General features: G+C 42.1%; 39 protein-coding genes, 1 other RNA gene and 1 pseudogene. 11 read left to right on the top strand and 30 right to left on the bottom strand.

Annotated features, from left to right (window positions below; genetic code table 11):
* The 4 genes from AC5JM2_RS28085 to AC5JM2_RS28100 form a co-directional block, all read right to left on the bottom strand.
* Window positions 1-443, bottom strand: a 443-nt coding sequence (locus AC5JM2_RS28085) for a leucine-rich repeat domain-containing protein (RefSeq protein WP_495838198.1), incomplete at its 3' end; no start/stop codon positions are given.
* 355 nt (window positions 444-798) lie between these two features.
* Window positions 799-1161 carry a hypothetical protein gene (locus AC5JM2_RS28090; RefSeq protein ID WP_495838200.1) on the bottom strand — a complete coding sequence of 121 codons (363 nt, stop codon included), beginning with the start codon at window positions 1159-1161 and terminating at the stop codon, window positions 799-801.
* A 342-nt stretch (window positions 1162-1503) separates the two neighbouring features.
* Window positions 1504-2190: a class I SAM-dependent methyltransferase gene (locus AC5JM2_RS28095; protein ID WP_495838202.1), complete on the bottom strand. Its 687-nt coding sequence runs from the start codon at window positions 2188-2190 to the stop codon at window positions 1504-1506.
* A 138-nt stretch (window positions 2191-2328) separates the two neighbouring features.
* Entirely contained in the window at window positions 2329-3123 is a 795-nt protein-coding gene (locus tag AC5JM2_RS28100) for a class I SAM-dependent methyltransferase (RefSeq protein ID WP_495838204.1), read from the bottom strand.
* A 301-nt stretch (window positions 3124-3424) separates the two neighbouring features.
* Here AC5JM2_RS28100 and AC5JM2_RS28105 point away from each other — a divergent pair, with 301 nt between their 5' ends.
* On the top strand, window positions 3425-3748 hold the full coding sequence (locus AC5JM2_RS28105; protein WP_495838206.1) for a hypothetical protein: 324 nt from the start codon (window positions 3425-3427) through the stop codon (window positions 3746-3748).
* A gap of 250 nt (window positions 3749-3998) precedes the next feature.
* Here the strand turns inward: AC5JM2_RS28105 and AC5JM2_RS28110 are convergent, their stop codons facing one another.
* From AC5JM2_RS28110 to AC5JM2_RS28175, 14 genes are all read right to left on the bottom strand, one after another.
* Window positions 3999-5210 (bottom strand): DUF4336 domain-containing protein, encoded by a 1212-nt coding sequence (locus tag AC5JM2_RS28110; RefSeq protein ID WP_495838418.1) that lies wholly within the window; start codon window positions 5208-5210, stop codon window positions 3999-4001.
* Between the two features lie 138 nt (window positions 5211-5348).
* Window positions 5349-6329 (bottom strand): aldo/keto reductase, encoded by a 981-nt coding sequence (locus AC5JM2_RS28115; protein WP_495838208.1) that lies wholly within the window; start codon window positions 6327-6329, stop codon window positions 5349-5351.
* A gap of 19 nt (window positions 6330-6348) precedes the next feature.
* Window positions 6349-7134 carry a class I SAM-dependent methyltransferase gene (locus AC5JM2_RS28120; RefSeq protein ID WP_495838209.1) on the bottom strand — a complete coding sequence of 262 codons (786 nt, stop codon included), beginning with the start codon at window positions 7132-7134 and terminating at the stop codon, window positions 6349-6351.
* 138 nt (window positions 7135-7272) lie between these two features.
* Window positions 7273-7557 (bottom strand): hypothetical protein, encoded by a 285-nt coding sequence (locus tag AC5JM2_RS28125; protein ID WP_495838210.1) that lies wholly within the window; start codon window positions 7555-7557, stop codon window positions 7273-7275.
* A gap of 35 nt (window positions 7558-7592) precedes the next feature.
* A complete protein-coding gene (locus AC5JM2_RS28130) occupies window positions 7593-8990 on the bottom strand; it encodes an oligosaccharide flippase family protein (RefSeq protein WP_495838212.1) in 1398 nt (465 codons plus the stop codon).
* Between the two features lie 169 nt (window positions 8991-9159).
* The gene (locus tag AC5JM2_RS28135) at window positions 9160-10119 is read right to left on the bottom strand and encodes a glycosyltransferase family 2 protein (protein WP_495838214.1); all 960 of its coding nucleotides are present in this window, start codon (window positions 10117-10119) and stop codon (window positions 9160-9162) included.
* Window positions 10120-10553: 434 nt separating this feature from the next.
* Complete coding sequence (locus tag AC5JM2_RS28140; protein ID WP_495838216.1) at window positions 10554-11537, bottom strand: glycosyltransferase family 2 protein; 984 nt, start codon at window positions 11535-11537, stop codon at window positions 10554-10556.
* A 15-nt stretch (window positions 11538-11552) separates the two neighbouring features.
* Window positions 11553-12743, bottom strand: a complete 1191-nt coding sequence (locus tag AC5JM2_RS28145) for a glycosyltransferase (protein WP_495838217.1) — start codon at window positions 12741-12743, stop codon at window positions 11553-11555.
* 373 nt (window positions 12744-13116) lie between these two features.
* Window positions 13117-14196 carry an acyltransferase family protein gene (locus AC5JM2_RS28150; protein WP_495838218.1) on the bottom strand — a complete coding sequence of 360 codons (1080 nt, stop codon included), beginning with the start codon at window positions 14194-14196 and terminating at the stop codon, window positions 13117-13119.
* 16 nt (window positions 14197-14212) lie between these two features.
* Window positions 14213-15679, bottom strand: a complete 1467-nt coding sequence (locus AC5JM2_RS28155; RefSeq protein ID WP_495838220.1) for an O-antigen ligase family protein — start codon at window positions 15677-15679, stop codon at window positions 14213-14215.
* A gap of 2 nt (window positions 15680-15681) precedes the next feature.
* Complete coding sequence (locus tag AC5JM2_RS28160; protein ID WP_495838420.1) at window positions 15682-17865, bottom strand: GumC family protein; 2184 nt, start codon at window positions 17863-17865, stop codon at window positions 15682-15684.
* 265 nt (window positions 17866-18130) lie between these two features.
* Window positions 18131-19321, bottom strand: coding sequence for a glycosyltransferase family 4 protein (locus AC5JM2_RS28165; RefSeq protein ID WP_495838221.1), 1191 nt, complete (start codon window positions 19319-19321; stop codon window positions 18131-18133).
* 224 nt (window positions 19322-19545) lie between these two features.
* Complete coding sequence (locus tag AC5JM2_RS28170; protein WP_495838222.1) at window positions 19546-20763, bottom strand: glycosyltransferase; 1218 nt, start codon at window positions 20761-20763, stop codon at window positions 19546-19548.
* A 673-nt stretch (window positions 20764-21436) separates the two neighbouring features.
* Complete coding sequence (locus tag AC5JM2_RS28175) at window positions 21437-24061, bottom strand: M1 family aminopeptidase (RefSeq protein WP_495838224.1); 2625 nt, start codon at window positions 24059-24061, stop codon at window positions 21437-21439.
* 443 nt (window positions 24062-24504) lie between these two features.
* Here AC5JM2_RS28175 and AC5JM2_RS28180 point away from each other — a divergent pair, with 443 nt between their 5' ends.
* The 3 genes from AC5JM2_RS28180 (at window position 24505) to AC5JM2_RS28190 (ending at window position 28397) form a co-directional block, all read left to right on the top strand.
* Window positions 24505-26175 (top strand): DUF3352 domain-containing protein, encoded by a 1671-nt coding sequence (locus AC5JM2_RS28180; protein ID WP_495838226.1) that lies wholly within the window; start codon window positions 24505-24507, stop codon window positions 26173-26175.
* Window positions 26176-26511: 336 nt separating this feature from the next.
* Window positions 26512-27426: a class I SAM-dependent methyltransferase gene (locus AC5JM2_RS28185; RefSeq protein WP_495838228.1), complete on the top strand. Its 915-nt coding sequence runs from the start codon at window positions 26512-26514 to the stop codon at window positions 27424-27426.
* Window positions 27427-27434: 8 nt separating this feature from the next.
* Window positions 27435-28397 carry a PrsW family intramembrane metalloprotease gene (locus tag AC5JM2_RS28190; RefSeq protein ID WP_495838229.1) on the top strand — a complete coding sequence of 321 codons (963 nt, stop codon included), beginning with the start codon at window positions 27435-27437 and terminating at the stop codon, window positions 28395-28397.
* Between the two features lie 106 nt (window positions 28398-28503).
* Here the strand turns inward: AC5JM2_RS28190 and AC5JM2_RS28195 are convergent, their stop codons facing one another.
* On the bottom strand, window positions 28504-29376 hold the full coding sequence (locus AC5JM2_RS28195) for a 6-carboxytetrahydropterin synthase (RefSeq protein ID WP_495838231.1): 873 nt from the start codon (window positions 29374-29376) through the stop codon (window positions 28504-28506).
* Between the two features lie 503 nt (window positions 29377-29879).
* Here AC5JM2_RS28195 and AC5JM2_RS28200 point away from each other — a divergent pair.
* A complete protein-coding gene (locus tag AC5JM2_RS28200; RefSeq protein WP_495838233.1) occupies window positions 29880-31154 on the top strand; it encodes a PrsW family glutamic-type intramembrane protease in 1275 nt (424 codons plus the stop codon).
* 151 nt (window positions 31155-31305) lie between these two features.
* On the opposite strand, the gene AC5JM2_RS28205 is transcribed toward AC5JM2_RS28200, so the two are convergent.
* The 3 genes and pseudogenes from AC5JM2_RS28205 to AC5JM2_RS28215 all read right to left on the bottom strand — a co-directional run bounded on the left by AC5JM2_RS28205 (window position 31306) and on the right by AC5JM2_RS28215 (window position 33525).
* Window positions 31306-32007 (bottom strand): J domain-containing protein, encoded by a 702-nt coding sequence (locus tag AC5JM2_RS28205; RefSeq protein WP_495838235.1) that lies wholly within the window; start codon window positions 32005-32007, stop codon window positions 31306-31308.
* A gap of 15 nt (window positions 32008-32022) precedes the next feature.
* Window positions 32023-33013, bottom strand: a pseudogene (gene cysK / locus AC5JM2_RS28210) (cysteine synthase A).
* Window positions 33014-33087: 74 nt separating this feature from the next.
* Complete coding sequence (locus AC5JM2_RS28215) at window positions 33088-33525, bottom strand: RrF2 family transcriptional regulator (RefSeq protein ID WP_495838236.1); 438 nt, start codon at window positions 33523-33525, stop codon at window positions 33088-33090.
* A 425-nt stretch (window positions 33526-33950) separates the two neighbouring features.
* Between AC5JM2_RS28215 and AC5JM2_RS28220 the strand changes: the two genes are divergently transcribed.
* From AC5JM2_RS28220 to AC5JM2_RS28245, 6 genes are all read left to right on the top strand, one after another.
* Complete coding sequence (locus AC5JM2_RS28220; protein ID WP_495838238.1) at window positions 33951-34217, top strand: YciI family protein; 267 nt, start codon at window positions 33951-33953, stop codon at window positions 34215-34217.
* 38 nt (window positions 34218-34255) lie between these two features.
* An RNA gene (gene ffs, locus AC5JM2_RS28225) (signal recognition particle sRNA small type) lies at window positions 34256-34352 on the top strand.
* A 25-nt stretch (window positions 34353-34377) separates the two neighbouring features.
* The gene (locus tag AC5JM2_RS28230; RefSeq protein WP_495838240.1) at window positions 34378-34767 is read left to right on the top strand and encodes a phasin family protein; all 390 of its coding nucleotides are present in this window, start codon (window positions 34378-34380) and stop codon (window positions 34765-34767) included.
* Window positions 34768-35030: 263 nt separating this feature from the next.
* Entirely contained in the window at window positions 35031-35435 is a 405-nt protein-coding gene (locus AC5JM2_RS28235; RefSeq protein ID WP_495838242.1) for a hypothetical protein, read from the top strand.
* A gap of 80 nt (window positions 35436-35515) precedes the next feature.
* The gene (queF, locus tag AC5JM2_RS28240) at window positions 35516-35890 is read left to right on the top strand and encodes a preQ(1) synthase (protein ID WP_495838244.1); all 375 of its coding nucleotides are present in this window, start codon (window positions 35516-35518) and stop codon (window positions 35888-35890) included.
* A 30-nt stretch (window positions 35891-35920) separates the two neighbouring features.
* Entirely contained in the window at window positions 35921-36271 is a 351-nt protein-coding gene (locus AC5JM2_RS28245; RefSeq protein WP_495838246.1) for a hypothetical protein, read from the top strand.
* 79 nt (window positions 36272-36350) lie between these two features.
* Here the strand turns inward: AC5JM2_RS28245 and AC5JM2_RS28250 are convergent, their stop codons facing one another.
* The 8 genes from AC5JM2_RS28250 to AC5JM2_RS28285 all read right to left on the bottom strand — a co-directional run.
* Window positions 36351-37064 carry an acyltransferase gene (locus AC5JM2_RS28250; RefSeq protein WP_495838248.1) on the bottom strand — a complete coding sequence of 238 codons (714 nt, stop codon included), beginning with the start codon at window positions 37062-37064 and terminating at the stop codon, window positions 36351-36353.
* A 633-nt stretch (window positions 37065-37697) separates the two neighbouring features.
* Window positions 37698-39083 (bottom strand): cytochrome c biogenesis protein, encoded by a 1386-nt coding sequence (locus tag AC5JM2_RS28255; RefSeq protein WP_495838249.1) that lies wholly within the window; start codon window positions 39081-39083, stop codon window positions 37698-37700.
* A 22-nt stretch (window positions 39084-39105) separates the two neighbouring features.
* Window positions 39106-39849 (bottom strand): cytochrome c biogenesis protein CcdA, encoded by a 744-nt coding sequence (locus tag AC5JM2_RS28260; protein ID WP_495838251.1) that lies wholly within the window; start codon window positions 39847-39849, stop codon window positions 39106-39108.
* A 45-nt stretch (window positions 39850-39894) separates the two neighbouring features.
* Window positions 39895-40359 carry a hypothetical protein gene (locus tag AC5JM2_RS28265; protein ID WP_495838252.1) on the bottom strand — a complete coding sequence of 155 codons (465 nt, stop codon included), beginning with the start codon at window positions 40357-40359 and terminating at the stop codon, window positions 39895-39897.
* A 97-nt stretch (window positions 40360-40456) separates the two neighbouring features.
* A complete protein-coding gene (locus tag AC5JM2_RS28270) occupies window positions 40457-41794 on the bottom strand; it encodes an aromatic ring-hydroxylating dioxygenase subunit alpha (RefSeq protein WP_495838253.1) in 1338 nt (445 codons plus the stop codon).
* A 199-nt stretch (window positions 41795-41993) separates the two neighbouring features.
* The gene (locus AC5JM2_RS28275) at window positions 41994-43058 is read right to left on the bottom strand and encodes a glycoside hydrolase family protein (RefSeq protein WP_495838254.1); all 1065 of its coding nucleotides are present in this window, start codon (window positions 43056-43058) and stop codon (window positions 41994-41996) included.
* Window positions 43059-43309: 251 nt separating this feature from the next.
* A complete protein-coding gene (locus AC5JM2_RS28280; RefSeq protein ID WP_495838256.1) occupies window positions 43310-44605 on the bottom strand; it encodes an FAD-dependent oxidoreductase in 1296 nt (431 codons plus the stop codon).
* A gap of 266 nt (window positions 44606-44871) precedes the next feature.
* The coding region (locus tag AC5JM2_RS28285) for an energy transducer TonB (protein WP_495838258.1) at window positions 44872-45744 on the bottom strand (873 nt) is incomplete at its 5' end.

The raw sequence follows: 45744 nt of genomic DNA on the forward strand, positions 1-45744 counted from the left end.
TGCAGGTTGGTGAGTTGTCCTATTTCCGCTGGCAGTGCGCTGAGTTGATTGTCCCTGAGGTTGAGCGATTGCAGGTTAGTGAGTTGTCCTATTTCCGCTGGCAGTGCGCTCAGTTGATTGCTGCGGAGGTCGAGCGATTGCAGGTTGGTGAGTTGTCCTATTTCCGCTGGCAAACTGCTTAAGCGATTATCAACAACCTGAAGTTCTTCAAGATGATCAAGCTGTCCAATTTCTGCAGGTAAAGCACTCAGGTTATTCCCGATAGTACCAATAATATTGCCGGTGTAATTATACTCATATTTGCCGAGAATCAGTTTTTTGAGTTGAGTCAACTTGCCAATCTCAGGCGGTAAAACTGTCAACTCATTGCCACAGAGGTCGAGTTCCATCGCTCCCTCACTCGCCGCCTCCTCAATTACCCGCAGCAATTCTTCCTGAGTCATCAGCAATCTACTGAGCTATTATTCAATATTTTAAAGGTAGCCCAAATTCTACTGATAGCAACTTGCGGCTCAATGACCAAGAAAGGGGTGTAAGGGGGTAAGGGTGTCTTTTAAGGGTAGGTTTTTCAGAATGTCGAAAATAGTTGACAACATTCTCAAGTGTTTAACGTAGGTTGGTCGTTTCAAGATTTTAGTATTTGCTGAAATCGTCAAAAAATGACCAAATACAAAATACCTACCTTTATAAGGGTAAGGGTGTAGGGGTGTAAGGGAAAGAACAAATTTTCTTTGTGGTGACGCATTGGGACAAAGAAATGGGCGAAATCCTAATAACAACACGATTAATCGTTAGGATTCATTGGTTTAACTGTTGTAGTAGAGACGCTGTTCGAGCTGTTGCTGCTTTGAGTTCAGCCTCGACGAGACTATCTAACTCAGCTTGCAGTTCTTTTGAAAGCGACTGTCCCTGATCGCGTGCTGTTCTCCACAAATCCATGAGATCGGACAAACGTTTTTGTTGCTCGGCACTGAAAAACTGATCAGGATGAAAACTTTGGAGCAACACTAAAGCACTAAATTCATCTTCACCTAATTGAGTGGTTAAAGCATCTAGAGCTTGTCCCGCAGTTTTACCAATAGACTGCTTATCACCTGCAACAGCACGATAAGATTTATCACCACTGGCATCATATATAGGTAAGATTGTTACTGTTGTCATGTTCCACTTTAAAGTTGCTTGCTTACCAAATTTATAGTAGCAGTGTCAAACATAGGAAGTACTTCCCGACTTAAATGCCTCCCAAATTTGATTGTAGCGATCGCTCTACCTTGATCGCTTGATCATTCGACATCATGACTCGAAACTTGTTTGTTGGAACACCAGTTGTCAGATAAGAAAGGCGATCGCTGATCGCTTGCTCGCTTGATCATTCGACATCATGACTCGAAAGTTGTCTATTGGAACACCAGTTGTGAGATAACAAAGGCGATCGCTTGAGCTTATTCGTTCCAGAATGCCTGAAATCAGGATTTTTGGTAAAAGTCTTACGCTGTAAGCGTCCTAGATTATTCTCTTCCGATAATATTCAATCCGCAGGTGTTTAACGTCAATCTGCTCGGACACTAAAAACAGAAGACGCTCTCGTTGGTGTAATCCCAAATTTTCAAACAGTGCCAGTTCGGAGTTTGACAATGCCCAAGGGGGACCAGAGGGTTCGGCTTCTGTCTCGCGAAAACGAGTAATCACTAACAGCGTTCCATCGGTTGCAACAACAGAGGCGATTGAGGAGATAACCTTTGAGCGCACACTCAAGGGCAAAGCTTGGATATTGCGACATTCAAAAACCAAGTCAAAGGCAAGATGCCATTGTGAGGGAATTGCCAACAAATCTGCAACTACATAATTCACAGTCGAATCGGGAAATCGCTGCTGACACCAGGCAATAGCTGTGGGGGAAATATCAAAGGCAGTTACCTCAAACCCTCGCTTTGCTAAAGCTTCTGCATCATCTCCCAAGCCACAGCCAATTACCAGCGCCCTTAGCCCTTGATCAGATGGTGCATGAGTAGTCAACCAGTCTTGCAGATAGGGGTGGGGGGCTAACTTTGCCCAAGGAATTTGCGCCGCATCACCTTTGGCTTCGACATATAAGACATCAAACCATGCGGATGGCTCTGATTTTTGTGAGGCTTGTGTGGCTAACTCTTTAATATGAAGTCGTACATGTTCTGGTTGTTGTTCAAACATAAAAATCAATCTTACTCCGCTACATAAAACCTACTCAAATCTATCTATTCGGTAGCAAACTTTCCAAGACGACTTCTTACCTTATGGTTTTGACTTGTTTTGCCCCTGTGTTTCGTAAGGAGTCTAGCTGTTATTGGCTTAATTAATTTTAATACCGCTCGTGACTTGATTGATCCAACCAACATATTCTGTTTGCACTGCTTCCAATCCAGCCGTCTTCATCCAATCGTCTACACTCTCTGCAGCATAAACTGTCGAATAAGGTTCTTTGAAGATTTTTATCAACCATTTCGCATGACGCAGCCTTTTTTGATTCCCATCCAAAATAATCAATTGTCCTCCTGGTTTCAGGAGGCGGAAACATTCTCGCAAAATAAACTGAGAAATTTTGGGTGGTGTTTCGTGTAATAAAAAGGAAGCTGTCACCAAATCAAAAGAAGCTTCTTCAAAACCTGTGGCTTCCGCTAGTCCATGCAGCCATTCTATATTTAACCCCGCTTGCTGCGCTTTGTAGTCCGCCACGACTAGCATATAAGGAGACAAATCCAATCCAATAACGTTTGCTTGCCCAAAAGCTTGCTTTAACATCAATGTAGCCGAACCTGTGCCGCAACCAAGATCAAGAATTTTCCTTGGCTGATTCTTAATAACACCAATTAACTGCTGACGAATCCATGCTTCATTTGGTGGCGAAGCAAATGCAGTGACTGGATCATATGTTATCGCTGCTACAGAATTAAGGTACCCGCCTTCTATACCGTGAAAATTCTGACTGCTGTAATAATGTGGATAAATTAAGTTTGGTTGTCGGAAGCGATCGCTCTGGTGTTGCCAATCTATTGTTTCATAAAACTGCAGTTTGTTCTCTCCAATCAGGAGGCGAAGCATCGATTTTAACAAAAGCTGCCCTATTGGGTTCTGACTTGTTGACACAGTTACCTCTTCTCATCACTTAACTAAGATCTTGCACCAGCTTTTCCGTCCGCCAATAAATAATTTTTTTGGCTCAAAGCTCAAGTAAGCTAAAGCTTACTCAATATACATTCCAGTCCGTTTTAACGGACTTTGATTATGAGCCTTGAACTTCAGTTCAAGGCGTACTTAGGGGAAGGTGCAAGATCTGAGTTACAGTTTTTTTCAGTTAATTGAACCACATGTTAGATAATAAACATTAACCCGCTCATAACTTCAGCGAGTCTTAAGAGTAATTGACACCAAAATCCTACTACATACCATGAAATTAAACTATCAAAACAACAATATTTTTACCTTTGTAAAAGTTCTATCTACAGTTCTCATAACAAGTGCAATTGGATTGGAATTATGGAATATTTATGCAGTCCTAACTAACACGAAAGTACCAAGCAGCCTGAATCCAGTTTTTTGGATTGAACGTTTTGCAGTCACAATCCATTTCCTTGAAGCAGTTGTCGCAGCTTTTTTTGCACCTTCAAGAAAAAAGACGCCACTACAATATGGCATTTATACTTTTTTTGTAGGCACAATTGGTTTGTTTGAATTATTTCAAAAAGAAGATGACCGAATCAGTGAACAGTGAACAGTAAACAGTAAACAGTAAGCAGTGAACAGTGAAAACTGGTACTGCGGGTACTTGGTAACTGAAAACTGGTACTGCGGATACTTGATAACTGGTAACTGGTAACTGTTAATAATAGTTAATTTGAAAAAAAATGCTTACATATACCAATCCGATTTTATTTGTCAAAGTCGCGCATACTCAGATTCCCGACTTCTTTTATAAGTCGGGAATCTTGTTGTTCACAAATGATTTAGGACTGCTATAGGGCTTATTTCAACTCCTTGGCTGGCGGTAAAATACCAAACTTATTTAAACCTTTATCAAGTTGCCTGAGTAATTTAAAGTCCTCCTCTGGTAAAGAATCACTGCTACTGCTGAACCCTTTACCAGAAGACTCTTCCAAAAAGGAGAATGCTTGTCGAAACTGATGCGGCTGTGCTTGAATTGGTGAGTCAAAATGACAAGGAATAATCGACCCAAAGTCCCAACTTGCTACTTTATCAACCCAGTTGATAGTTTCTCTTGGTGCGCGGTTGAGAATGAGAGTTCGTAAAATTGGTGCGACAAATAAACGACCATTCCCTCGCAGTGCATCAAATGAGGACTTCCAATCTGAGTTCCATTGGAAGGGAAACAACCCGAAATAAGCTTTATTGGAACGTTCCGGTGCTTGAAAGGCGTTACGAAATACCTCGCCCCATTTCATAATCTCTACCATACTTGGTCGAAAGTACAAAGCAAACAACGAAATACGTTGCCATCCCTTACGGCGATTTGCCGGATGATCTTCAACTATGTCAGACGCTTTGTCTTTGGCGTGAAAGAGTAAGGGGTATGGATCTAATTGGACGATCGCCGGAGGTTCTTCTGGTACACAAACCACTGAATCTGTAACGAGTAAGGTGTGCGATCGCCTATGAAAAAACGCAACTTCCGCAAATCGACCAGGACCAAGCTCAATAGGACTTAGCATTGCATAGTCAAACTCGTCAGCAAAGGGAGTTTGGCTGCTGTCTTCTGGGAGAACCTGAGTGCGTTTGGAGGGTAAGCCTAACCAACTAAGTGGAAGATTCAGCGGAAAACTCCACTGCTTAGGAGTAACAAAAACCTGTGCATTTGGGAAGCATCTCGCAAAGGGACCAACAAAGACTTTGTGTTCTAAACCAGAGACAGTTGGCAGAATGATATACTTGACGTCGCCGTGTTCTGCCACCAACTCATTGACAAGGCGAATACACTCGGTCGTCGGTGCAACAGGTGCATAGACAAGCAGACCCCCTTCATTTAACTTAACAATGGTCATGCGAATCGGCACGACAACATAGAAAATGCCCTGAAGCTGGTCAAAAGTCCAAATTGTATCCTTGAGAACTTCTTCGCGAATTGTCCGCCGTTTGCCAAAGGGGTAGAGTGGCAAAGCAAACCAAAAAGACCATGAAAAGTCCGTTGGATAAGTCTGTTGTTCCTGCGTTACCTGCACATTCTTCTTAGTTTGAGCCACTTCATGCCCTCGAACCACGTCTATTATGCTCAAACTGTTTTTATCTAACTTCCCAGAATTTGGAATTTAGTCAATTGTTGAGCATATAAACTATCTTGCGAGATTTCTGGCAATATTTTATCGAGTTTGAAAAATATTTTGCACCATTTTTTTGTCTGCACTCGCAGCCGCTTGATCCAACTCTGCTATTTCACCAGAATTTAGTTCCCAACCCAAAGCACCAATATTCTCTTTTGCCTGTTCCATACTCTTCGCGCCAGGAATAGGAATAGCCCCTTTACAAATACACCAATTTATGGCTACCTGTGACATAGTTTTGTTTCTAGATTGAGCCACCTCTCGTAAGCTTGCCAAAAGTGGACGGATTCCTGGTAACATTTGCCTAAATAGCAAACCTCGAATGCCTTTTGGAAAAGGACCTTTCTGGGAGTATTTTCCTGTCAACAGCCCCAATGCAAGAGGACTGTAGGCAATCAGTTTGATTCCAAGCTGATCACAAACATCTTTAACCCCCAATTCGGTAACGGGATACGTGGACAGCAGCGAGTATTGAACTTGCAAAGTCGCGATTGGTACTCCTCGTTCTGCAAATCTTTGATGTACGCGTTTGAGCCGTTTTGGTCCATAGTTGGATAAGCCCACACCCTTGACGAGTCCTTGCTCATAAAGGTCAGCAAGACCATCCAAAAGTCCTCCTTCCTGCCAGGGAGCATAATTCGCCGTAGACCAGTGCATTTGTACCAAATCGACATTTTTTCCCAGCCGCTTGGCAGATGACTTGCAAGCCGACACCATTGATTGGCGTGTCCATCTCCAAGGATAAGCAGCAAGCTTGGTTGCAATGCAAATATTTTCTTTGCCTGAACCGAGATATTCCTTAGAAAATCGTCCTAGGAGTGACTCGCTTCGCCCATTCAATCTCCCAGTTCCGTAAGAATCACCCGTATCAAATAAAGTCACACCGTTGCTCACACAAAGGTTAAAGACGGCTTGCAACTGGTCATCCATGCTTTCGTCATATCCCCAAAGCAGTCGGTTACCCCATGCCCAAGTTCCGCAGCCCATACTTGGGAGGGAGAGTTTTTGACAAATTTGCATTTTTACTATCCTTGCTGAGCTAATTTGCTAGATTCGCCTTTGGTTTAGCAAGAAACAGACTAGTACTGTAAAGTAAACTAACCATACCATGCTCATCACAAAACTGTGCGTGCAGTTGTTGCAAGTCAGAGATAAGTTGTTGGAGTACAACTCCCGTAGCCGGTATGATCGAATGACTCTGTGTTAAACCAACAAGTCCTGTTAAATCGACATCTTGTGTGTACGTAAACACACACTGTTTGATATCAATCAGGTGATAACTAGCTAAGGATTCCATTGCGGTACGATGCTTGTCATCTTGAGGGTAATTTGATGCTGTTTGTATCAACTGAATGTAATGTCCTGTAAATTCGTCATTCTTATCCCAGGTATTCCAAACAGCAGCTAGCCTTCCCGACGGTTTCAAAATGCGGTGAAATTCCAAAAGAGTTGGTTGTGGATTGAACCAGTGGAAAGATTGAAAGCACGTCACTAGATCCACTGAAGCATCACTCAAACCTGTGGCTTCGGCTGTTCCTTCCCGAAACTCGACTAGAGGATGGAATGCAGCTGCTTGTCTCATATCAGCGTTGGGTTCAATTGCTAAGACACGCACTCCTCGTTCTGCAAGAAGCCGCGAGGAAATCCCTGTTCCAGCGCCCACGTCTGCTGCTACTATTGGGGACTGCGTTTCCATTCCCTCTAGGATGACATCAATTGCTGCTGCTGGATAATTTGGTCGATACTTTGCATAATTTGGCGCGCGATCGCAAAATCTTGCGAGTGGATTCCAAGTGTATGGCGGCGTTTGTTCTAAATCAGACATACATACAGCAGAATTCAGAAGTCAGAAGTCAGAAGTCAGAAGTAAAAATGGCTTTCTGCCTTGCTTTGAGACAAGAGCATTGTACCTCGATTACTTGCAATGCGCTGTAATTTTCAAAATGTGGCGAACAATGAACCACTAAGATATGATTTCATATGATTTAGGTTGACGCCACAAGGTCATCTTGAATTCCTCGCAATAGCATCTCCAGCCACGAGTTTCCAGATCATGATTGCATATCCAATCAAAAATTCGTCGTGCTTTGGCGATCGCAACATTTGTTGAAGGATAAATACGGGGGCTAGGACAAAAAACTTCTCCATTAATATGGATTGCAGCAATATGCCAATAATCGCTGCCCTCACCTTCTGGGATAATTTCTAAAAACCCGTCTTTGAAAGGTTCAATAATTCCCATATTCATTCAACATTAACATCAATTCACTTTACAAACAGCCTCTAAGATCTCAGTATTTGAAAATAGCCAATCAAGCTGTTTCTCTCTTTACTTGATAGCAGCGGAAGCAGCAGCAACACAGAAGATAAATAACGGACTGTTTCATTCACTGTACTCAAAATCAGAACAGCAACCGATATAGTTACCCACCCAAGAGCTACTGTGTAATTTGGACTACCTATTTCTTTTGCTATAAATATATGAATGACTATATAACTGCCTAATGCAACTATTTCTGCCCAGCCATAACCAACCATTCCTAAGTATGGTACAAGTAAAAAGGCACTTCCGGCAAAAAGTACTATGTGTGCTGTATGAAACCAAGTGACCGAAAGATTTTTACCCAACAGATAAAGGACTGACGAATGTAAGTTGAAGATAGAATTAGAAATATAGCCAATTGCAATCAACGGAAAAACTTGCAGCAGTGGAGTCCAAACTTTCCCAAAAACGACTGGTAATATAACAGGCGCTACTATTGCAAACGCCGCCATTGGCAAACCAACAGCTAGTGCTTGTAGACGCATTCCCTCTTCAATACTCTTGCGTAGGCGAAATGGATCATTCTCCAATTTCGCAAGCGCCGCCATAGCCAAACGCCAGGTGACAGACTTGGCAAAGGCAAGCATTTCTGCTAAGCGAATCGCTAAAGCGATAAAACCAACAGCTTCAAGCCCAGCAAAACGTCCTACAATAACTGGATTGACGAGCGATCGCAATTGCCAAATCCACGTTGAACTTGAGTAACTCAAACCATATACCAACATCTCCCGTATTAAACTGGGTTTCCAGCATAAGCGTGGGCGTAGATCGGTACTAATGATAGTTAGTGAAACCATAGTGATTTGCTGCAGCCACAAACCACCAGCAGGTGCCCAAGCACCAAGCCCTTTAGGTGCTAGGTAATGTGCCAGGGGTAAAGCTGCTACATAATAGCTAACTTGGCTGATTAACTCGATATAGGCAACACGCTGGAAATTTAAGTCTCGATCCAGTTTGATTGTCAAAGGCAGATTTAACAGCGAAATAGGTAACGTTAAACCCAAAGTTGCTAACAGTGGTGCGGATTCTGGAACGTTCAGCATCTGGGCGATAATGTGTTGCCCTAATACAAGAGTGAGTGTAAAGACACTGCTAATACACAGCAACAGAGTAAAAACTTGGTTATAATCCTGTTGGTCTGGGTTAGATGTTTTACGTAGTAAATAAACATCCAAGCCCCATATACCCAAACCACCGAGAAAACTTACAATTCCATAACTCACTCCATAAAGTCCATATTGAGCCGGCCCAATAACTTTAGTGATGAATAATACGCCAATTAAACTGAGTAAGATACCCAAAGCTTGACGTATGACCATCAAGGCTCCACCCTTAATGACTTTACTACGAAGTCCCACGACAACTCCAATAATAAATAAGTTTTACTTTTGCAAAGAATTCAAAATTTAGGTTATCCCGAAAAGATGAATTCAAGGGTTGTTTTGTTAACTCGAAAAATAATCGGACAATTTTGTTCATAATTGCGTTAGCGCAGCGGGACGCAGTCCTTTCTGAATTCTTTCTGATTCATGTTGCACGAGTTAACAAACCTCTGCGTAAGCTGCGATTAAAAGACCGCACTTTCTCATATCCATCAGGTCCAAGAAATCTCATGACTGCGATCGCAATATTTAAGCGAGTAAACCACGGTTTCAAAATCAGTTGAGGATACATTGCAAATGCTTGCTGAGTATAATGAAAAGCCTGTTCATAATTTTTTGTGTCAATAGCTCTCCATGCTAAAAAAACATACAATCGACCATAACTCCTCGGTCTGAGGTATAAAATATCTGTGGGCAAAGAGCTATAGGTTTTCTCAATTAACTGGCGAAAACCTCTTAACATTGATTCGCAATCTTTTGATTTGTTGTTTGGGTGCTGGCGATACCTCACTAAAGGTTCTTTGACTACTCCATAGTGATAGCGAGTGGCGATACGTATCCACATATCTACATCTTCAATGTAACTCTCCCGGTCAAACAAGCCCAAGATGTCGAAACAAGAACGACGTACCATTGGTGAACTTCCACAGCAAACAGGACTGTCACATGATTCTACAACTTTCTTGTAGACATCACCCTCTGTATCGTTCCTCATGACTAAACCCGTGGGCTTGCTATTCTCATCTATAAAAGCTGTCCAACAGTCTACCAAACCTACCAAAGGATTATTATCTAAGCATTGGGCTTGTTTTTCTAATTTAGTTGGTTCCCAAATATCATCAGCATCCAAAAAGGCAATATATTCGCCTTTCGACTCAACAATTCCCTTATTTCTTGCCGCAGCTGTGCCTTGATTTTCTTGGGAAATCAGTCTGATTCGCGAGTCTGTGATTTGAGACGCCCATTCAACAATTTCATCGGAACTGCCATCATTAATGATTAATACTTCAAAATCTGTGAGTGTCTGATTCCAAATACTCTCCACTGTTTGTGGGAGATATTTCATGGCATTATATGCCGGAATAATAACAGTAACTTTTGGCATAGTTTTGAACTTTCTCATGGGAGAGATTAACTTTGTTTCAACTCATCTGATGAAATCTCACTTCGAGATTTTTCTGACGTCTCTGTGAGTTACTATAGCAATTCTAAATGATTCGTGAAATATTCCGTTACTTCGGCTGTCATTTGTCATTCTTCATTGGTCTTTTGTATAAAAAAATGAAAAATGACTGATGACCAAGAAAGGGGTGTAAGGGTGTAAGGGTGTAAGGGGAAGAGAAAATTTTCTAGCCCCTAAGAGGGGCGCACTCTCGGATGTGGAAAGCTGTTGGAAATTATAACTAACTAAGTAAGTCGGTGCAAAAAAATCAAACTGTGTAAAGAAAAGTAAATAAAGCTCAAACTCTTTCTCTCCCTACTCCCTGCTCCCTGCTCCCTGCTTTATTCCAACAAGAATTATTTACGCCGACCTACTTACTAATTATTTCCTATTCTCCATTGTCCATTATCCGTTGATGTGTGTCGCCGCAATGTTCGTATAAGTGTTTTCATTTTTTCATAGGTTTGATGCCCAAATGTTTTCAAGAGTGTCAAAGCTATGATTTGACGGATGAAGTCCCAAGAAAAAATAAGTTGTGGATGATGAGCGATCGCCTGACGATTAAACTGCCAAGCTTGTTCATAATCTTTATTATTGATCGCTCTCCAAGCTAAGTAGAGAGAAATCCGACCATATCCCTTTTCTCTTAAAGGTAATAAATCTGCATGAACTGACTCAAAAGCTTTCTCAACAATTGTACGAAAAGCTTCCAAAGTTCCTTGACAATTTGTAGACTTACTACCTGGATATTGGCGATAGCGAACTAAGACTTCTTTTATAACTGCAAAACGATATCGCGAAGCAAGGCGAATCCACATATCTAAATCTTCAAGAAATGGTAATTCTCGGTTAAATAACCCTACCGTTTCAAAACAACTGCGACGAATCAAAGGTGTACTATCACAAGCGCATACTGTTTTAAACTGAACAAGCTGCTTCCATACGTCGTCTCCCTCTGCGTGAGAAACAACAACTCTTCCTGTAGACTTGCCTTGTTGGTCAATTAAAACTGTCCATGTATCTACCAAACCAACTAATGAGTTTTCTTCTAGATATCGCACTTGCTTTTCCAGTTTGGTTGGCTCCCAAATATCATCAGCATCCAAAAGCGCGATATACTCTCCAAGCGCAGCAGAAATTCCTGTGTTGCGTGCTCCAGATGAACCTTGATTCTGCTGCGAAATCAGTTGAACTCGTGGATCTTTTATTTGAGAAACCCACTCCACAGTTCTATCAGAACTTCCGTCATCAACAATTAAGACTTCAAAATCTGTGAACGTCTGCTTGAGCACACTCTCCACAGTTTCTTTTAGGTAAGCCATAGCATTGTAAGCTGGAATAATCACAGAAACTTTCGGCATATGACCCTCTTGTATTTAATGAGTTGGTAACGACACTTTTTTCTTGGACTGCAAAATCATTTCTAAAATCAGATCGCGATAACGCAATGCGATCGCATCCCAACTAAAGCGAGCAGCATTCTGTCTAGCACGTTGACTCCAGTCACCACTCAGCGCGTCTTTGATAGCAGTTGTGTAAATATCCATATTGGTAACATCACATAGAATACCACTATCACCAACAAGATATCGCCGCATTTCATCGTCAGTAGCGACAACGGGTAACCCGCTAGCCATAGCTTCTAAGTAAACAAGCCCGAATGGCTCGTTAATGGAAGGGAGTGTAAAGACATCCGCACTGCGGTAAACTTCAGGCATCTGATCATGGGGGAAAGTCCGAATCGCAAACCGATGCGATCCCAGCAACTGATCTCCCAGCGCTTGAAAGTATGCGCTATCAGGTCCATCTCCACATATACAAAGACTAACGTGAGGTAAACGGGCGACTGCTTGAATGGCTAGTTCAACTCGCTTATGATTCTTCCGGCTTAAACTAGCCACACACAGCGCGATTGGTTTTGGTAAATCAAGATTAATCGCTGTTCCTTTTGGTGTAAATCGCTCAAGATTCACACCATTGGGAATTACACTCACAGGTTGCGTCGGTTTCAAATTATGGGCGAATGCTGCTGTCGCTTCATCCAACACGACGAGATGATCTGGACGAAAACGAAGATTGCGCTGCAAACATTTTCCTTCTGCATTTGAGCTATTGTGTTCAGTAAAAAGTATCGGCGTCCCCGTCAGCGCTCTGACACAAGCAGCCATTGCCAATCCACCATAATCATTGTGAGGAAAAATCAGGTCAGCAGGATGTCTAAGCAAATGGAATAAGCAAGGAAAAAAACTCGTTAGATGTTCCACCACAATCTCAGGAGTTGAGAATTTACCCATCAGTGGAGCAACCAGAGGGTGACGCACAGCATGATAAGCATGAGAACGGGGAATGCATGGAATGGGGTGGCTAAAAGATCCACAATCAGCACCACTAAGCAGTTCGACTTCAAAGTAGGAACTCAGACGACGAGTCAGTTCAATCGCCACAATTTCTGAACCACCACTCCAGTTAACTCCGGTGCTGGGATGGACTAAGACAACTCGGTAGGGTCGTTCACCTCTTTTACTTAATTGAGTGTTATTGATGGGACTAATAGTTTTTGTGGTCATTCTTAAACGATTTTATAGACAATATAGAAATCCGGTTTTGTTTATGAATTTACTAGTTAAGGGGAACGCTTAACAGGGAACGCTTAACAGGGAACAGAGAACGCTTAACTTTTAACTGTACCTATAGCAGTCCTAAATCATTCGTAATATTTTATCTTCTCTTTCTTGGCGTCCTTGGCGACTGGCGTCGCCAACGGAGGGAGACCCTCTCCGAAGTTGCCACAACGCGGGGAACCCGCGCAAGGCACAACTCTTGGCAGCGCTGGCTCGTCTTGTTGCTAATCGATAATTCTCACAACTCATATAGGATTGCTATAGTTCAGTAGAAATAAAATAATAATCCTAGAAAAGAAATTCTAGAAACTGCTTTCGGCTAGGTTGTCACTGCTTTTGGCTTGAAAAATGTGAGTAATGGTTTTTCGATATATAAATATATCAAACATCCACAAATGATAGCTATAATTGCAAAAATCAATCCTAAAATATCTGAAAATACCAGGGTTTGAAAAATATTCAATGATAAATTTTTCAAAACTTTCGTTATCTGGTTGATGAAAAAACCATGTGCTAGATAGATAGAGTATGATGCATTGCCTAAAAATAAAAGAATATTAGGGACGTTAATAGTTTTTTTCAGTTCCAAAGAAGCACCACCGACAACAAGAAGTGTACAAGCAATGCCGAATGTCATAACAGATGATACTCCGAAAAATTTGTAGAAATAATCGATAGCTGATAACGTATAGAGAAAAATCCCTACATATAGAAATGGTATTCCATTACTGATTTTTTTGCTTAACAAAGCATAGGCAGCTAAGCAACCTAAAACAAATTCCAGATTGTACTCAGAAAATACAAAATGAAGTAATATATTATCTTGAGGGAATTGAAGAATACCAATAAAATGAAAAAATACGCCTGATAACCAAGCGATAATTATCGGAAAAGAAAACTGAGGTTTCAACGCAATCAAGAGTGCAAACATAAGGTAAAAGAAAATCTCAAAGCTGAGTGTCCAACTCACTCCAAGAAAGGTTGATGAAAGAATGTGTCTGTCTTGAGGAAAAAGCAGAAAAGCTTTGAGAAATTCTCCAATACCAATATCCTTGATATTAGATTTTTCAAACAATATGAAAGATACAAATATTTTACTTATTAAGACAACCCAGTAAAGCGGGTAGATGCGTGTAAAGCGTTTAAACAAAAATGTTCCTAATTGGTTTTGATGACCTATATCCTTCTGATGAATATAAAACATAATAAAACCGCTTAAGACAAAGAAAAAGTCCACTCCTGACCCTCCAAAAGTGGTTATTTTAAAGAAAAAATTTTGATTCAAATTCTGGTTATATATGAGATCTGTATGGGCAAGTACTACTAGTACTGCTGCCAACCCTCGATAAACCTGAATAAGATTTAGTCTTTTCGCTGACATAAATTCTAAAGTTTCCAAGCCATAATTTTTATCATCAGTAAAAACGCTTTGGAGAACGGATCAACGTAGTACTGCTCTCTACAGGGTGTTCATTCCAGTTCCACCCTGCGACTGCCATTAAAGTAAACCAATAAAAAAACAGAGTTGTATGACTCCAGATATTTTCTGTAATCATTCCTACAGGGATCGCTAGAGAAATAGCGAACAGAACTGAACATAACTCACGTTGAGCGCTGCCAGGTGGTGCTGATCGCATAAGCTGGATAAGACGCACACCTTGAGCCACAATAAACACTAAAAAAGTTACAAAACCAAGTATCCCACCTTCTACTAAAGCTCGGACATAATCATTGTGAGGAAGTAACCCATTAGTAGATACATTGATACTCAATCCCAAACCGTAACCTAAAAAGGGATGCAGACGCCAAGCATTTAGCAATGTATACCATTGGGAAATTCGCCAGTTAAAACTGTTGTTATCGCTTTGTGAAAGTAGAATAGCTCGCGATACATCGATATTTGGATTGAGTAGGGGTGTATTGGCGAGTGAACTTAGGCGTTCTCGTCCAAACTCGGTGCTGGCAAATAGTCCCAACACAAGCGCTACAAATAAAACTCCACCTATGAGGTTTACTGGGCTTAATTTGGGAGCAACCAAAACCACAACAAAGGTAGCAATCATCATCAAGCCAAATAATGCCTTAGTACTCACATAAAAAAATGCTAGTAAACCTAGCAACAATAACCACACAAAGCTTTGTCTTGATTGCTTGAGTTTCCACCAGGTTAAACCAATAAATAGTAACAGCAAAGTGACAAACCCATTAGGGTGACCAATCGTCCCTTTGATGCGAAAACCTTCAGATGATATTGAACCAGCATCATAATTCTGCGCTGAGAGAAAAGCGGGTAAGACAGAAGGTATGAACATCTGCATCAACCCTACAACGAGTGGTGCTACCAAAGCTAAGAACAGCACAGAGATCATTTTCTCAGGAGGAATTCGGTCTTTGAGCTGCATCACCAACAGATAAACCATCAACCACGAAAAAAGACGAATCCATTCACGGATGCTGTCTGACAAATACCCAGCAGCTAATCCCAACCCTCCCAAACACAGAAGTACTACCCATAAGCCTTGTAGGATCACCCAGCCAGCAAAGAACCACCAAAAGCGATCCGTGCGTACGACTTGCCCTCTCAATAACATAACTGTAACGTAAAGCAAAGTCAGAACATCTAGCCCAAGAGCAAACATCGCTGGTAGTTGTTGCCCAGAGAAAGGATCTAGAGAGGTACGTAAAACTAAAAGTCCGAGAACGACTTGTTCAAAGCTAGTAAAAAAGTAAAAAAGAAATGGTATCGCACCCAAAGCTAAGCCCAAGTAGAGAGGTTTGGTACTTCCGATCAGGAATCCTGTTACCAAACCAACTACCACACCTGCTAACCCAATCAAGAGTCCCAGACGAGAAGAAGGATCCAAACGTTGTTTGGTCAACATTACTACCTCTGCCTCATACCGTTCGCAGAATTTCTTGTACCATCTGCCGCACCAATCAATTGCTTCTGAGATTTGGGTAATCGAGGTCGGTAACGATAAGTAGGATAGCGGTAATTTTGTGTCAAATGTGTCATTCCATTCACCACGACTCCCAGGATAGATATCCGATTTTGTGTTAAATCAGATACACACTTGGAGAGAACTTCTTTATCCGTGAAGCCTGGACGTGCAACCAGCATAAGTCCATTACCTTCTTGAGCTAATGTTAATGCATCCGCACAAGCAGTTAATGGTGGTGTATCTATTATAACTAAATCATAATTTTCAGATGCTTCTGCCATCAAGGATTTCATATCAATTGACTCTAGCAATTGTGAGGGACGTGCGTGTTGATTGCCACAAGTCAATACATCTAGGTTCTCAATATCTGTTGGCTGCACAGCATCCAGCAAGGATACATTTCCTTCTAACACATCGGTAATCCCTGGACCAGGGGCTAGGTTGAACAGTGTGTGCTGGGAAGGTCTTCGCAAATCTGCATCAATAATCAATGTTCGCCAAGATAGCATACCTACAACGGCTGCAAGGTGTGATGCAACTATAGATTTACCTTCTCCAGATATAGTACTACTGACAACAATTATCCGCAATTGTTCCGATTTGCGAAACTCCAAAGTTTTGAAGAGTGTGCGGTAAGGTTCAATCAACTCCATATTATCTAAGAATTGACTGGCTGGATCAAGAACAAGCGTCTTAGCAGGTAAACGTGGTAAAATTCCTAGCAATGTTAGCTGTAGTAGTTCTTCAGCTTCGGCAGGATCGCGTAGTGTATTATCCATCACCTCTAGAAGTAACACAACGCCAACACCTAGCATTATTCCAAACACAGAAGCAAGTGCTAATACCACTTTCTGCTTGGGTTCAGATGGTGATGATGGTGCTACGGCATTCTCGATCGCACGAATGTTGCTCACTTTTTGTGCTTCTGTCAGCCGTGCTTCTTCCAGTTTGCCTTGTAGGAACTTCAAAGATACTGCGGCTTCTTCCCGTTTGCGGGTTAGTACAGTGAGTTGTTGCTGTTTCATGGGTAGTTGACCCAGACGATTCTGGAGATCAACTTGCTTTTGCTGGAGAAGTTTGAGCCTATCATTAACTGCAGACTCTTCGATTCTATTGAGGATAAATTTAGAGTTTAAATCTTGAGAGAGTTGATCACCAGCGAAATTATTTGTGGAGTCGCTTTGATTTTTTGAGGACACGCGACCCAGTTGTTGTGATAATACTGCACGCAAGGCATCCCGTTCTCCAACTAAGTTCGCCACAGCTGGATGATCATCTGTAAAGCGTAAACGAGCTTCGATGATTTTATTTTCCAGTTCTGATAACTTAGCTCGCAGTTTCTTAATTTCTTCGTCTTGTCCGCTGCGAACGGATGAATAGGCGTTGTTCAGGTTTGTACTTTTGGTAACTTGCTGCAAGGATGCATCTCGCGCTTTTATCTCTTGAAGTTGAGCTGAGAGAGTACGCTCTTGGTCTTCTAGAGTTGCTATACTCTCCACCAAGCTTTTTGTTTGTTCTTCAACGGAGACAATACCGCTCAATTTTCTGTATTTGTTTTCTTGCGCTTCAGCTTGTAGCAGCTTATTTTCCGCCTCGGGTACTTGTTTGCGTTCTAAAAATTGCTTAACCTTTGTAGCCTGAAGACCAATGCTTTTTATGTTGTCCTCAACTATCGCTTGAGAAATGGCGTTGAGTAGCTTAGCTGCAAGCTGAGGATCGCGAGATTGATAACTTAGTTCCAAAATATTGGTTGCTGGAACAATTTTAACTTTTAAATTACGAGTGAGTTCTGTAGTTGATACAGGACTTTGAGATAAATTACCGTTTATCTGAGGAAAGGCAATCGCGATCGCTCGTTCAAGAACACGTTGCGACTTGATCAGTTCTGCTTGATCAGCCAAGGGACTAATTCCTGGTGCGTTTGCAGACACTTGGGTGAGATCACGACCTAATTCTGAGACACTCACCCTTTTGTCGTCCAGCATCAGTCGCGCATAAGCTTCATATTTACTTGGTGTCACCGCAAGATATGCGATCGCCCCACCAATCACAGCAACAAATGCAGCGACTGCGGGAATACTTCGTCGCCTCAGCACTGCTAGTACACTTGATATTCCTTTTTCCATTAGATCTTTCTCCCTTATTTCATGAGTCATGAGTCATAACTCATGACTCATGAAAATTTGAATAAATAACTTGGTTGAGTTCACCTATACTTACGACACGGGTGTGCCGTAAGTTCTACAGTATACGCTGCGCTCGCCGAATGGCGCGCCAGTCACCTAAAAGGTCACAACAGCCTCCTTTTGGACAAATCTGACCAGTTGCTGTCCAATTGGAAACTTACTTGGTGCAGCGGCGTCACAAATGACAAACGACTACCTAACTTACCTATTTTTTCCCAATAACCTCCGCAAGTCCAGTTTGCCTTTGTTGGTAAATATTTACTGGTTCGGGGGAGGAAATAAGTGTTGTATAGAGTTTGAGGGTTTCGTTCGTGATGTGATCCCAGCTATAGTTCAGTTGTACATGTCTTTTTGCATGCACAGCCATAGCTCTTAGTTCTTGTGGGTGATGTATTGCCCAGTCTAAGGTGTCAATAAAAGAGCTGAGGTTTCCAGCTTCAAACAACTTTCCGCGACCTCCACTAATTAATTGCTTGTGAGGTGGGATGTCACTTGCTACGACTGGTATCTCTTCCTGCATTGCCTCTAACATTGCTAGAGGTAGTCCTTCTAGATTAGAGGGAAGGACAAATAACCCTGCTCCCCGGACAATTTCCCAAAGACGTTGTCCTCGAAGTTCGCCTGCAAAGACAATATTTGGATTATTTGCAACCTTTTGTAATAGTTGTGATGTGAATGATTTCGTATCGCTCACACCACCCGCTAGAACGAGTTTCCATCCAGGAGGATTCAAAGCAGTAAAGGCATCAACTAGCAAGTCAGGACACTTTTCTGGTACCAATCTACCCAAAAAGACAATATAGCGCTTTTGCTCAAGACCTAATTGAGTACCGTAACCAAAATTGGGATCTGACTCACCATACCTGGCTGGGGCGTTGGGGATGTAGACTGTCTCTCTACCATAAGTTTGCAAAAAGTAGGTTTGGAGCACATTGGATACGACTATCAGTCCGTCAGCGAAACGAACAGCAGCCTTTTCTCCCATTTGAATAACGCGAGTTGAAAAGCTCCCCCATTTAGCACGTTGCCAATCTAAACCTTGACAGGTTACGACAATCTTTGCACTATTGATAAGTTTTGGTAAACAAGTGAATAGAGATGGACCAAGAGCGTGAAAATGAATGATATCGTATTTTGTGTTAGAGGCTGCTAGTGCTCCTAGTGCTGACGTCACTAAAGCATCCACTCCTCTTAAACCGAAACCAGGTAAAGAGATAACTTGGACGCCCTGATAGTCGTAACGGTCTTGCCAGGAACTGTCCGTATAAGAGGAGCGGGCAAATAAATCAACAGAGTGTCCTTGTTTTACCATACGAGGATACACTTCTGCACAGTAATGCTCAATGCCGCCCTGTTTGGGAGGTAGACCTTTTGCACCAATGACAGCAATTTTCATACTAGTTAAGTCGTGCTAGTTTTGTGATGTAAAAGCATGTACAAATCGAAATCAATTTACATTTTGTAACAGAGATGAAAACAACAACACAAGACGTGGGAACACAAGAAAGTTCTGTTTCTCTGTTTCAATTTCTGAACTCTAAAAAAGCATTGTCTCTCCCTGATAACTATAATTTTTCGTCTTTTATATTTCCTTGTTTTTGTTTTGAGAGCGCATTCTGTTCAGACCTGAATCGCAATGCTATTGCGCTGTTCCCAGCGATTTAGCATTTCGCTGTAAACCTGTTGAACAACCGTACTCGCTGCATAAGGCTTCGCAGTCTGCACGCAAGATTCTGTCGGATAATCTCCTGGATGCAGGAGTACTTTCCGTAAAGCATCTGCTATGCACCTAGGCGTTCGTTCAGAACAAACAACCCCACTCTCAGCAGTTAGTAATTTTGGGGTTTCACCACATTGAGTCGTGACGACTGGAGTCCCACTCCCAAGCGCTTCTAAAACCACCAAAGGTAGACCTTCGTATGCACTGCTGAGGACAAAAACATTGCAGACACGATGAAGCTGTGCGAGTTGACTTTGAGTCATTGCTCCCAGCATCGTAACCTTATCTACAAGTCCTAATCTTGCAATTTCCGCACGCATTTCTACTCCTAACTCGCCATTCCCCGCTACAAGTAGGTGAGTATGAGGCTCGTTTAAAGTAGCAAACGCACGTACTAGCAAAATCGGGTCTTTTTGAGGATGAAGCCTCCCAGCAAATAAAATAAAACGAGTCTGTTCATCCACACCTAGCCGAGACGCCAGTTCTCGCCTTTTGATTTCTCGTTCATCTTCTTTTAACGGGTAAAAAATTCCATTGTCAAAAGAATTTTTGATGTACGCAATTCGGTCTTGCAAGCTAGGATAACGCTGCTTATATAGTTGCGCTGCATCAGTATTACACGAGAGAATTTGGCCAAACTGACGAACTAACAAACCTTCTAATGCAAAATATGCAGCAGGAAATCTTCGCCAAAGAATAGCTTTTTTATCACCAGCTGCTTGCATTTGCGTCTGTATATCATTGTGGATAAACAGAGTTTTCTCCCCCTGCCAATTAAGAGCTGCTATTGTTGGCTCTATCCTGTGAAAATGCATAAAGTCGGAAGCAAAACGACGCCCTAAAAGGGCTGCGGTATATTTTAGCGTTGTTGGAATTAAGCTTCGGACGTTATCATCTTCCAGTGTAAATAAGGGCAAAAAAGCAATTTCTCTACCTGCAAATTCTGCTTGTTGCCATTTACCAACAGGGTTTTTTGGATCAATATTTGTTCCTACAAGTTTTACCTCAAACTCGCTGGGGGCGTATTTGATAAATGTATTTATGAGTGTTTGTATACCTCCGATTGTGGCGTTCCAAGGATTGAACTGGTAAAAAATCGTGAGAACAGGTTTACGCATGGGGACTACCCTGCACAACTTTTGTACAACAAATCAAATGTTTTTCAATTGTCAAAAAGCACTCAAAAACTTTAAATATATCCTCCTACACACTAAAGAAATTTGAGCGTTTTTGTATTCCTCCGATAGTCATAATCAACTGGGTTAAATATCAGTATCATCTTGGCATATTGTAAGATTTATAACCACTGGCGTACAAACACAGAAAGAGTTTTCTACCTTCAGAAAAGGCACATAATTTCTATGTGATTTTTACACTTAGGTCTAATTACATTTATCAAATAGTAATATTTCTGAAGCCAATTTTTACTTCATAAATCTGATCTTTACAAAATCTTTATAATGATTGTATAAATTTTACACCACTAGTATCAACATTATGGTATGCTGTTTTCTTTATACACTTATGAAAAAACAGATAAAATTTACAGCAATTTAATAAACCTAATTGTAAAAAAAAAGGAGGTTTTGAACTCTGTCTACGTCCAAATGTGGAAAGATGCTTGAAGAAAGCAGAACTATTCAAAGCAGCTATGGTGAAGGTCAGAGCATGAGTGGAGAATTCAAACCCCCACTCAAAGTCTTGACCACCAAATCTGCGATTTAGTGGTCAAGAGCAAGCAATATTGGCTACCCCATAGAATCAGTAAACACCGAAGCGCTGTTATATCTGTTACGACTTAGATTTTGCTTCTAAGTTTTCTAAGCGGCTTCTGAGTTCTTGGTTTTGTTGTTTAAGTTGGTCAAGTTCAGAACGTAACTGACGAAGCGCATTTTCGGAACCAATGTTGGTTTGCACCTTGGAAATCTCTTCCTCAGCGTAGCGACGTACGCGCCCATCTGGTGTTTGGTCAGCCAAAGCTTGCAAAATTCCAATTGCTTTGGCGATTTCCATTTGTCCAAGGGCTGCGACTACTGCTATTTGAGTTAAAAAGAATGTTTCGTTGGAAATTTCTGTCAATCGCTCTAAAACACGTTCCACATTCGCACTACTTTGACCAACAGAAATCTTTCCAAGAGCGCGAATTGCGGCTAAACGCAAGGGTTGTGGTACACCAAGGTGGGTGTATTCCATGAGAAGATTTAAAGCGGCTTCTGAGGTTTTGAGTTCGGCGAGACCTGCGATCGCACCACTGCGTACGACTTCATTCCAACCCGCCTTTTCTTCCAAAACGGATTTTAGCAGCTTGATCACCTTTGCTTCCTTTGGTTTATCTTCTGTTGTCCCAGCCCCTATGACTCCTACAGTACGAGTTGCTGTGGCTTCTACATAGTAGCTAGGATCGCCTACCTCCAACAGTTCTTTCAACACCTTATAGCTTTCATGAGTTTTGACCTTTCCAAGTGCTTCCACCACAGCACGGCGCACGTATGAACTCTCATCCTTTAAACCAACAACCAACTCATCAAAGACTTGATCAAGCTTGATTTCTGCAAGTTGTTTAGCCACCTCGACGCGTACACCCCAGAAGGGGTCATTTTTGAGTGCAGCAGACAGCGCTTTTAGGGCTTTATTACCGCCTTTTTTCGCCAAAGCTTCTGCTGCTAAAATGCGGGAGATAGGGTTGGGATCAAATTCCAACTGCGCTTTCAATTCTGGTAGTGGGTATTCCAAAGACACCGTTTTCAGGTAGTGATTCCCCACATCAAAGCTGATAAATTGAGGTTTTTGCTCAAGAGGGAAATAGAAGCTTTGTTCTAGTTCATTCACTCGTACTGTAAAGGTTTTAAGGTCACAAGATCTAGTATGTGAAGCAGTCAAAGAGGAAGTCTCAAAGTCTGGTTCTTGGACGTACCCAAAACCGATAGGGATTTTTAAGTCAAATAAATCGCTACTATTTCCGACACTTGCTTGAGTTTGAGTCACGCTTATCTTAGCCAGCTTGCTATCAGAATCCCAGGAGTAAGTGACTTTAAAATCAGGATGACCACCTCGATAGACATACTGGTCAAAAAGAAACAACAGATTGCGTCCAGTTGCTTTTTCAATCGCCCGTAATAAATCAACTGTTTCCACAGTTTTGTGGGCATTATCCCGTACAAATGTCTGAATTGCTTTCCAAAACAATTCTTCTCCCAATTGGATCCGAATCATGTGATAAACACATGAGCCTTTTTCGTAGATGTGACGGTCATAAAGTTCAATAGCTTCCCGGTAAACATGGGTGACCATTGGACGGCGATAGCGAGCACTATCTTCAGCCAGATAACTGCGAGCTTCCTGTAAACGATAGTATATGGCTTCTTGAGCACCGTACTCATGCTCTGTCCACATAACTTCGGAGTAAGAAGCCATCCCCTCCTTGATCCAAGCATGAGACCAATGCTTAATCACTACCAAATCACCAAACCATTGGTGCGCCAGTTCGTGGACAACCAAGCTTTCTGTGTTGCGGTTATCTAATGCTGCTTTCTCATCCAACAAACATCTATCAGTTAACAGTGTAGCAGATGTATTTTCCATTCCCCCAAAGATGAAGTCGTCAACACAGACTTGAGCGTATTTGGGGTAAGGGTATCGATAGCCATATTTTTCGCTCAAAAACTCTATCATTTGGGGAGTTTTGCCCATACTACGTTTGGCGTCTTCTTCACGACCTTTTTCAACGTAGTACGTGACGGGTATTGTGTTCCACTCATCACGAATTTCGGCAAAGTCACCGACTGCTAAAGTCATTAAGTAGGTCGGATGAACTTGCTGCTGTGACCAGTGGTAGATTTTGTCGTCACCAAGTTCATCTGTAGCAATAAGTTCCCCGTTGGAAATTGCTATCAAGGGTTTGGGGACGCGGATGCGAATTTCAGAAGTAGAAAGTTGTCCGGGGTAGTCAAAGCAAGGGAACCAGAAGCGGGAGTCTTCGTCTTCTCCTTGAGTCCAAACTTGGGAAGGTTTATGAGGATAGTGTTTGTCGCTTTGGATAAAATACAAACCGCGTTGTGGTTTGTCTGCTGAGTAATCGATCGCAATGACAATGGACTTGTCAACTTGTGTAGGTGGTTCGAGTTGGATAGATAACTGTTGTCCATCGTAGTCAAAGTTTTGCGCTTTTCCATCCACTTGTACTGATTCGATACCTAAGTTGACAGCATCTAAATTTAAACGGTCAATACCGTAGCGGATTGGTTTAAGTGTTATGCTACAACGACCTTGGTATTTTTTGTTAACGATATCCAGACTGAGATCTAAAAAAATATGCTCTACTTGTCCAGGATGATCTGGATTGTAATGCGGTTTTGCCCCAGGTAACTCAAAAGTTTTATACTGTGTTTTTTCTGTATCAAAAAAATGTTGTGACATTGATGTTTACTGAATCTTGGTAACCCTGAAAATTCCTTATGAATGTTGTAAGGAAAAACAGCTTGATCGCGTGTTATCCCTATGTCAACTTAGGATACACCCTGAACATTTTGTACACTGTTGTCATTGAACATACAGTGTTTGGCTCCTAAGCAATTAAAATTCTGTAATAATATCCTGATGGTTTTATATAGCTTAGAATAGCTTGTTACCACCAAAAGGAATATATTTTTCAGATAAAGAACAATATCATTTGTAGATTTGTTCTTAACGCTTTTGAAGTACTACTTAGAGCGCTATTATACCCATATTTTCTCAGATTGACAATCTGATCACTAAATCCCCATAAACCAGTGCAGCCAAGTTTAGTGAATCCGCAAAATCCACAATGACATTCTGACTAAGATCTAGGATAATTCGTTGAGCAAAAGGGAACATTTACAATGCCCGAAAGTCGGTCAAAATTTATAATTCCTGCTGTTAGTACTGCCATAGTTGTGGCAGGAGGAATAGCAGCATATGTGTATTTGAAAGGTGGTCCCTCTGGAGATATTTCTGATGTTTTGGGCGCTGCTAAAGTTGTGCCAGATGAAGCAATTTTGGCAACTTACATTTCTACTGAGCCAAAAGTTTGGGCAAAGTTGGAGCAATTTGGCACTCCCGAAGCACAACAGATAGTCGCACAAAATTTGGAAAACTTAAATAAAAAACTGTCAAATGATGGCAACATTTCTTATGAAAAAGATTTAAAACCTTGGGTTGGTGGTGTTATGGTTGCCATGCTACCCTCAAGTCCAGCAAAACCCGCTGCACAGAATGCTCCGCAAGCGACACAAGATTCTAAAATTTTGATTGTGGTGGGAATCAAAGATAAATTGGGTGCCTTGAATTTTGCTAATAAATTGAAGGCACAAAAAGAAGTCAAGGTAGAGGAAACTGACTACAAAGGCGAAAAAATTATAGAAACGACTGGTAAGAATGAGCACAATTATACAGCGGTTTTAAATACGACTTATGTTGTCATTGCTCCGGAAAAGCAATCTGTAGAGCACGCAATTGACACTTATAAAGGTGAACCTTCTTTTGCAAGTAAAGAAGGTGCAAACAATATGTTAACAAACGGTGTCAATGTAGACAACACCTTAGCGCAAATTTATGTACCTGATTATCGCAGCATGGTACAGCAATTAATAACCGCAAATCCGAACGCCACGCCGATTTCTCCAGAAAGCATGAAGCAATTAAAGCAGATGAAATCTATGGTGGCGAATGTAGGAATTGATAATGCGGGTGTGCGGCTCAAAGCCATTGCCAAGTTAGACCCAGAATTGGTCAAATATCAGTATGAAAACAGTTCTGCTGATGTGGTATCTCAATTTCCTGCTGATACAATCGCCATGTTGAGCGGAAAAGGAATCAGCAACTGGTGGTCAGCGCTTGTGGAACAATCAAAAGATACTCCTGAGTTGAAGCTTACGCTTGAACAAGCTCGATCGCAACTGAAATTAGTCAATATTGACCTGGATAAAGAAATTTTCGGGTGGATGGATGGAGAATTTGGTTTTGCTGCTATTCCGTCAAATCAAGGTGTGTTGGCGCAGCTTGGTTTTGGGGGAGCGTTAGTTTTCCACACAAGCGATCGCAAAATGGCCCAAAGCACCCTCAACAAACTGGATGACTTTGTGAAAGCACAATCAGTCAATGTTGCAAAAAGAAATATCGGCGGTAAAGAAGTTACAGAATGGCTGATTCCTCAACAAGGAGCTTTATTAGCACACGGGTGGCTAGATAATGACTCCGTATTTGTCACTATTGGTGGTCCGGTAGCCGAAACCCTTTGTGATCGTAAAGGTGAGTCTTTAGATGATAGCAACAATTTCAAAGCTGTTACTAGCACTCTCCAAAAGCCTAACGGTGGATATTTTTACTTAGATATGGACAAAACCGTACCTCTGTTAAATCGTCTTGCCACTGCACAACAGCAGCCTATGACTCCTCAAACAAGTGCTATTATAAGTTCCATTCGCGGTTTGGGTTTGACTGCTACTAGCCCCGACAAAACAACTACCGAAGTTGATATGTTGCTTGCACTGAAGCCGAAAACAGGGAATTAGCTCCGACTGCGAAAAGTCAATTTTTAGGAAAATAAAACCACAGATGCACACAGATTAATTATCTGTGTACATCTGTGGTTTTTATACGGCGATGCTGTGTTTGTGCCGCTAAATGCCAACAGTCTAGCTCAAGCGATCGCCTGGAACAATGGCTATACCAAATCTCACCAACTGAACCATATTGTGCTATATAAGGTTTTCAAAGATTTTTGGTAAATTAATCTTTTGAGTAATCGATGACGCGAACGATGGGATATATACTTCTGCAATATGATTCAAATAGACAGGCTTTCTCCTGATTCCAAAGGTAGACAATTCATTTGACCAACTTTACTGATGAACACAGCTGTAAAAAACACTCCCGGATTAGCTTCGCGTTTTGTAAATGGCGTTCTGGCAATCAAGCCTTTAGCCAGTTTAGCCAAGCATCAAGCTAGGCAAATGATGATTAAACGCGCTAAGAAAATAGGAGTAAATTGGCTCGAAGAAGCACAAACGCTACAAGCGCGTAATTGGCAAGCTGACTTCGCGAAAGTACAAAATCCCAAGCTTTCTTACCCAGAATACTACCTGCGGTCATTCCACGCTTACGAAACAGGAAATCTCAGTTGGGAAGCGGCTTCGGAAGTAGAGTCGGCGGCTTATGCTGTCCATGCCAGAATTTGGCAGGATGCTGGGGCAAAGGGCGATCGCATGCTGCGCCAAAGTTACCATGACATCATCAAACAGCAAATTCCCCAAGAACCACAAGACATCCTAGATTTGGGGTGCAGTGTGGGTTTGAGTACTTTTGCCTTACAAAAAGTTTATCCCGATGCCAAAATTACGGGTTTAGATTTATCTGCCTACTTCTTAGCCGTTGCTCACTACCGTAGCGAGCAGCACCATGTTAATGTTAACTGGATTCATGCAGCTGCTGAATCTACTGGGCTACCAGATGGCTCATTTGATTTAATTTCCATTTTTCTGATGTGCCACGAACTGCCTCAAGCAGCAACTAAACAGATTTTTGCTGAAGCCAGACGTCTACTGCGTCCCGATGGACATCTGGCAATTATGGATATGAATCCCAAATCTGAAATCTACAAAAAAATGCCGCCTTACATTTTGACGCTCCTCAAAAGTACTGAACCGTATCTTGATGAATATTTTACGTTGGATTTTGAGCAAGTGATTGTAGAGGCGGGGTTTAAAACTCCCACTATCACTCCTAACAGTCCCCGTCACCGCACTATTATTGCTCAAGCGTAAAGACGTAGATGCTACGTTCCTACATGGAATTGTTGTGTGCAGCCATACCACCCCTACTGCTTCTGCTCTACTACTATTACCGCATTCCTTCTGCCCCTTCTTTGATGCGGCTGCTGTTTTTCTTTGTGTTAGGAGCAATATCTGGTGTTCTTGCTTTTCAGCTAGAAGGGGTTTTTGAAACAGTCGCCAATAATTTTGTTGACTGGGAAAGAATGCAGCGTGTTTTCGCAGGTGTTGTTCTGCGACAACTTATAGAAGTCGGTCCTGTTGAAGAAACCTGTAAGCTGGTAGCGGTGATTGTCCCAACTTACCTTTTCCAACCTCGATACCGATTTCGCCCCACTTCTGTTTTTCTATTTACCATAGCGGTTGCCCTTGGATTCACTGCCCAAGAGAATTGGATTTACCTTTCTCATGACACGGCACCAATTTTTGAGCGAATTATCAGCACACCAATTCATGCCATGTTTTCTGCCCCTTGGGGGTATGTCCTGGCAATATGTATTAGCGAAAACATTTCTTTGTATGGATATCGGCAGTTTTTGCCTGCGGCTTGGCTCAATGCTGTGATTTGTCATGGTTTAGTGAATGTTCTATCTATGAGCGATCGCTATCCAATACCACTAAATTTGCTCAATTATGGCTTGTTCCCGTTTCTGTTGTGGATGTTTTGGCGACTACAGCAGTTACAGGTAAGGGTGCAAGGCGAACTTCCAATAATTCTGATTTCTGGATACACACCTAAACAGCGCTTCCAACAACGTACCTTGGTGCTGTTAGCTTTGTTGCTGGCTGGAAATGCTCTTTTTGGGCTATTTCTTTTAGTCAAAAGTCTGAGCTTTTTGAATCTATCTCAGCTTTTTGACCGTGATGTTGTGTCATTTATACTTAGCCGCTTATTGCTAAATGCAGGTTTTGGACTTGTAGCATGGGTGATTTATACCTCTTTGCGACGTTCAGCACGTCGTTGAGATTTTTAATTTGTAAACAATTTAGGCTTATACCAACCAGCTACGGCGGCAGATTCGCTGCCGACAGTAGTAGTAGTAGTCGCTCACTGTTTACAATTCGAGGCAGCTACAAGCGTACTAACACAGGTTGATTTTGTGCAGCATTAACTGAGTTGGAATCTGACTCAGTGCAATAAATTTCGCAGGAGTTATTCGGAGTTTCCATTAATTTTACTTTGTATAGTGTCGCTCCTAATTCCTGGATAGGCGATCGCAGCAGGTGACTGATACAAAGTGCAATATTCTCAGCAGTGGGAACAACTTCAGCAAAGTATGGAACGTCTTTGTTTAAGAAGCTGTGGTCAAATAGCTCAATAACGTACTCTTTTATAGCTTGATTCAAAGCGCCCAAATCAATAATCATCCCAGTGCGTGGATCGATCTCACCTTTGACAGTCACTTCTAAATGATAGTTGTGCCCATGACCGTTGGGATTAGCGCACTTACCGTAAATCTTGAAGTTTTCTTCGCTGCTAAGACGAGGATGAGCTAGCTGATGGGCGGCGCTAAAATAAGTGCTGACTGTGAGGTATGCTTCCATGCCGTTTCCTAAATAATCAGCCCAAAGTTCGGGATGTTCAAAAAGCTGTATACGCACTAAAGGTAAATCGGGTGCAAGCCGTTGCCAAATTACCCTTGCAATGTTTTCTGGGGTGGGTAGAGTTTGTTGAAACTCTGACCATACATCGTTGAGATAGGAAAAGTCCAGTTGACTGGTCACTTTTCGGTTAATAACGTGTTTGACGTTGGACAAGTTGAGAATCATGCCATATTCATCTAATTCTCCAATGAGGGAGACAAATAAGACATAATTGTGTCCATATCCGGGAAATTTTGAACAAGCACCAAATTTATGAATATTTTCTGCTTCACTCAGTTCTGGCAACCAATAGCGATGACTTGCTGAAAATTGAGCCCGACGACTTATAATACATTGCATAAGCAAGCTGGGAGTAAAATTTAAAATTTCTTAAATCTTACTGCTTCCAGTATAAACAAATTCTGGTGTAAGTTGTTAATTGTTGGTTGTTCGTCAATATTCCTGGTTTCACTTGGGACTTACACACTGTACAAATGCACCCACTTATGCATTCAGACAAGTTACCTTTGTCGGTAAGTTTGGCACAACCTAGACGACATTCACTGCTCATGCAACACGCCCAGCTTGCATTGCACCGGTTTGGGCGCTTTGCAGTTTGTCTATCTACCGACTTCTAGTTTGTGAGGCTAACGTTCTTCTGCATAAAATGATTTTGCTTACACCTATTAAGAATACAGAAGAAAAGCTTCTTCATGCTTAACTTCTGTGAAAATCAAACTTTTGTTAATGCCTAAGTTCTCAAAGTATATAGTGGTTGCAAACTTTGCTGAGGCTCTCAAACAAATAAACAACGTTCCCGTCGTATTTTTATTGATAAAAAACACAACTTCAGGAGTAATTTGATGGCAGGACTTCACCGTTACAAAAGCTTCTTAATACAAATTAACCCTAGTACAGGAAGTGACTCACAACAAACTGAGAACATAGTTTTATCTGATAAACCAATAATAATTGGACGAGATGCTAGTTGCTGTGACATTGTTTTAGATTCCACGAAATACCACGAAGTATCCCGTCAGCATTTAAAAATTTCTCCCCTCTCGTCTGAGTCTCCCAGTGATCTGCCTCAATGGGAAATATCCGATTTGGAAAGCCGTAATGGTATTTATATTAATGGTCAGCGCTTACAAGGTTCTCAAATTTTGCAAGTACATGACCAGATCAAACTTGGTCGCAAGGGTCCAGAATTCGTTTTTGAGTATGAACAGATTAGCTTTGTTGGTATCAGCGATATATTCCCTGTCGTCTCAGGAAGGGTAGATTTACATCAGAAAGGTTTCCTTGTTCCGGGCATTGTCACAGTGATATTCGTAGTAGCAATGTTGGCTACTAAAAATAGCAATAACTTCCTCTACATCTTGGCAGCTTACCTAGCTCTTGCAAGCCACTATGTTATTCACAAACTCTGCCATAAACATAAGCCCTGGTGGTTGCTAGTGAGCTTAGGTTTGGCTACTGGTTTACCGCTTTTAACTGCCCATCATGAATTGGCAACTATTTTTTCTGACATCTTACCAGGAGATGCCTCGGAACACAAGGAGAGCATTCTTGCTATCATTCTCAAAGAATTTTTCAAGGCAGGTTTGTTAGAAGAATTGTTTAAAGTGCTGCCAGTGATATTAGTTTACTTTATAGGCAGACTACTCCAATCACCCAAGCGCGAACTCATTGGGGTATGGGAACCTATGGACGGAATCCTTTTAGCGACGGCATCTGCCACTGGATTTGCATTAGTAGAGAGTTTGATGACAGTGCATCAAGAAACTCAAAGCAAAGGTAGTTTTGCCGGATTAACACTTTTAATTCCCCTGATCTTAGGAGATATTTGTGGACAGGTGGCATATAGCGGCTACTTTGGTTACTTCATTGGATTGGGTGCAATGAAACCTAGAAAGCTTTGGCGGTTTATAGGAATCGGCTACCTGACTTCAGCAGCTCTACATACCATTGGAGCGATTATCTCTGAGTTGCAAAAGGAGGGTATACTAGGTAATCCTATCATCGGTAACGTACTCTTAGCTTTGATCGGCTCTCTGGCTTACATATTTTTGATGGCAGCAATCCTCAAAGCCAATCAACTTTCGCCAAGTCACTCACACAAATCTGCCAATGGGTAGAAGACAAGTTAGCTGCAGGCGCGTAATATTGTCGTACCTGCATAGTGTTGTCTCTAATTTGTGTTAATAATAAAGAGCTGTAAGTGGGTGCATTTGTACAGTGGGTAGATTCAGATAACTAAATTATTATGATCACTAACTATAATAACCGCTACACATAGGCACCCAGAGATTCTTGTGCCTCACGGTACATATTAGTGGCAGTGCGGAACATTTCTTGACCAGCGTGCAAGTAACTCTCGTCATAGTTAAGAGGGAAATATGCTAATTGATCTAGCCCATCGCCTATTTGATTAAGACAATAGTAGAGATGGGCTGCTGCTCTTGCTAAACTTGGTGGATTTGGTAAAGAACGAAAAATCAGGTGCGCCTGCTTGAAGTCAGCTTGACAGGCGTGTAAGTAATCCTGAAATTCTTCCAAGAGAATATCATCAAAGGGGTCAGCAGCAAGCTTCTCAATTTGCTCTCGTAAAGAAGCCAAAATGGAAAACAGCAGGCGATTCACTGGCTGATAAACTCGGTGCAGCCATTCCTCTATTTGCTCATCGGCATCTTTTCCAGTTTTTCTTGTCGCCTGGTATTGCTGTTGAGCTGCTGCTGTACGCTGTTGCCTATTGGTAGTGGTTTGTTGAGAACGTTGACGCAGTTTTTGGTCGTAATTTCGGCGATTTTGAATGTCGCCTAAAACCTCATATGCTGCATTGATACGGATAATTTGCTCAGGATCACCTGTACCCTGATTGCTATCAGGATGAAACATCTTAACCAAGCGACGATAAGCTTGCTTAATCTCGGCTTGGCTTGCGTTTGGACTAACTTTGAGTGTTTGGTAGTGGTTTGTCTGATCTGCCATTTATTCAATGTACCGTTAGCTGATGCTAACTGCTAGCTTTGGCTCCAAGTCTTGGAACAACGGTGTACTCAAATACCTTTCTCCAAAACTAGGCGGAATCATCACGGATTTTGCGTTCCTCATTCTCTTTGCGTTGAGCAACACGAATAGCAGCACACAAAGCGGCACCGCTAGAAATACCAGACAGTAGTCCAACTTCATTTGCCAGACGCCTCCCGTAAGCGATCGCCTCTTCATCAGTCACCGAAATGACTTCATCTATAATGTTGACATTCAGCACCTGGGGGAATGAACCCAGCACCAATTCCTTGAATTTTGTGAGATCCTGGTTTTTTGCCAGATAAAACTGGGCTATTTGCGGGTTCAACTGCGATACGCGGAGCGTCAAGCCTCCGGCTTATCGCTTGAAAACTTGGTTTGCGTGCTTTGATAACCTCAGCGACACCTGTAATTGTACCACCTGTTCCCACTCCAGCAACTACTATATCGATCTGTCCGTCAGTATCTTCCCAGATTTCCTCTGCTGTCGTCTCCCGGTGTATTTTGGCTTAGCTGGGTTACGGAGCTGCTGTAACATATAAGCATTAAGAGTAGTATCAACGATTTCCTGCGCCCGTCGAATTGCCCCACTCATGCCTTCAATTCCTGTGGTGAGTTCTAATTGCGCTCCATATGCCCGCAACATTGCCCTTCGTTCAGCGCTCATTGTTTCAGGCATTGTCAAAATTAATCGATAGCCCTTTGCCGCTGCAACCATTGCTAGGGCGATTCCCGTATTTCCAGAGGTAGGTTCCACTAGCAGCGTTTTCCCAGGAGTGATCAACCCTTCTGCCTCTGCCGAGTTAATCATACTTATACCAATTCGGTCTTTTACAGATGCTGCTGGGTTCATACTTTCCAGTTTTACGACAATTTGCGCCACACAGCCTTCAGCTTGAGGAATACGATTGAGTTGCACCAGAGGAGTACGACCGATAAGTTCTGTAATATCACGAGCTATTCGCATACTCAAGTCCTTAATCCTTAGTCATTAGTCAACACTCAATTGTGAACTACCCAACACCCATCTGATTCCAGATACTAAATGTAGTACATTATGTCCAACTGTCGTCTAGAATCGCGTTTTTCACAAAGTTCTGCAAGCGTGTACTTTTGCAAAACTGCGTTTGCCGCCACCCTTGCTTCTTGCCAGATATCTTCGACAACACCACTGTCTAGAGTTTTCGGGTTGATGTCTTCCTCACCTATCCCCACATCTAACCCTTCTAAACAATTCAAAATCTCGAAAAGAGTTATTTTCCAAGGTTCTCGCGCCAATAGATAACCACCCTTTGAGCCGCGCTGGCTTTTAAGTATACCTCCACGCCTCAAAGTTGCTAGCAGTTGTTCTAGATAGCGATCTGGTATATTTTGTTGTGTCGCTATCTGTCGAATTTGCAGCGGTTCCCCGCTTTGGTAATGAGTTGCTAGCTCTATTAGAGCCAAAATTGCGTATTCTGATTTACAAGATAGTTCCACGGGCTGCTTTTGAAAAAGATGATGGGTTTAGAACAAACAAAGTTAAAAGTTAAAAGTTAAAAGATTTTTTGCTTTTTTCTTTCTGACTTTTCTTGTCCTCTTTTCCTAGTATACTCCGGCTATCCGCTAGGGTTTGTTATTTTCAAATATTGCCCTAAATAGTCCGAAGCTTTTATCCCAAATTTATTGACCCCTGTCGCTCAGCAGCTTGTATCCTGAAAAAAAAGGAGGAACCCTTTTCATGAGCTACTCGTTTTAATAGGGCTTGCTCATTCTCTACGTGTAAGACCCCGTAGGATGTACGAAAAATACGATTTTTCTTTCCCCCTACACCCCTACACCCCTTTTCTTCGTCCCCCTACACCCCTAAACCCCTACACCCCTTTTCTTCATCCCCCCTACACCTCTAGTTTTGGTAAAAAACAATGCCCTGGTTTGTGAAGATAGAAGAAGGCAAAGTTGAGAAGTCCACGTTTGATCAATACGTAAGCGCTCATCATGCTTACGTACAGGAATTGATTGCCAAAGGACACAAAGCAAAAACTGGCTACTGGGCGCAAAAAGGTGGCGGTATGATGCTGTTTGAGGCAGCCTCAATGGAGGAAGCACAAACTATTGTGGATCTTGATCCATTGGTACAAAACGATTGTGTTAATTATCAGCTTTACGAGTGGAAAATTGTAGTGGGATGACACACACAAAGCGAAAAATTAATGCTATGCTTTTTAAAGACTCGGATCTACGCGGCTGTAACGCCCAAATCTTGTCAGGACCGGAAGGTAGCAGCAATACGGGATGCTTATAGCAGGCGTAGTCTCCGGGTCGCCCTATTTTAGGAGCGCAAAAGCAGCAATGCCCGGTTTTGGAGATGTTGTAAAAAAAGCTTTTTACCTTGGTGTTGGGTTGGCTTCTTACGCCGGAGAGAAAGCAGGGGGGACAATAACCGAACTGCGATCGCAAGTCCAAAAGCTAGCAGATGAAATGGTTGCGCGGGGTGAAATGACGACAGACGAAGCCCGCCGGTTTGTAGAAGATATGATGAAGCAAGCCCAAAGCGTACCCGCATCTGATACAACAGCTTCTAAAACCTCTCCCTCAGAACCACGTCGGATTGAGATTCTAGAGGAAGACGAGGAGTCAACCACTGTAAAAGTCACTCAACCTACTGAGAATGTTGATAAACTACGCGATCAAGTCAAACAAATGCAGGAAGAACTACGTAGGTTACAACGCGATAAGTAGTTACTCCCTTCCCGGTATAAGATTATCGATGTAATTTCTTCTCCCCTGCACTCAAGCGCTCCCCTGCACCTAAGCGCTGCCTAAACGGTAATCTTCGGGCATCGAAAGGAGTAGAAGGCTGGCAGAAGTGGTTCAGCATGAAGCTGAAAAATTTCTTAATAATGTAAAATTTTTATTAAAAAATAGTCCTTTGGATGTACAAAAGTGCTCCCAGCCATGTAGCATTAAGCGTCCAGTAACTAACTTGTAAGGACGTCGGGTTTATGGAAAAGTGGCAAGAAGAGTTTTGGGACATGATAGAAATAGTGGCTGATGAAGTAGAACGCTTCTTCGTGGGCATGACGGAGATGGTAGATACCTTTTTTGAGTTCACAGAAGAGATTACCGACCAAGTACAAAATACTATAGCCACCGAGTTAGATCAGTATTTACAAGAACTGGCTGATCCGATTTTGGAAATTTACAGCGAACTGGAAGACATTGTTACAGATGATATTGATCTGGGTTTTCCTTATCCTGTTGAAGCCTGTCAAGAAAAAAATCCCGCTTGCATTGGTTGTCGTCATTACCACGGTCAAGTGTATGGTGGAAATTTGTTAGTTTGCGGTATGCATCCTCACGGTTGGGAAGATGAGAATTGTCCAGACTGGGAACAGGAAGAGTTATGATGAGTTAGTCAATAGTCCAAAGTCCAAAAGAAAAAATTTTTGACTGTTGACTGTTGAGTGTTGATTTTTGACTGTTGACTATGGAAATCAAATATGGAGAACGCAACATTGCGGAAGGGCAACTGATCACATTTCCCAATCCGCGTGTTGGCAGGCGATACAATATTGACATTACTCTGCCAGAATTTACGTGTAAATGCCCGTTTTCTGGCTATCCTGACTTTGCGACAATTCACATTAGCTACATCCCTAATGAACGAGTCGTGGAATTGAAGGCGCTCAAACTTTATATTAATAGCTATCGCGATCGCTATATTTCCCACGAAGAATCTGCCAATCAAATCCTAGACGATTTTGTTGCTGCTTGTGATCCAATGGATGTTACTGTTAAGGCAGATTTCACACCTCGCGGTAATGTGCATACGGTGATTGAAGTGCGACATCAAAAATCATAACTCTAGAAAGGTCTATTAATAACAACGGTTATGATCTCAAAAAGGCTGCTTGCTATGACAGTCGGAGGTTTGCTGTTTGCAGCCACCGCTTCAGTTGCTTCTTCTCCAGATGCTTGGGCACAACATCAACAAGAGGTTATTTCAAGTTGTCTTAAGGTGAGTGGCTTACGTAATGCTCAAGCTGTTGGAAATATTGTCGGTTTTGGAGATGATGTTGGGTACGATGCGCTGCTTGTACGAGGAAACTACCCACAACCGCACATGAACAATCGTGCTGGAGAATTTCTTTGTCTGTTCAATCGGAAAACTCGCAAGGCTTATACTAATGAGGCAAACCAACTGAGGCAGCCATCTGTACAGTCAAGTCAACGTCAGCGTTAAGGCAGATTTCACACCTCGCGGTAATGTACATACCGTGATTGAGGTGCGTCATCATAAGTAAGAAATTAAATCGTAGTAGTCAGATGTGTATTTGAGATGCGATCGATTTGACAGTTCTCTTGTCATCACGCTTTTTGATAACTTGTGCAGGCACGCCGACTGCAACTGACAAAGGTGGAATATCTTTAGTCACAACCGATCCTGCACCAATAATACTACCCCGCCTAATTGTAACCCCATCTAGTACTCTCACCCCACTTCCCAGCCAGCAATCATCCTCAATCACAATTCCTTTGACACTTAATCCCTGTTCTCTGAACCTCCGGTTAGGATCTGCAAAAATGTGATTATTGGCGTAGAGTGATGAGTGCGATGCAATCATACAATCTTTACCAATCTTGATGAAACCTGGGCCAGCCATACAAACGTAGGGACCGATGTAAGTGTGTTCACCAATATGAATATGACCATCTTGGTGACCACCGTAAGCTCTAATATCGACACCACGATCAATTGACACGTTTGACTCAAAGCAAATCTTATTACCTTTATTGCTCAGATAAGTGCCACTATATATACGGACATTATCTCCAATCTCAATAGTGCGCGTCCCGATAAACCGGACATTAGGTTGGATATAAACTGATTTTCCGACTCGACCGAAAATAGTGCGATAGACTATGTTTCGTAGCACTTTACCGATGGGGGTAGGAATTCCTCCCAGGAGTCCTGTTAAGATGTATTCCTTCCCGTAAAGTTGCAATAATTGAAAAGTTGAATTTTCCGCACTCATGCTTTTTAGCTCCCCTGTTGAATATAAACTGAAGCTTAGATTCCAGAAAAAATAATGTGTTCTGATGAGAAAACATCAGATGCGTAACATCAGGTTTGTCAAATGCTTACCCAACCTGAGGACTTATTAAAATCAAGAGTCCTCAAGTTAATATTAAGTATTCATCGCAACGCAAACAAGGAGTGAAAAAGTTTCACTTGCATGCAAATGTCATTGTTGATTTTAGGAGTGAAATTTCCCACCAAATATCAGTACATCAAGTCAGGGTGGAGTGTCTCCAACTTCGGCCATCACATTAAAATTGATCATCGGAGCGAACAAATAAATACTTCCCCGACAACTATAACGGCTCTCTTGCAGCCTGTTTTTGGATTCCGCTGCTCTAATCATGAGGTGCAAAGAGAATTGACATTTTAACTACAGCGCCTCTATTGTGACGCAGATAATCATTATATTACATCTTAAAATTTGATTTAAAAATTTTTTTTCAATTACCTATAATATTTTCATCAAAATCAAAAAATTCAAAAGATTATACATGTCGTCATCCTAAATGAGCCGTGAAGGATTTCACCAGAGTAAGTTTTCTGATAACTCAAATAGGATTGCGATTGTACAGAGACATTAAGGCGTTTAAACTTCGATAGGTGAAGATCCCTCCTGTTTTGGCTCTAAACTCAACTTATCCAAAATCTCCAGCATTTCCCGCTCAAAAGTAACTTGGGCACGATTCGTTTTTCCACCCACATATAAGCGACCATCTTTCTGCAACACCCAAATTTGGGAGTGAGAAAAGTAACTCATCACTACACCTAGCATCAGCAAGGCAAATCCTGTATAAACAATTGGTATTCCTGGATCTGCTTTAATTTGCAAGCCAGTACTACCAAGGACATCCAGAATTTTAAGGGTAACACCATTGACAGATGTGGACATTCCAGTGCGAACAGTGTCAACCAACTTGCCAGTTGCATCATAAATCAACACCGTTCCCTGCAAGTCTTTTGTGAGTAGAGAGACACCCTCACTCAAATCTGGTTTAGTCGGAATCCAAGTTCCCCAGATGCGTCCCTGACCGTTGGTGTTTAGTTGCGCCATCGGTATTTGAAAAATGGGGCTTTTGTTCACACGGACTCGAACAGCAGAAATTCCCCAATCAGTTTGGTAGAAAGTCACGCCGCGATAACGCAGAGGACTGTTAACGAAAATCGTCTTGCGGTCAACTTCCTGTTCTTGATTGTTCAAAACAGACATGTCTGAGTAAAACTGGTCAATTCCACCAGAAGCGGTGTAGTCAATCCAAAAGCGATTGACTCGCACAGACCAATCTTTGGGTACTGCTGTTGCCCAAGGCCCGGCATCTATGATATTTTTCACTTGAAACGTATTACCACTGCTCACCATTTCCTGAGCAACAAAACCAGTCATTGCTCCCCAAATAGATCCCAGAAGAATTGTCACAATACCTACGTGAACCACAATCGGTCCGATTCGTCCGATTAGACCTTTGCGGGCGTAGAGAGTATCATCTTTTTCTTGAAAAACTTTGTAGCGGCGATTTTGCAAAAGTTGAGTCAGGGGATTGACAGAACCATTGTCTAGTTCCGCACTCAAAGCTAACTTTTGAAATTGACGAGGTTCATCGTAAAATTTCCACCGACGGGCAGCTTTTAAAGCTGGTAGCTGACGAGTAAAGGTACAAGCAGTTAAACTTGTTCCAAAAAAGATGAGTAATGCTAAAAACCACCAAGTTCGATAAACATGGTCTAAGCCCAGTGTTAAAAGAACTTTCCAGGTCAGAAAACCAAATAAAGCTGGGTGTTCTGGGTAGTTAGCTTGGTAGAATGCGATCGATTGACCTTGCTCTATAACTGTACCAGTGACGCTGAAGATTGCAATGGCTAACAGCATCACAATTGCTAAGCGTAAATCTGTCAGCACGGGCAATAACTCTTGTCGCAATAACTGCCCAAATGCTGACCATATAGATTTTTTGTCAACTGAATCTTCTATAGTCATTTCTCTAATATTTACCTGAAATTTACCTGAAAACTTCCACTGGAATCCGAGAAACTAAAGAAAGCACACCAAATCCTACCAACAAAGCACCGCTGATTGGGTTAATCCAACCTGACCAACGCCGCAATTCTAGCAATTTCTTAATCGAAGCAGTAAACGTACCGGCTAAGATTAACGGTGCGACATAACCTGCTGTGTAGGAAATCAGCAAAACAGCACCTAGAATTAAGTCTTGCGTGTTGGCAACCCAACCAAGTAAGCTTGCTAAAACAGGAGTACTGCAAGGAGAGGCAACTAAACCGAAACTCAGACCAATCAAATAAGCTCGCACTCCTTGGGGTAATTCTTTAGAAATCCACTCTGTTCCACCAAAAGAGGGCAATTGCAATGGTAAGGCATCTAATAAATTCAGCCCCATGAGAATGGCTATGATACTGACAATAATTGGTAACCCAATTCCTACCTGACCATAGACTTTTCCCACAAAAGCTGCTATGATACCTAGTGCTGCTAGTGTAGTAGCCAATCCCAAAGCAAACCACGTTGATTGGGCAACGGCTTGCAGACGGCTTTTCGCTTCATAACCACCGATATAACCAATCGTAATCGGTAGCATGGAAAGCATACAGGGTGTCAGGCTAGTGAGCAACCCAGCGATAAAAATGACGCCAACACTCAGCAAACTTAAGTGCGTGAGTTGGTTGGCGACAAGGGTGTTAGCGAATTGTTCTAGTTCGTAAAGTCGGGTTTGCAGGGTTTCAAGCATGGGAGATCCAAAAGCAGGAAATGCTTAGTATGCTTGAATTTTAGCTTAATTTTGCATTGAGGCTCCACGGGTCACCACACCTCTTGGTAATCCAAGCTGTTCTGGAGTGACAGGTTTACCCTCCTGCACGAAATCAAAACTCTTTTTCACCATTGGCCCGTGGATGAATATTGTCCACGCTTGTTGATGATCTTTGATCCAGATGCTGTGGTGTTTGTATGCAGACCGGAAAATAATTGAACCTGGTCCATACCACTTTACCCCATCCTCAGTTTTCTCCCAATAGCCACCCTTCAAAATCAGACTGACGTTAGGCCAAGGATGATTGTGAAGTACTCCTTTATACCACTCTGGTCGGTCTAAAATATGGTTAAGTGTGATATTAAACCACTTATTTGCTGAGAACAAGATAAAGTGGGTATGCTGTCGAGCTTGTGTCTTTGCTAGATTGTTGTAGGCAGTTAGGACAGGTCGAGACTCTAGATACTTTTTGAACCATTTTTGAAACATATCTATCAAGCAATAAAGATGCCATTACATTGATAGTATATCCGAAAAATTATGTAAGAAAAAATACCAGAATTAACAGGCTCGTAAATTTGAGGTTTTATCTTTGGGCATGGACATAGTCCACAAAGTAAAATTTAGGACTAAGCCAGAATTTGAGCCAAGTATAAACTGATAGACTTAATAGTGCGGTAATAACTAGGGGTAAACCAACCTTAACTCGGAGTGTATCAGGAAGGATAGCAACTCCGGAAACAGTAATGGCAAAATATGCTAGGAGCACCACCTGCAAACGCTGTATTGTCCTCAGGACACCTCGGCAGCTACTGCAATGCTGAGTGTGCTGTTTGTAGCGATCTAGCATTACAGAACGGTTATCATTAATTTCCAAGTTTTCGGGAACACTTGTTCCGGTTTCGTTCCACGGTAGCTGTCCGTGGCAATACTTGTCAAACCAATTCCTAAACTCAATCACTAAACGATCTGCGCTTGTAGGTAGCTTGTAAGCAGTTTTCCAGGTTTCAAAAGATTTTTTCTTCTGCTGAAAAAAGTGCTCTTGCTGATGTAGAAGTATCATATCTCCATCAAGCACCTGATTACGAGCTGTGATGTGTTCCCACCAACGAGGTTTTAGACGATGGAGTGTTTTAGCAAAGTTACGGGGAAATTGAGCGACAATCCTTGACTTACCTGGAGACACTGGAATGCAATAAGTAACAAGTCCTATCTGCTTTCCGGAGTCACCGAAATTAATTGCATACTCCAAGCGACAAGGTGGCTCAAAAGTGATTGTTGATTTTGTGAAACTTGTTTTATAAGTTGCTTCAATCACATTTGGTGTTGATTGCTCAATTTTCATGGGGATGGGTACTGCTTTTGAGCGATCGCCCTGCACCCCATGATGAGCAAAAGGAACATGACTCGGATCAGTCACATTCTCAATCAGGGTTTGCCAGTCATATTCCAAATCGCGCACATAAGAAGACCAAACAAACCCTTTACTAGCATCTACTTGAGGTGACAGAGGTAACGGCGTGGTAACAGCTTGTGCTGCTGACTTCACATCAGGCCAAACCCAAAGTAAACCATTTTCCTGGCGAACTGGGAATGTGACTGCACAGAATTTTTCTTGGTTCTTAGTAAGAATCTCTGGATTTTCTGCTTGGGGAATGTGTGTGCAGATTCCTTGAGAATCAAACTGCCAGCCGTGATAACTACACATTAAATCACCAGTCTGCTCATCAATAAGCCCTTCACTTAAGGGGGCAAGGCGATGAGGACATTGATCTAAAAACACCTGGTAAGTTCCAGATGACTTAGGCTTCCAGATAACTAGGCGGAGTCCCAAAAGAGTGACTGCATTTGGGCGCTTTGGATCAAGATCTTCAACGGGTAACAGAGGATACCAGTGGTGAAAAAAGTTGAATTCAGATTGCATGTTACTTCTAAGGATTTAATAAATTAACAACTCAGTTGTCAAAATTCAGAAGCCAAAATTCTGGGGTGCATCCCAATCCATGAAAAAAGACGATTAGTGAAATTTTAACCAAAGCAAGCTAGAAGCCCACACTACGAGAAACCACAAATTTAAACATTTGGGATGCTCCCAAATTATGGATTACCCTTGAAACTATTCCTCAGTGCGACTCTCCCCAGCGATACCACTTGCGAAAATTAGAGCCGTCACTCACTGCTAACCCAATCTGGTGCTGTGATGACAGTTCATCGTAGCCGCCTTCGTTAGCACCAATATAGTACATGCGGAAACTTCCATCATCCATCGGCACGACACAAGGGGTACCAATTGCCCTTGCATCCCAATATCCAGAACCCTTTTGGGCATGGCAAAAGACGGAACCACCGGATTGCTCACCCTGATCTTTTTTCCAATCAATGCCGTCATCAGATATAGCAATACCAATGGAGTGGTATCCACTACTGTTGACACCTTCGTAAAACATCACGTACTGACGATTGATTTTCAGCACCTGACGAGTACCAATGCCTCGCTCGTCAAAGCTACCCGGCTCACCTGGTGCCAATATCTGACCAACTTTTTCCCAACGCAAACCATCAGTGGATACTGCTAATCCCACGAGAAATTCTCGCTGGCGGTTGAGGGTGTGGTAGTACATTTTCCAACTACCATCATCATCGCGCAGTACCTGTGGCCACGAACAAAACAGTTCATCAAACTCCCCCGCCTTGCCGACATCCAGGAATGCTCCTTGGTAAGGACCTTCAAGACGCACCCAATGAATACCATCCCGAGAAAGCGCACAACCGGGACGCATTTGGATGCCTTTAGGTTTGGATTTTCCTAAGTCTAGAACTTTGTGGTCACCACCGAAATACCACATCCAATAGAGATTATCGAAGTATGTCACATTACTGACCCCAACATGGGCTGAGTCAAATCGACTTGGATCTGGACTTGGCTCAAACACAGCACCCATAGTTAGAGGACCTTTTAGCCTTTGCCAGTCAACACCGTTAGCGGAAATGGCCAAACCACAGCGACCAGTAGGCAAATTAATTTCTCGGTCAAAGCTGGCATCTCGACCGTAGTACCACATTTTCCAACTTCCATCAAGACAACGCATGACATGGGGTGAGGAAACACGTTCGGAATCCCACCATCCCTCTGGGCCTGGTGTCAATATTAAACCAGGTTGATTAACTGTTGTTATTTGATTGCTCATAAAATTTTCCTAAATAGCCGAGACAGCAAAAGTTGATGTTTTAAATCAGCTAGTCAACTTGAGTGCAGTCAGGAATATCCTGTCAGTGAGAGGAAACTTGTTAGCATAGCGCTACTTGATGCACTTTTGTAAGCATATTTGTAAGTATAGCAGTCCTAAATCCTGAGCCACTGCGGGCACGCTTTGCGCTTACGTGAAAAACAAGATCCCCGACAACTGTTACGAAATCAGGGATCTGTGTCTTTTAATTTTCACCAAATCAAAGATTCGTTTGATTTTTTAACTTTGGATATCCAGCCTTTGTATGAATTCAAAATTTCTGAGTAGGGAATTGTGGTTTCAAAAATGAGATCAATAAGTGAAGGTGCGAAGTTCTTGGGAGATACTTTGTGTAAAATTTTAGCAATACTTTCCCTGAGTATAAATTCAATAAATAATCCAGTAGACGAGGGAAAAGCATAGTCGCCAAGCTCCACTAGAGCAAGACCATCGGGCTTGCGGCGTATAGTAAACTGTTTGAGAACATCGGCTAAATTGTCAGAATACTCGTTCAAAAGATTGTCAAATACGACCACATCTTCAAGTGCTGCATTGCAACCTTGACCAATAGAGGAAGACACTGCATGAGCGGCGTCTCCAATTAATAGCACACTGTCACCTTGATGGTAACGGTTACAGCGAACTGTTAAAATTCTCGATATCGGTTTATTGAGGAAAGCTTCAGCTTCCTCCTGGGTCATTAATCGACCAATTTCTGGAAAATTACTTTGAAAGAATTTGAGAACCTCTTGGGTTGTGGAAAGATTAGCCACCTGATTTTTTTCAGGCGGAAAATTGATAGCACCACTCATTGTTCCATCTACTTGATGTAGCGCCACCATGAGTGTTCCATCATCTAGTCTCCAGGTATGGATATTATCTGCTTTCAGGTGTGTTCCTAACTTTTCGCTACTGTCTAGGTAAATCGATTTGTAGTCATTGGGGTAGTACTTCTGTTCACATTCAAAATCTTCTGTAGTCACAAAAGACTCTCTCACCACAGAACGTCCCCCATCTGCACCAACTAATAGATCATAGTCAATGGTGAAATCCTCTTCTGTTTCCAGGTTTTGCAACTTTACCTTTTTGGGTGCAAAATCGACGGAAGTGCATTGACAGTTGAAGTGAATGTTGAGCCGGTTGTTATCGTATTTTTGGGTTAAATTTTCCAATAGGGCGATCGCCAAGTTTGTACGATCAAGTGTGACGAGAGGTTTCTTTCTTGGCGTCAACCGCGTCTTGCCATTTTTTTGGTGAAACATCGTTCCCGTCATCTCTACACTAATCGCTTTAACTGCTTCTTCCAAACCCTCAATTTTTCTCAAAGCGCTCATTCCCCTTTCATTTAGGGAGATGGGGTAGGTTCTAGAATTTGAGAATGAGACAGTTCTAGGATCATTGCGCCGCTCATAAATGTCAACTTGGTATTTGTCGCCACGATGCAACAGGTAGTGAGCAAGTAGGAGTCCGCTAGGTCCTGCACCGATAATTGCGATTTTCTTGACCATGATTTTTACCAATTGAGACTGATACTTTATAGCTCTTTTGGAACATGGATTGCTTTAATTCTGTTTTACTGCAAGTTTCCATATTTTCATCTTCCTTGGGACAGAACTAACAAATTTCTTCCCAAGTAAAGGAGAATGACTAGCAGAGATTTCTACGTGTTACTTTAAATTAGCAAAACCTCAAAACCAAAGTGGCGTAGATGTGCAGTTGAAGTATCTACTCCACATCTACGCCAAGTCTGTATTGCATCACTTTTTATACAGCCTTATTGATTGTTTCCACTACTATCTGAAGGAACTGGTTCTGACGGCGGAGATGGATTTTGAAGCAGAGGTAATTGGTTACCCGAATCATTTTGACTGTCAGATGTGCCTAGACTTCTTTTGCGCCGATTGGAGGGTTGCTGTTCATTCTGCTCGGAAGAAGAATTTTGCTCTAATGGTGGAGTTAAAGTCGGTGGCTGTGGAGTTACTTGTCCGGAATTTGGTTGTATGGGTGTCCTTGGTATATCTTGCCCGCCCGTGATCCCAGTTTCTGGAGGGGTTAACGGCGCTGTTTCTGGAGGTGTTGATAAGGCTCGTCTTTTACGTCCAGAATTTTCTTGCTCGTTAACAGCTTCGCGGCTTCTCTGTTCTGATTCTTGTTGTCTTTTTCTCTGAGCCTCTAGTTTTTCCTGTCTTTCTCTTTGACGCTGCAGAGCTTCTTGGTTAGTTCGCGAGCCTTGGATAGCAAAATTTGCAAATAATTGTACGTTTTGTTTTCCAGCAGCTGCGGTATTTAATTTAAAGTGTTTTGCAGAGTCTACCAGTGCGTCATCCAGCTCTTTGTGACCACTAGGGCTGATCAGCCGGACGTTGTTAACATTACCATTTTTGTCAATATCAAAAGCAACACCTGGTCTGCCTTCAATACCTCGCTGTTTAGACTTTTCTGGATACTTGATATCACATTTGATACACTCGGCAAAATCCAACTGTGAAGGAGCAGGGGTTCTTGGTTTGGGAGCTGTCGCTACTTGTGTCTTAGTACTTCCTTGTCCACTACCAGTACCTGAACCGATACCTGAACCGATACCTGAGCCTGTACCTGAACCGATACCTGAGCCTGTACCTGAACCGATACCTGAGCCTGTACCTGA

It is taken from the genome of Brasilonema angustatum (assembly GCF_059505445.1).

Excerpts from the sequence above, each read along its gene's own strand:
- AC5JM2_RS28125 (WP_495838210.1), bottom strand. The coding sequence starts at position 7,557 with ATGAATATGGGAATTATTGAACCTTTCAAAGACGGGTTTTTAGAAATT.
- AC5JM2_RS28090 (WP_495838200.1), bottom strand. The coding sequence starts at position 1,161 with ATGACAACAGTAACAATCTTACCTATATATGATGCCAGTGGTGATAAA.
- AC5JM2_RS28270 (WP_495838253.1), bottom strand. The coding sequence starts at position 41,794 with ATGCAATCTGAATTCAACTTTTTTCACCACTGGTATCCTCTGTTACCC.
- AC5JM2_RS28185 (WP_495838228.1), top strand. The coding sequence starts at position 26,512 with ATGAACACAGCTGTAAAAAACACTCCCGGATTAGCTTCGCGTTTTGTA.
- AC5JM2_RS28170 (WP_495838222.1), bottom strand. The coding sequence starts at position 20,763 with ATGCGTAAACCTGTTCTCACGATTTTTTACCAGTTCAATCCTTGGAAC.
- AC5JM2_RS28095 (WP_495838202.1), bottom strand. The coding sequence starts at position 2,190 with ATGTTTGAACAACAACCAGAACATGTACGACTTCATATTAAAGAGTTA.
- queF (WP_495838244.1), top strand. The coding sequence starts at position 35,516 with ATGGAAATCAAATATGGAGAACGCAACATTGCGGAAGGGCAACTGATC.
- AC5JM2_RS28250 (WP_495838248.1), bottom strand. The coding sequence starts at position 37,064 with ATGAGTGCGGAAAATTCAACTTTTCAATTATTGCAACTTTACGGGAAG.
- AC5JM2_RS28175 (WP_495838224.1), bottom strand. The coding sequence starts at position 24,061 with ATGTCACAACATTTTTTTGATACAGAAAAAACACAGTATAAAACTTTT.
- AC5JM2_RS28220 (WP_495838238.1), top strand. The coding sequence starts at position 33,951 with ATGCCCTGGTTTGTGAAGATAGAAGAAGGCAAAGTTGAGAAGTCCACG.
- AC5JM2_RS28105 (WP_495838206.1), top strand. The coding sequence starts at position 3,425 with ATGAAATTAAACTATCAAAACAACAATATTTTTACCTTTGTAAAAGTT.
- AC5JM2_RS28255 (WP_495838249.1), bottom strand. The coding sequence starts at position 39,083 with ATGACTATAGAAGATTCAGTTGACAAAAAATCTATATGGTCAGCATTT.
- AC5JM2_RS28165 (WP_495838221.1), bottom strand. The coding sequence starts at position 19,321 with ATGAAAATTGCTGTCATTGGTGCAAAAGGTCTACCTCCCAAACAGGGC.
- AC5JM2_RS28260 (WP_495838251.1), bottom strand. The coding sequence starts at position 39,849 with ATGCTTGAAACCCTGCAAACCCGACTTTACGAACTAGAACAATTCGCT.
- AC5JM2_RS28140 (WP_495838216.1), bottom strand. The coding sequence starts at position 11,537 with ATGCCGAAAGTTTCTGTGATTATTCCAGCTTACAATGCTATGGCTTAC.
- AC5JM2_RS28195 (WP_495838231.1), bottom strand. The coding sequence starts at position 29,376 with ATGCAATGTATTATAAGTCGTCGGGCTCAATTTTCAGCAAGTCATCGC.
- AC5JM2_RS28115 (WP_495838208.1), bottom strand. The coding sequence starts at position 6,329 with ATGCAAATTTGTCAAAAACTCTCCCTCCCAAGTATGGGCTGCGGAACT.
- AC5JM2_RS28190 (WP_495838229.1), top strand. The coding sequence starts at position 27,435 with ATGCTACGTTCCTACATGGAATTGTTGTGTGCAGCCATACCACCCCTA.
- AC5JM2_RS28135 (WP_495838214.1), bottom strand. The coding sequence starts at position 10,119 with ATGCCAAAAGTTACTGTTATTATTCCGGCATATAATGCCATGAAATAT.
- AC5JM2_RS28230 (WP_495838240.1), top strand. The coding sequence starts at position 34,378 with ATGCCCGGTTTTGGAGATGTTGTAAAAAAAGCTTTTTACCTTGGTGTT.
- AC5JM2_RS28160 (WP_495838420.1), bottom strand. The coding sequence starts at position 17,865 with ATGGAAAAAGGAATATCAAGTGTACTAGCAGTGCTGAGGCGACGAAGT.
- AC5JM2_RS28265 (WP_495838252.1), bottom strand. The coding sequence starts at position 40,359 with ATGTTTCAAAAATGGTTCAAAAAGTATCTAGAGTCTCGACCTGTCCTA.
- AC5JM2_RS28275 (WP_495838254.1), bottom strand. The coding sequence starts at position 43,058 with ATGAGCAATCAAATAACAACAGTTAATCAACCTGGTTTAATATTGACA.
- AC5JM2_RS28280 (WP_495838256.1), bottom strand. The coding sequence starts at position 44,605 with ATGGTCAAGAAAATCGCAATTATCGGTGCAGGACCTAGCGGACTCCTA.
- AC5JM2_RS28180 (WP_495838226.1), top strand. The coding sequence starts at position 24,505 with ATGCCCGAAAGTCGGTCAAAATTTATAATTCCTGCTGTTAGTACTGCC.
- AC5JM2_RS28120 (WP_495838209.1), bottom strand. The coding sequence starts at position 7,134 with ATGTCTGATTTAGAACAAACGCCGCCATACACTTGGAATCCACTCGCA.
- AC5JM2_RS28200 (WP_495838233.1), top strand. The coding sequence starts at position 29,880 with ATGGCAGGACTTCACCGTTACAAAAGCTTCTTAATACAAATTAACCCT.
- AC5JM2_RS28155 (WP_495838220.1), bottom strand. The coding sequence starts at position 15,679 with ATGTTGACCAAACAACGTTTGGATCCTTCTTCTCGTCTGGGACTCTTG.
- AC5JM2_RS28235 (WP_495838242.1), top strand. The coding sequence starts at position 35,031 with ATGGAAAAGTGGCAAGAAGAGTTTTGGGACATGATAGAAATAGTGGCT.
- AC5JM2_RS28145 (WP_495838217.1), bottom strand. The coding sequence starts at position 12,743 with ATGACCACAAAAACTATTAGTCCCATCAATAACACTCAATTAAGTAAA.
- AC5JM2_RS28245 (WP_495838246.1), top strand. The coding sequence starts at position 35,921 with ATGATCTCAAAAAGGCTGCTTGCTATGACAGTCGGAGGTTTGCTGTTT.
- AC5JM2_RS28205 (WP_495838235.1), bottom strand. The coding sequence starts at position 32,007 with ATGGCAGATCAGACAAACCACTACCAAACACTCAAAGTTAGTCCAAAC.